A 57671-nucleotide genomic window follows, 5' to 3' on the forward strand; every position below is an offset into this window, starting at 1 on the left:
TCGTAGGAGATCATCTGCGCGGCCGACCGCAGTCCGCCCAGGAGGGGATAGGTCGACCCGGAACTCCAGCCCGCCAGCACCATGCCGTAGACGCCGACCGCGCCGACCGCGAGGAGGTAGAGGGCCGCGATCGGCAGGTCGGTGAGCTGCATCGTGGTGCGCTGACCGAAGATCGAGACCTCGTTGCCGGCGGGCCCGAAGGGGATCACGGCGATCGACAGGAAGGCCGGCACCGCCGCGACCACCGGGGCCAGGACGTACACCACCTTGTCGGCGCGCCGGACGACCACGTCCTCCTTGAGCATGAGCTTCACGCCGTCGGCCAGGGACTGGAGCATGCCCCAGGGCCCGTGCCGGTTGGGACCGACACGACGCTGCATCCAGGCGACGACCTTCCGCTCCATGACGATGGAGATCAGGACCGTCACCATCAGGAAGGCGAAGCAGAACACCGCCTTGAGCAGCACCAGCCACCACGGGTCGCGGCCGAACATCGACAGATCGTCGGCGGCCAGGGGGATCTCCCCCGCGACGAGGAACCCGCTCACGCGCCCACCTCCCGGTCCCGACCGGCGCCCGACGCCGGTCCGACGCGGACGAGGGAGCCGGGCGAAGCGCCGGCATCGGCGGCCACACCCCGGCCGACGGAGTTCAGCGGGAGCCAGACCACCCGGTCCGGCATGACGGTGACCCGCAGGGGCAACTCGACGGTGCCCGCCGGACCCGTGACGGCGAGGACCGCGCCGTCCTCGACGCCCGCCTCGGCCGCCGTGGCGGCGGATACCCGGGCGACGGCGGGGTGTCGGGTACCGGCCAGCGCCTCGTCGCCCCGCTGGAGCAGGCCGTGGTCGAGGAGCAGCCGGTGTCCCGCCAGCACTGCCTGCCCGGCGGCCGGTCGCGGCAGGGCCCCGGCCGTGGCGGTGGGCCCCGCGGCCCGGGGCCCGCCCCAGACACCGAGCCGGTCCACCTCGGAGCGCAGCGTCCGCAGGTCCGGCAGCCCGAGATGGACGTCCATGGCGTCCGCCAACATCTGCAGAACCCGCGCGTCGGTCGGTGCCGGGGGCCGGGTCGTCTGCTCGGGTTTGAGCGCGGCCTCGAAGGAGCGGACCCTGCCCTCCCAGTCGAGGAAGGTGCCCGCCTTCTCCACGACCGCCGCCACGGGCAGGACGACGTCGGCGAGGTCGGTCACGGCACCGGGCCGCAGCTCCAGCGAGACCAGGAACCCGACCTCGGCGAGGGCCGCGCGGGCGCGGGCCGGATCGGGCAGGTCGTCCACCTCCACGCCCGCGACCAGCAGGGCCTGGAGTTCCCCGGACGCCGCGGCGTCGATCATCCGCGCGGTGTCCCGCCCGTGCCGGCGCGGCAGTTCGGCCACGCCCCACAGGGCCGCGACCTCCTCGCGCGCCCGGGGGTCGGTCGCGGGACGCCCACCCGGCAGCAGAGTCGGCAGCGCGCCGACCTCCACGGCGCCCCGCTCCCCGGCGCGGCGCGGGATCCACACCAGCCCGGCTCCGGTGGCCGAAGCCGCCCGCACTGCGGAGGTGAGCCCTCCGTCGACCGCGGCCAGCCGCTCCCCCACCACGATCAACGCGCCCTGCGTCCGCAACGCCTCGGCGGCCGGCCCACCCTGCTCGTCGAGACCGACGCCGCCGGCGAGCGCGTCCAGCCACTCGGTCTCGGTGCCCGGTGCCGTCGGCAGCAGCGTCCCGTCGACCTTGCGCAGCCCTCGGGTGGCGTGACCGGCCAGGGAGAACACCCGTTGCCCGTGCCGGCGCACGCCCTTGCGCAGTCGCAGGAACACGCCGGGGGCCTCCTCCTCGGCTTCGAGACCCACCAACAGCACCGCGGGCGCGCGCTCCAGGGAGGTGTAGGTCGCTCCCGAACCGTCGAGGTCGACACCGCGACCGGCGACCCGCGCGGCCAGGAAGTCGGCCTCCTCGGCGCTGTGCGGCCGGGCCCGGAAGTCGATGTCGTTGGTGCCCAACGCGACCCTGGCGAACTTGGCGTACGCGTAGGCGTCCTCGACGGTGAGGCGGCCACCGGTCAGCACACCCGTCCGGCCCCGCGAGGCCAGCAGCCCCTGGGCGGCGACTCGCAGTGCCTCCGGCCAGGAGGCGGGCTCCAACTCGCCCTCCGGTCCGCGCACCAGCGGTGTGCGCAGCCGGTCCCGCTGCTGCGCGTAGCGGAACGCGAAGCGCCCCTTGTCGCAGATCCACTCCTCGTTGACCTCGGGGTCGTCCTCGGCGAGCCGACGCATGACCCTGCCGCGCCGGTGGTCGGTGCGGATCGCGCACCCTCCCGCGCAGTGTTCGCAGACCCCCGAGGAGGACACCAGGTCGAAGGGGCGTGACCGGAAGCGGTACGCCGCCGAGGTGAGCGCCCCCACCGGACAGATCTGGATGGTGTTTCCTGAGAAGTACGACAGGAACGGGTCGCCCTCGCCGCTGCCGACCTGCTGAAGAGCGCCGCGCTCCAGCATCTCGATCATCGGGTCGCCCGCGATCTGCTGGGAGAATCGGGTGCATCGCGCGCACAGGACGCATCGCTCGCGATCGAGCAGCACCTGGGTGGACAGCGGTACCGGCTTCTCGAAGGTGCGCTTGCGCCCCTCGAACCGGGACTCCGCCCGACCGTGCGACATCGCCTGATTCTGCAGGGGGCACTCGCCGCCCTTGTCGCAGACCGGACAGTCCAGCGGATGGTTGATCAGCAGCAGCTCCATCACGCCCTGTTGGGCCTTCTCCGCGACCGGCGAGGTCAGCTGGGTCCTGACCACCATCCCCTCGGTGCAGGCGATGGTGCAGGAGGCCATGGGCTTGCGCTGGCCCTCGACCTCGACGATGCACTGGCGGCACGCGCCCGCCGGGTCGAGCAGCGGATGGTCGCAGAACCGGGGGATCTCGATGCCCAGGCGCTCGGCCGCGCGGATGACCAGGGTGCCCTTGGGCACGGTGATCGCCGCCCCGTCGATGGTCAGGGTCACGGCGTCCTCGGGGGGGAGGGCCGCCTCGCCCCCTCCGGAGGCGGTGTTGGTCGTCACGGTCACGCGTTCACCTCCGTGAGGTCGGCCCAGGCTGTCGACCTGGCCGGGTCGAAGGGGCAGCCACGGCCCGTGATGTGCTGCTCGTACTCCTCGCGGAAGTACGCCAGCGAGGAAAGGATCGGCGAGGCCGCGCCGTCGCCCAGGGCGCAGAACGACTTGCCGTTGACGTTGTCGGCGATGTCGGTCAGCTTCCCCAGGTCGTCCATCGAGCCCTTGCCGGCCTCGATGTCACGCAACAGTTGGACAAGCCAGTAGGTGCCTTCCCGGCAGGGCGTGCACTTGCCGCAGGACTCGTGCGCGTAGAACTCCGTCCAGCGGGTGACGGCACGCACCACACAGGTCGTCTCGTCGAAGCACTGCAACGCCTTCGTGCCCAGCATGGAGCCCGCCTCGGCGACCGCCTCGTAGTCGAGGGGCACGTCGAGGTGGTCGGCGGTGAGCAGCGGCGTCGAGGAGCCGCCCGGTGTCCAGAACTTGAGTCGGTGCCCGGGGCGCATGCCGCCGCTGACGTCGAGCAGCCGACGCAGCGTCACACCGAGAGGCGCCTCGTACTGGCCGGGGGCGGCGACGTGGCCGCTCAGCGAGTAAAGGGTGAAGCCCGGGGACTTCTCGCTGCCCATGGAGCGGAACCAGTCCTTGCCACGATCCATGATGGCGGGAACCGAGGCGATCGACTCGACGTTGTTCACCACGGTGGGACAGGCGTAGAGGCCCTCCACTGCGGGGAAGGGCGGGCGCAGTCGGGGTTGGCCCCGCCGACCCTCCAACGAGTCGAGCAAGGCGGTCTCCTCGCCGCAGATGTACGCGCCGGCTCCCGCGTGCACCGTGATGTCGAGGTCGAGCCCGCTGCCCAGGATGTCCCGGCCGAGGTAGCCCGCCTCCCGGGCCTCCGCCACGGCCGCCCGCACCCGCCGCAGCACCGGGACGACCTCGCCGCGCAGGTAGACGAAGGCGTGCGAGGACCTGATGGCGTGGCACGCGATCACCATGCCCTCGACGAGGCTGTGCGGGTTGGCCAGCAGGAGCGGCATGTCCTTGCAGGTGCCGGGCTCCGACTCGTCGGCGTTGACCACGAGGTAGTGCGGCTTGGCATCACCCTGCGGGATGAACTGCCACTTCATCCCGGTGGGAAACCCCGCCCCGCCGCGCCCGCGCAGTCCCGACTCCTTGACGTACGCGATCACCTCGTCCGGATCCATGGCAAGCGCCTTGCGCAGCCCCTGGTAGCCCCCGTGCCTGTGGTAGACGTCGAGCGACCAGGACCGCTCCTCGTCCCAGAAGGCCGAGAGCACCGGTGTCAGCAGCTTCTCCGGACTCGTGTCCTTGATCTCGGCGGCCAAGGTCCTCACTCCCCCTCCTCGGCGGTGGGCCCGGACGACGCGGAGGGCCGGGGTGGGGCCCCCTCGTCACGGGTGGCGGACGGCGGCCGGTCGGGCCCCGGCGACGACGGGGCCTCACGCGCGCCGCTCCTCCTCTCCGGCCGATCGGCCGGAGACCGTTCCTCCTGCCCGGGCTGCGGGCCGCCGACCCGTGGCTGTACCACGCGCGCGGCACCCTCGCCCTTGGCCAGACGCAGCCCGGCCAGGGATGCCGCTCCCGCGCCGCCCCCGCCCTCCACCGCTCCCTCGCGGGTGTCGGGGAAGCCCGCGAGCAGCCGGGCGGTCTCCTTGAAGGTGCACAGTCGGGCACCCCGGGTGGGTGTGACGGGCCGGTCGTGGCGGAGGTCGTCGACGAGACGGCGGGCGCTCGCGGGCGTCTGGTTGTCGAAGAACTCCCAGTTGACCATCACCACCGGCGCGTAGTCGCAGGCGGCGTTGCACTCGATGTGCTCCAGGGTGACCTTGCCGTCCTCGGTGGTGCCGCCGTTGTCGACGCCCAGGTGGGCTCGGAGCTCCTCGAAGATGGCGTCGCCGCCCATCACCGCGCACAGGGTGTTGGTGCAGACACCGACCTGGTAGTCGCCCGAGGGCCCGCGCCGGTACATGGAATAGAAGGTGGCCACCGCCGTCACCTCGGCGGTGGTGAGGCCGAGGACGTCCGCGCAGAACCGGACACCGGTGCGGCTGACGTGGCCCTCCTCGGACTGCGCCAGGTGCAGCAGCGGCAGCAGCGCCGACCGGGGGTCGGGGTAGCGGGCGACGATCTCGCGCGCGTCGGCCTCCAGGCGCGCCCGGACGTCGGCCGGGTAGTCGGGGGCGGGCGGCTCGGGCATACCGAGGCTGACGCCGCGCTCCGAGGAACTCGCGGTCACCGGTCGACGCCTCCCATCACGGGGTCGATGGACGCGACGGCGACGATGACGTCGGCGACCTGGCCGCCCTCGCACATCGCCGCCATCGCCTGCAGGTTGGTGAAGGACGGGTCTCGGTAGTGGACCCGGTAGGGGCGGGTGCCGCCGTCGGAGACGGCGTGTACGCCCAGTTCTCCCTTGGGGGACTCGACCGCCGCGTAGACCTGGCCGGGCGGTACTCGGAACCCCTCCGTGACCAGCTTGAAGTGGTGGATCAGGGCCTCCATGGACGTGCCCATGATCTTCTTGATGTGGTCGAGGGAGTTGCCGAGGCCGTCCGGACCGAGCGCGAGCTGGGCGGGCCAGGCGATCTTCTTGTCGTCCACCATGACCGGCCCGGGCTCCAGCCGGTCCAGGCACTGCTCGACGATCCGGAGGGACTGGCGCATCTCCTCCAGCCGGATCAGGAAGCGACCGTAGGAGTCGCAGGTGTCGGTGGTCGGCACGTCGAAGTCGTAGGTCTCGTAGCCGCAGTACGGCTGCGCCTTGCGCAGGTCGTGCGGCAGTCCGGTGGACCGCAGGACGGGACCGGTGGCGCCCAGGGCCATGCACCCCGCCAGGTCCAGGTGGCCGATCCCCTGGAGGCGCGCCTTGAAGACCGGGTTGCCCGTGGCGAGCTTGTCGTACTCCGGGAGGTTCTCCCGGAGGGTGCGCACCAACTCCCGAACGCGGTCGACCGATCCGGGTGGCAGGTCCTGCGCCAGGCCACCGGGGCGGATGTAGGCGTGGTTCATCCGGAGCCCGGTGATCAACTCGTAGATGTCCAGGATCAGCTCGCGGTCGCGGAAGCCGTAGATCATGACGGTGGTGGCGCCGAGTTCCATGCCTCCGGTGGCGATGGCCACCAGGTGGGAGGAGAGGCGGTTCAGTTCCATCAGCAGCACCCGGACGACCGTGGCCCGGTCCGGGACGCGGTCCTCGATGCCGAGGAGCCGCTCGACCGCGAGGCAGTAGGCGGTCTCGTTGAAGAAGGACGTCAGGTAGTCCATGCGCGTCACGAACGTGGTGCCCTGGGTCCAGGTGCGGTATTCGAGGTTCTTCTCGATACCGGTGTGGAGGTAGCCGATGCCGCACCGGGCCTCGGTGACGGTCTCGCCGTCGATCTCCAGGATGAGGCGGAGCACCCCGTGGGTGGACGGGTGTTGAGGACCCATGTTGACGACGATGCGTTGGTCGTCGGCGCGGGCGGCGGACTGGACGACCTCGTCCCAGTCGCCTCCGGTGACCGTGTAGACCGGCCCCTCGGTGGTCTCCCGGGGCGAGGCGTGCGAACTGCTCATGTGTACGACCTCCGCTGGTCCGGAGCCGGGATCCGGGCGCCCTTGTACTCGATCGGAATGCCGCCGAGGGGGTAGTCCTTGCGCTGCGGGAAGCCCTGCCAGTCGTCCGGCATCATGATCCGGGTCAGGGCCGGGTGGCCCTCGAAGACGATGCCGAAGAAGTCGTAGGTCTCCCGCTCGTGCCAGTCGTTGGTCGGGTAGATCGAGACGAGCGAGGGGATGCGGGCGTCGGCGTCGGGGACGCCGACCTCCAGGCGGATGAGCCGGTTGTGGGTGATCGACCGCAGGTGGTAGACGGCGTGCAGCTCGCGTTCTCGGTCCTCGGGGTAGTGCACGCCGCTGACGCCGGTGCACAACTCGAAGCGCAGGGCGGGGTCGTCGCGCAGGGTGCGGGCGACGCTCGGCAGGTGTTCGCGGGCGACGTGGAAGGTCAGTTCGTCGCGGTCGACGACCGTCTTCTCGATCGCCTCGTCGGGCGGGAGGTCCTGTTCCTCCAGCGCGCCCTCCAACTCGTCGGCGACCTCGTCGAACCAGCCGCCGTACGGCCTGCTCGCCGGTCCGGGGAGGCGGATCGAACGGACCAGGCCGCCGTAGCCGGAGGTGTCGCCGGCGCCGGTGGCGCCGAACATGCCTCGCTGGACGCGGATCTCCTCGCCGCCCCCCTCGCGTCGGCCGGGAAGGCCCTCCCCGGGCGGTCGCGGCTCCGGTTCGGTCCCGGTGGGGTCGTCGCTCATCGCCGCCGCCCCTTCATCTCGATGGTGGGCAGGGCCTTGAGCGCCGCTTCCTCCGCCTCGCGGGCCGCTTCCTCGGCGTTCACTCCGAGCTTGGAGTTCTGGATCTTGTGATGCAGCTTGATGATCGCGTCCAACAGCATCTCGGGCCGCGGCGGACAGCCGGGCAGGTAGATGTCGACCGGGACGACGTGGTCGACGCCCTGGACGATCGCGTAGTTGTTGAACATGCCGCCGGAGGAGGCGCACACCCCCATGGAGATCACCCACTTGGGGTTCGGCATCTGGTCGTAGACCTGGCGCAGCACCGGCGCCATCTTCTGGCTGACCCGACCGGCGACGATCATGAGGTCCGCCTGACGGGGGGAGCCGCGGAATACCTCCATCCCGAAGCGCGCCAGGTCGTAGCGGCCGGCGCCGGTGGTCATCATCTCGATGGCACAGCAGGCCAGGCCGAAGGTGGCCGGGAAGACGGACGACTTGCGCGCCCATCCCACGGCCTGTTCGACGGTGGTCAACAGGAAGCCGCTCGGCAGCTTTTCCTCGAGTCCCATGACGTGTGGCCCCTCAGTCCCATTCCAGGCCGCCGCGCCGCCATACGTACGCGTACGCGACGAAGACGGTGAGCACGAAGAGCAGCATCTCCACGAGCCCGAAGAGCCCCAGGGCGTCGAAGCTGACGGCCCAGGGGTAGAGGAAGACGATCTCGACGTCGAAGATGATGAAGAGCATCGCCGTCAGGTAGTACTTGATGGGGAAGCGCCCGCCGCCGGCCGGCGTGGGGGTCGGCTCGATCCCGCACTCGTACGCTTCGAGCCTGGCCCGGTTGTACCGCTTCGGACCGATCATCGTGGCCATGACCACGGAGAAGATCGCAAAGCCTGCTCCGAGGGCTCCCAGTACGAGGATGGGCGCGTACGCGTTCACCGCTCCTCGCTCCTCTCAGTCGGCGCTGACTGCTGGCGGTTGCACGAGGCTCGCGTCCGCCTCGGCATCCCCGCGAACCCCGGCGGTACCCGACGAAGATCGCGAACATGTGAAGCAGGTCACAAGCCCGACTGTCCCGCATCCTATGCCCGTCGCTCTGTGATCTGCGACACGGGGTATCCCCCGATGTTTGTGATCTCCACCACCTGACGAAGGATCATGAAGTCGGATCAGCGGTGAGCTTCACACCAGAAGTGTCCGACTGATCACCATAGGTGACAAATTCGCTCGTCATCGCAGGCCGGAGCGGTTGTTCCCATATCAAGAGCGCTGCCGGGCGGGCAAATTCGCGACCCGCCCCCCGCCCTGATAATGCGACGCGTCCGCTCATCGACGACGCCACCGAGGACACCCGGGCACGTGCGCGCGTTCACGAGCGGACCCGGACGCGTCGACCACCCCCGGACGCGAGCCGGAGCGCCGCCGTTCCGTGACCTCGGTCACGGACATGAGAGACGCGTGAGAAGCGGGCTTGGCCATCCGTCCGGACCGGTGGTAGGCGATGGGCAATTCGGGCGTAACGATCAAAGCCCGAGATCACAGGCGTATCACGGCTGTCCGCTATGTCCGTTACGGCGTCAATAAAGCTCGACACGCCCGGGATTCGACGGGGTGGTTGAACAACTGTGGCGCACCCCACGTTCCTTGAAGGTATGGACAAGCTCCTGATACCGGTTGTTTCCATGTCCCACACCGCTCACATACGGAGTCACCGGAAGCCCCGCCGCAGCGCGTCCAGGATCGCGATGCGGGCCGGAGTCGCCGGCGGCGTCCTCAGTACCCTGGCCGTCGCCGGGGCCTCGGCTTCGGCGAGCGCCGCCGAGCCACTCACCCAGACCTTCGAGCTGCCCACGCTGACGGGCGACCTGGCCGCCCAGGTCGCGCAGTCCGCCGAGGTCACCGAGCAGGCGGCCGCCCACTACGAGCTGCGCGCCGAACGCGACGCCGCGGTGGCGAAGGCCGCCAAGCAGGCCGAGACCGACCTGGAGAAGGCCAAGGAGCGGGCGGAGGCGGCGAAGAAGGCGGAGGAGGCCCGGGAGCGGGCCGAGGAGGAGGAGCGTGAGGCCGCCGCCGAGCGCGCCTCCCGCGACGCCGAGCGGACCACCCTCACCGCGGCCGGCGGAACGACCGCCGCGTCCGACACGGCCTCCGCGCCCTCCGCGAGCGCGGGCACGACCACCACCGCCCCCTCGGCCACCGGCTCGGCCGCGGCCGTCGTCGCCTTCGCGCGGGCCCAGGTCGGCGACGCCTACGTGCTGGGCAGCTCCGGACCCAACTCCTGGGACTGCTCCGGTCTGGTGCAGGCGGCCTTCAAGCAGGCCGGCATCGATCTGCCCCGCGTCTCGCAGTCCCAGTCCACCGCGGGCACCCAGGTCTCGCTGGACAACCTGCTGCCCGGCGACATCCTCTACTGGGGCGCCGCGGGCAGCGCCTACCATGTCGCCGTCTACATCGGCGACGGCCAGTTCGTCGGCGCGCAGAATCCGTCCACGGGCGTGGTGCAGCAGCCGCTCTCCTACGACCCGCCGAGCGGCGCGGTGCGGGTGCTCTGACACGAGCGCCGGGCGCGCGCCCGGAGTCCGGGGCCGCCGCGCGCGGACGGACCTCGGGCGCGTGCCGACACACCACGCGCCCGCGCGGACCACGATCCCGCGCGGGTAGCACGCGGACGGCACGCGCGCGGGACCCACCCCGCGAGCGCTCCCCTTTCCCTCAGGCCTTGGGTGCCACCCGGCTCAGACCGTTGATGACCCGGTCCATCGCGTCGCCGCCCGTCGGATCGGTGAGGTTGGCGAGCAGCTTGAGGGTGAATCTCATCAGCATCGGGTGAGTCAGCCCCCGCTGGGCCGCGATCCGCATCACCTGCGGATTCCCGATGAGCTTCACGAAGGCCCGACCGAGGGTGTAGTAGCCCCCATAGGTGTCCTTCAGGACCCGGGGGTAGCCCCGCAGCGCCGTCTCCCGCTGCGCCGGCGTCGACCGGGCGTGCGCCTGGACCACGATCTCGGCGGCGATCTGTCCGGACTCCATCGCGTAGGCGATCCCCTCTCCGTTGAAGGGGTTCACCAGCCCCCCGGCGTCGCCGACGAGCAGCAGACCCCGCGTGTAGTGCGGTTGGCGGTTGAAGGCCATGGGCAGGGCGGCCCCCCGGATCGGGCCGGTCATGTTCTCCGGCGTGTACCCCCACTCCGGGGGCATCGACGCGCACCAGGCCTTCAGGACCTCGCGCCAGTCGAGCTCCTTGAAGGAATCGGAGGTGTTCAGCACGCCCAGACCCACGTTGCTGGTGCCGTCTCCCATGCCGAAGATCCAGCCGTAGCCCGGCAGCAGCCGGTCCTGGGGGCCGCGACGGTCCCAGAGCTCCAGCCAGGACTCCAGGTAGTCGTCGTCGTGGCGGGGGCTGGTGAAGTACGTGCGGACGGCCACACCCATCGGACGGTCCTCGCGCCGATGCAGCCCCATCGCCAGGGACAGCCGCGTGGAGTTGCCGTCCGCCGCCACCACCAGCGGCGCGTGGAAGGACACCTCCCGCTTCTCCTCGCCGAGGCGCGCCCGCACGCCGGTGACGCGCCCGGTGCGGTCGTCGACGACGGGCCCGGACACGTTGCACCGCTCGTACAGGCGGGCGCCGGCCTTCCGGGCCTGCCGAGCGAGTTGTTCGTCGAAGTCGTCCCGCTTGCGCACGAGTCCGTAGTCGGGGAAGGAGGCCAGGTCGGGCCAGTCCAGCTGGAGCCGGACGCCGCCGCCGATGATGCGCAGGCCCTTGTTGCGCAGCCAACCGGCCTCCTCGGAGACGTCGATGCCCATGGCGACGAGCTGCTTGACCGCGCGGGGCGTGAGGCCGTCGCCGCAGACCTTCTCACGAGGGAACGCCGTCTTCTCCAGCAGGAGGACGTCGAGTCCGGCCCTGGCGAGGTGGTACGCCGTCGTGGAGCCGGCCGGCCCCGCGCCCACGACGATCACGTCCGCGGTGTTGGTGTTGCCGGACAGGGGCTCGGTCACGTCGGGTACTCCCCCGGGTCGGTGAACCACGTGCCGAACGGCACCGGACACCGGCAGTCTATGCAGCGTCCCCACTCCCCCGGCCCAGGGGCGGTCGGTGAACCGACCTCCGGAGCGCCGGCGTTGTCCGGCCGGGGGGCCGCCCCGGCGCCGCGACGCCCGCCCGGCCGACACGCTCCCCGGACGCCTCTCGGGGCGGGACACCCGCCCGGTTCGAGGCGGGTCAGCCCTTGAAGCCGCGGTGCAGGGCCACCACTCCGCCGGTCAGATCGCGCCAGGCCACCCGCGACCAACCCGCCGCGGTGAGCCGGCTCGCGAGCCCCGCCTGGTCGGGCCATGCGCGGATGGACTCGGCCAGGTAGACGTAGGCGTCCGGGTTCGAGCAGACCGTACGGGCGACCGGCGGCAGCGCCCGCATCAGGTACCCGGTGTAGACCGTGCGGAACGGCGCCCAGGTCGGGTGCGAGAACTCGCAGACGACGATCCGCCCGCCCGGACGCGTCACCCGGTACAACTCGCGCAGCGCGGCGTCGGTGTCCTGCACGTTGCGCAGACCGAAGGAGATGGTGACGGCGTCGAAGACGTCGTCGGCGAAGGGCAGCCGGGTGGCGTCCCCCGCCGTGAACGGCAGCCGCGGATGCCGACGCTTGCCGACACGCAGCATCCCGAGGGAGAAGTCGCACGGGACCACGTGGGCCCCGGCCCGCGCGAAGGGGAGGGACGAGGTGGCGGTGCCCGCGGCCAGATCGAGGATCCGCAGGCCGGGGCGGGCGTCGACGGCCCGCGCGACCTCCCTGCGCCACGCCCGGTCCCGGCCGAGCGACAGCACGTCGTTGGTGAGGTCGTAGCGCTCGGCGACGCCATCGAACATCGTGGCGACTTCACTGGGCCGCTTGGTCAGGGAGGCACGGGTCACGCGCCCATTCTCGCAGGACCACCGGCCGACCCCACCGGCGGGGCGTCGCGCCCGGGGCGCCACACCGACGGCCCGCGCGCCGGGCCGACCCACCGTCCCCCGGCGGCACCCGACGGAAGGGCCTCGGCCCACCGATCCGCGGCGCGCGGAGGCGACCGCGACTCCGGCGGTCGCCGCGCCCGGGCGCGCCGGCGTCCGCCGTGGCCCGCCCGACCACCGAGGTGAGCCCTACGCGCGCCGGTGGACCAGCCTCCCGCCGATCACGGTGGCCACGCAGGTCGAAGGGCCCGAGCGGGCCAACGCCGCCAGGTCGGTCACGGCGAACACCGCGAACCGGGCCGGACCGCCCACGACCGGCCCCGGCAGGAGCACCAGCGGCGACGGCCAGAGGGAGGCGGGGCCCTCGGGGGCGTGCGGGCGCGGCGCGAGGGCAAGGCCGGCGCGCCGCACCGCGTCCTGGACGGGTCGGGCACGCGGCTCGCCGGCGATGGCGACGGTGCCGTGCGCCAGCATTCTCCCCACGCCGCGCCGCGCGGACGCGCCGAGGGCCGTCGCGTCCGCGCGCAGGAGGCTCCGGGCGCGCTCGCCAAGGACGGGTTCGGTGCCCAGTCGCTCGGCCTCCCGGGGGTCGGGGTGGTAGGCGTGCTCCAGCAGCTCCGGACCGTACGGGTTGAGCAGGCCCGGGGTGAGGACGCCGGGCCAGCGGCGGACCCGCGCGCGCGGGTCGGCGGCGGCCACCTCCTCGTACGGTCCGACGGCCGCCAACCGCGCCCCGTCGACCAGCACGGCGAGCTCGGGCGACGCCTCCGCGACGTGGACGGTCAGCACGGGGCGGTCAGTCGGCCGCGAGGAGGGTGAGTTCGGGGTGCGCGGTCCCGCCCTCGATCGCGGTGGACGACAGATGGGAGACGATTCGCTCGTCGGTCGGGTCGTCGGCCGGATCGTCGTGCACGACGAGGTGCTCGTAGGTGGTGGAGCGCTGTGCCGGGACGCGGCCCGCGCCGCGGATCAGGTCGATGATCTCCAGCCGGTTGGATCGGTGCCGGGCGCCGGCCGAGGAGACGACGTTCTCCTCCAGCATGATCGAGCCCAGGTCGTCGGCGCCATAGTGCAGGGATAGCTGCCCGATCTCCTTGCCCGTGGTCAGCCAGGAACCCTGGATGTGCCGGACGTTGTCCAGGAAGAGGCGGGCGACGGCGATCATCCGCAGGTACTCGAAGATCGTCGCCTGGGTGCGTCCCTTCAGGTGGTTGTTCTCCGGCTGGTAGGTGTACGGGATGAAGGCCCGGAAGCCACCCGTGCGGTCCTGCGTCTCGCGGATCATCCGCAGGTGCTCGATCCGCTCGGCGTTGGTCTCGCCGGTCCCCATGAGCATGGTGGACGTGGACTCCACGCCGAGCCCGTGCGCGATCTCCATGATCTCCAGCCAGCGCTCGCCGGACTCCTTCAGGGGCGCGATGGCCTTGCGGGGCCGCTCCGGCAGGAGTTCGGCGCCGGCGCCGGCGAAGGAGTCCAACCCGGCCCGGTGGATCCGGGTGACGGCCTCCTCGACGGAGACGCCGGAGATCCGCGCCATGTGCTCGACCTCGCTCGCCCCCAGGCTGTGGATGACGAGCTGCGGGAACTCCCTCTTGATCGCGGAGAAGTGCTCCTCGTAGTACTCCACGCCGTAGTCGGGGTGGTGACCACCCTGGAACATCACCTGGGTGCCGCCCAGCTCCACCGTCTCGGCGCACCGGCGCAGGATGTCGTCCAGACCGCGTGTCCAGCCCTTCTCCTTGTCCTTGGGAGCCGCGTAGAAGGCGCAGAACCGGCAGGCGGTGACGCACACGTTGGTGTAGTTGATGTTGCGCTCGATGATGTACGTGGCGATGTGCTCGCTGCCGGCGTAGCCGTGCCTTCGCACGGCGTCCGCCGCGGCCCCGAGCGCGTGCAACGGGGCGTCCCGGTACAGGACCAGGGCTTCGTCGGGGGTGATCCGCCCACCGGCGGCGGCGCGGTCGAGGATGGGCTGAAGGTCGGCCTTCTCGGTCACCGGCGTCCCTCTCAGGGGTGGGGTGTGGACGGGCCGGACCAGCCTACGCCGGCGGCCCCGGACGACCGGCGTCAGGCCGAGCGGGCCCCCACCAGCAGCCCCAGCAGGGCCCCCGCGAGGAGAAACGGTCCGAAGGCGATGGCCGTCCCCCGGCCCGCCCGCCGCCGGAGAACCAGCAGACCGCCGTATCCGGCGCCCAGGACGAACCCGGCGGTCGTGCCCAGCAGCAGCACCGGCCAGCCGTACCAGCCGAGGACGGCGCCGACGCCGAGCGCCAGCTTCACGTCGCCGAACCCCATGCCGGCCGGGTTGAGCAGCCACAGCGCGAGATGACCGGCCCCCAGGACGAGGCCGCCCGACAGGGCTCCTGTCCAGGAGCCGGCGGCCCCGGGGGCGGGCGCGACCAGGCCCAGCAGCACCACCGTCGCACCGGCGAACGGCAGAGTCAGCGGGTCCGGAAGCCGCGACACGCGCAGGTCGACGACGGCCAGCAGCACCCCGACCGGGGCCAGCGCCAGCCAGACCGCCAGCTCGGGCCGGACACCGACGGTCGCGGCCAGGGCGACACAGACGAGCGCGGTGACGGCGGGGAGTGCCGGACCGGGCCCGTAGAAGCCCCCAGGGTCCCCCACCGACCCGCCGGCACACGACACACACCGCGCGCGCCCCAACCAACCGGAGATCGCGTGGCCGCCGGGGCAACGGTCCCGCCACGGCTCGCCGGCCGGGGCCGCGAACCGATACGCGGCCCTCGGCAACAGCACCCCGGCGACCACGCCCCACAGCAGGGCGCCGACGATCACCCAGGACTCGGCGGCCCCCCATGCCCCGAGCCCGGACAGCCCGAGATCCGAGGGGACGGCGCCCGACTGCCCGATCCCCGTCCCCGCCGCACCCGGCGGGCCAAGGCCCGCGCCCGGGTCCCCCGTACCGGCGACGCCGGCCGGTGTCGCCCTCATCCCGCCGCGGCGGCGCTCTCACGCCACGTCGGCAGCAACTCGTCCAGCAGCGCCTCCGTCCGGGGCGGAACCCCCCGGGGACCGCCCCGCGCGACGAGGTCGACCGCCAGGGCGCGGAGACGGTCCGCGTCGCCGGTGGAGTGCGTGGCCCGCAACAGCCGGTGCCACAGCCGTTCGTCGCCGGGCGCGGTGCGCAGGGCGGCGGTCAACGCCTCGATGGCCTTCTCCGCGCGGTCCTTCTCCAGATGGAACTCGGACAACGCCAGCCCGATGTCGGCCACGAGCAACGGCAACCGGGCGTCGACGATCTCGTGCCCGAGCCACCGGTAGCGGCCCTCCGGCCGATCGGCCAGCAGCGGTCCCCGCACCAGGACCAGGGCGTCGGTGAGCATCCGCCCGCGCACGGCCCGGTTGTCGGCGCCCCCGCCCTGGGTGGCCTCGTGGTACAGCGAACGCAGGACGTCCAGATCCGAGACGACGGACCGGGAGAGGACGAGCCGCCCGGCCGCGTCCGCACGCAACCGGGGGCCCTCGCCGGGGTCGGCGCCGAGCCAGTCGCGCAGGCGGGCAAGGAGCGCCTCCCGCACGTCGTCGGGAACCCCACGCGGCCACAGCGCGGAGCTCAACACCCGCGGATGGACCCCCTCGCGGTGCAACAGGAGCAACGCGAGCGCCTCGCGCAGGAGCTCTCCGCGCTCCTCCTCGGGCGCGTCCAGGCCGATGATCTCGTACGGGCCGACGAGACGTGCGTACACCGCCGGACGCCCCTGCTCGGTCACGTCCACCAGGAACGGCGGCGCCGACGCCGGCCCGCCGTCCGGCCCGTCCCCCGGACCCCGCTCGGGGTCGGCGGCGACGAACAGGTCGAGTACCGCTCGCTGCTGCGCGGCCGGCAGCAACTGGGCGTCCAACTCCAGGCCGAGCAGGGGCGCGATCAGCCGCCCCTCCGGAGTGATCTCCATCTCCCAGGTGGCGCCGGGGAGTTCATTGGCGTCGGTGGCGACGAGGTAGCCGATGCCGAGGCGCCCCGCACCGGCGGCGAGTTCCGCCAACCGTCGGGCGTCCTCCGCCGAGGGCGGCGCAGCGAGAAGAACCAGATGAGGCGCCCAACGCGTGTGCCGGGCGGGACCGGTACGCCCGGTGAGGACGGAATCGTGACCGGCGGTGCCCAACGCGCTCCGCCGCTGCCGCGTCTCCGCCTCCATCGTCTCGAACAGGGCTTCGGTGTCCTCAAGATGGCGAAGCCGGTTGGGTGCCAGCGGCGTGAGATGCCCGCCGAATCCCACCAGCGTGATCGTCATCCGGTCCGACCAACCGTTGGTCGCCAACTCGGCCGCCACGGAGGCCAGTACCGCGCCCCGGTCGGACTCGCGGCCACGCAGGGACACCAGCCCGGGCACGGACTCCACGTTGAGCAACAGGCGAGCCCCGTCCATCGTGCCGAGACTCACCAGTCCGGGATACGGGGCCGCGGTGTCCACGTCCGCGTAGCGACCGGCCTCCCCCTCGGACAGCACCCAGAAGGTCTCGTCCTGACCCAGCCGCCAGGGCGAAGGCGGGGTTCCGGCCGGCTGCGCGAGCTGCAGGTGCAGTTCGCCGTCGCTGAGCCAGGCCGCGTAGACCACCGGCAACGGACGCGACTCGTCCCCCAGGGCGGCGGACAGCCCCCGCAGCGAGCGGTCCAGCATCCGGACCCCTTCGGGGTCGGCGCCGACCAACAACGCGTCCATCGCGTCCCGCGCCTCACCAGTGGGCGTGGGCGGCTCGGCAGCGCGCCGCCCCGCGACGCCGGCCCACGCCGACTGCCACAGCGCCTGCCGCCGCCGGTGCCCCAGCGCGCCGAGGAGCCCGGCGGCGAGGAGCGGAGCCGCGAGCAGGGCCCCCGGCAGGCCGAAGGCCCCGTCATCGGCCGTCGCCCCGATGTCGCTCGCCCCGGAGGAGGTTCCCGCTCCCCGGGTCATGGCGGGGGCGGACGCCGGGGAAACGGCGCCCGCCCCCGCCACGCCGACCTCGTCGCCGACATCGGCCCGTGCGACGTCGCCAGGCGCCACCGCGCCCTCGCCGGTGTCCGCGTACTCCTCGATCTGCCCGCGCAACGACTCGGAGACCTCGGGAGCCTCTCCGGGCATCTCGACCAGCTCGCCCCCACGGGCGTCACCCGGCATCTCCATGATCCACCCGGGGCGAATCAGACTCGCCTCCGACAGCCGCGAACCGTCCGGCTGGGCACGGTCCTTGTTGAGAGCGAAGATCTCCTTGTAGCGACGACCGTCCCCGAGGTGCCGCTCGGCGATCTCCCAGAGAGAGTCGTGATGACGTCCCTCGGGAGGCTGAATCCGGTAGTACTTCGTGTCCCCCTGCCCGGCGGCGCGCTCGCCGGCCCCCGCCCGCTCGGGTGACGCCGTGAGCGGCACACTCGCGGCTCCCTCCGCGGACCGGTCCCGTTGCGCGGGAACATCGGGCGTCCGCTGCGCGGTGGCGGCCGGACCCTGCCGGCCGCTCTCCACTCCGTGCCCGAGCTGCGACAGCCCGGGGGTGATCCCGGCGGCGCCGGCCCCGATCAGCAGAAGTGCCGCGACCAACTGCCGGGCGAGCAACTGACTGGGACCGGACCCGGGCACCCGTCCGGGCACGCCGACCCCCGACAACGCGGCCTTGACCTCCACCAGCACACAGGCGGCGAACTGCGCCCAGGCCAACCAGACGACGACGGTGAGAACACCGAGGAACGTCTGGACGGTGATCTCACGCTGCAACCACTCCAGGCTCGGCGCACCACCGGGCAACGGCCACCCACGCCACACGGCCAGCCCCAACGGCACGCCGGCGACCAGCCCGAGTAGGGAGACGAACGCCAGAAACGCCTTGACGACGTCCCCGAACGTCCGCCGTCGCACCCGCACGGGTCGCGGCGTCCGGTTCACCGGAGCCGAGGGGCGTGCCGGTGGGCCGGGAGAGCGAGAAGTGCGGCGTCGCGACATGACGGGCGTCCCAGGTTGTCGTGGGGGGCGAACGGCTCGGAGCCCGAGCCTACAGAGATCCTAGGGACCCGACTTGAGCCACCCGAGGCAGCCGGGACGCCCGAAAGCACCCCAGCGACAATCCACTTGAGCATCCCGCCCTCGGACGCCGATCATCGACCCTCCCACGTCGCAGGAGCGGCCTCGCTCACCGTTCGCCGTGGGGCGTGGCCCGCCCCCTTCGGCACGAGCCCGCGAACCGATCAGTCGCCGTCCTGGACCGCACCGAAGCCGACCCCGACAGCAGCGCTCCACCTCGCGGCGACACGACCGCGTCCGCCAAGCACGGCTCCACGGTCGATCGGACGACGAGCGTCACCCGCTCCCCCGCCCTTCGGCGAGTCGGCCTCGCACCCGGCGAGAAACGCACGACCCGTGCTCTCACCCCTGAACTACGCTGCCCGACAACAGCGTTCACCGTCCTGGAACACGAAACCCGGTGGTCGAGCTCAGCCGGAGAGCCGGGCAAGGGGTGGACACGATCCGAATGACCATCATGGGAGAGACAACGTGAAACCCCGTCCCCTGCTCACGGCCGCCGCCCTCACACTGACGGCCACCCTCCTGACCGCCTGCGGCGCGGACCAGAGCACGACCGACGACACCCCCATCGCAGGCGCCGACCAAAGCCCCACCCCCACAACCGAAAGCGAGACCTCCACACCCACACCCTCCCCCGAGAACGCACCCGACGGCGTCGACCTCTCCCTACCCGACGACATCAACCTCCTCTTCGAATGGGACACCCCAGACGACCAAAACGAAGCAGCCGCCCTTGAAGACGCCGCGAACTACATGAGGGCGATCTACCGGGGTGTCTCGCAACGTACGGCAGCAGAGCCGGCAGTGGCCAACTACGCCAAGGACCACGGGATCGAGTACGCACGGACCCAGATCGACGCCAGACTCGAAGGCGGATGGACCGCGACGGGAACCAAGCGATTCTCTCAATCCGCCACCCGCTCCGCGCCGAACGGAGACGTCGTAGAGGTCACTTTCTGCTCGGACTCCACCTACTTCTACGGAAAGGAGGTCGACACGGGCAAGGTCCTCAAGACAGAACCCAGCATCGTAGATTTCAGTCACTACAAGATCGTCATGATCGAGCATCCGAGCCTTGAGGGACTGTGGCAGGCAGCACAGGTCTTCGTGGAGCCGGAGGCAGAGAAATGCCGGTAAGAATCCCACAACGCCTACTAACCCCCACCTCCCTCTGCCTAGCACTGACTCTTTCCCTTGCGCTTCATCAAAGTCGCGCTACTGCTGCGGAGACCCCCAAAGAGCAAGTTGGCGCACAATCCGAGGTGGATGGTGGAATCAAGGAAAACAACCTCTACGCCGTGGCACGGATCGAGTACTCCGGATCGGTCGCCACGAACGGCGAAGGAACCGGAAACCTCAACGCCACCTCACCCGACTGGGACCCTCCCGGATGCTGGTACGCCCCCTACCTCGGAGCGAAAGCCTTCAAAAAGGAAATGTCCCAGGAAATCGAAGATTTAAGGAACACGCCCGGGATGGCTGGCCACGCCGGTGCCGCAATCGCCGAAATGGAGCGCCACTACACCGACGAATACGCATTCTCGGACACCCCCGGATACGACGACTACAACGTCGACAAAGACGGCGAAGGCATGTTCTGGGCCGGCGTGGAAAACCCGAACGAACCCGATCTATTGAAACGGCACGCCTGCTCAGCTCCACCCTTCTGGGTCGAGAACGGCGAAGCCCCACCACCCCAGTACGAACAAGCCATCACACCGGAAATCCTGGCCGCACTCGCCTACCAACAAATGACCCTCCCCGAGACCGACATCAACCTCGCCCCCGAAACCACCACCAAGGTCAACCTCCCCACCTGGATCTGGCTGGACAACACCGTCTTCACCCCCGTGCAGGCCACAGCCTCCCTCAACACCCCAGGCTTCACCCTCCAGGCCACCACCACCGCAACCCCCGTATCCCTGACAGTCGAACCAGGCACCCCACACGCCCAGACCCACCCCACCTCGGGCACCTGCCCCATCCAACCGGACGGCACCATCGGACGCCCCTACACCCAAGGCAACGCCGAACAGACCCCACCCTGCGGACTCACCTACCACCACTCCTCCGGCACCGACACCTACCCCCTCCAGGCCACCGTCACCTGGCAAATCAACTGGACCGGCACCGGCAACGCCGGAGGCGACCTACCCAACGGCACCATCGAAGAGACCAAGAACATCACCGTCCAGGAAATCCAATCCCTCAACCGATAACCAGGCTCTTCGATCTTGATGGGGGTACCGCCGACCGTCGGCACCTCGGCGTGCGCCGACTGCCCGTCGAACGTCATGGCCGGGTCGCGCTCCGTGGGGCGGCCGAGGCCCGTCAGCCGACGAGCAACCCCACCGACTTCCAAGCCCCCGATAGCCACCCCACGACAACCACCCGGGCGCGAGAACAGGCCTCCGCCATCACGGCCGTGAGCCCCCGTTCCTGTGCCCATGGGACAGGACCCGCCGCGCCCCGTATCGACCACCGGACGTGCCTGCTTCAGGGGACGCGAGAGCCCTGCGCAGCAGGTCGCGCAGATGCTCATCCGCGCACAGCACACAGCAGGACTCGATCATGTTCCGGTCAACACTTGTCACTACTGGTCAGCATCCACCCCTCCCCCTCCCTGCGACCTAATGTGCGACCACCGAACGCGCCGGAGGTGACTCCGGCCCACCGCCCATCGGAAGGGGAGACAGCGTGGCGAGTGTGGAAGTGTCGCTCAAGGAGATGATGACGGGGGTCGAGGGCGCCCTGGGCGCGGCCGTCGTCGACTACACCAGCGGGATGGCGCTGGGCACGTTGGGCGGGGGTGGCGACCTTGACCTGACGCTCGCCGCGGCGGGGAACACCGACGTGATCCGAGCCAAGGTCCGCACCATGGAGCAGTTGGGTCTGCGCAGTGAGATCGAGGACATCCTGATCACCCTCGCCGGGCAGTACCACCTCATCCGCCTCGTCGGCGGTCGCTCCGGACACGGTTTGTTCCTCTACCTCGTGCTGGACAAGGGACGCTCGAACCTGGCAATGGCCCGTCACCAGCTACGACGCGTCGAGGAACAACTGGAGGTTTGACGCCCACCCGGGTCCGTTCCTTTTCTTTGCCCACGATGTGAAGAATTCTTCAATTCGGCACATCAGCAAGATCCGAACTCGCGGATCACGCAACCGCCCTCCCCGAGGATGGATCGGCAGGTAAGAGCAGGATCGGCGGCGGCACCCCGAGTGTCGCCGCACCCCGGCCCCCACACCCGCCATGGAGCGCGCGCATGCAAGTACCCCTCTACCAAGCCAAGGCGGAGTTCTTCCGCATGCTCGGGCACCCGGTGCGCATCAGGGTCCTGGAGCTACTCCAGAACGGTCCGGTGCCGGTGCGGGACCTGCTCGCGGACATCGAGATCGAACCCTCCAGCCTGTCGCAACAGCTCGCGGTCCTGCGGCGCTCCGGCATCGTCGTGTCGAAGAGAGAGGGGTCCACGGTCAGCTACGCGCTCGCGGGCGGCGACGTCGCCGAGCTTCTGCGCGCGGCCCGTCGCATCCTCACCGAGCTACTGGCCGGCCAGAACGAACTGTTGGCGGAACTCCGCGAAACCGACACCACACCATCGGCCTCCGGCAGCACTCGATAGTGCCGCACCGGACCACCTACCCCTGGGCCTCACGGGCGGCGAGACCGCAGTCGGTGACGCGAACCTGGCCCGAAGGCGCCCCCGTGACGGACGATCTGGACACCCGGGTTCCAGGACCGAGGCCGGCGCGAAGTACCCTCACCGGAGGAGACCGACATGTCGTGTCAACGGTGTATGTCACTCCTGAGCACCACGTCGGCTCGACCCCGACTGTCCGTGTTTCGGCCCGCGGCAGAGGCCGGCGCGTCGGCGGACAGAGCACGACCGGCCCTTCGAAAAGGACCGGTCGCTGTCGATTCGAACGATGCCCCCCGTCCGCCGTCGGGTCGGGAGGAACCGTCAGCCGACCGCCATGGTGACAGTGGCGAGGACCACGTGAGCCGTGACGATGGAGACCGCCACAGCGGCGTGCGCCAACGTGACAGGAAAGGCGTGCTGCGGGCTCACACCCTGGCTCTGCTCGGTCAGTTCTTGATCAAATTGCTCAGAGATTCTCACCGTCGCTGTCATGGCCACCTCGATTCCTCGTTCGGACTCTTCTTTCTCCGGGGCCGACTGGCCATGTCCGGATGCCGATGGTTTACTTGTGACCTGGGACACCCGGACGTGGTGGCCAGGTCCTGTTGTCGGACCGTGAGCCGGGTTTGCGTCGAGCCGACTCACTCGGACGTATGGGCTGGTCAGACTCGTGGGCTGGCACTGATTCGACAGGTTGACCCTCATCGGTGGAGAGCCGAGCGGCCCACCTGGTGTGAGTGGGCCGCTGTGTCACTCCCATAATCAGTGGAGCCGTTGTCCCCCTTCGTCCCCCATTCGGGGGACATGGCCAGAGGAAGAGGCATCCCCCACACGGAGGAGACCTTCTGGCGGCGGGAGGAGAACCAACCGGGACCGCGCCGCCGGTGCCGGATCCCGCGTCACCGTGACCCGCCCCCTCCAACGGTCGATGCTTTCCCGGCCACGATGACGCGAGAGAATCACAGGGCCTTTGGCCCCACGTTTGTCGCCGCACCGCCCTGATGCCGCGCCTCAGGCCCTGGGGATGAACAGCCTCGACCGGCCTGGGACCATCGGAGCCTTCCTTCGTGGATACCCCTGGTCTTGGCCAGCTTTACCTCAAGGCGGAGCAGTGGGACGCCCCTCCGCCCCTTCGTCCACATACCGACAAGCACCATCTATCAGTCCAGACTCATCTTCAGAGCGAGTCGCACTTCACAGTGAGAGGGTCTGAGCCATTTCGTCAACCATGTCTTCCAGAAGTTGGTCGAGTACCGGTTCTGTCCAGGAAGCCATGAGCCTGGATCCACCGCGTGATACTCGGCCTGCGGGCGATGAAAAGAGAAGAGGTGCCTGCTGACCTGGGACGATGGGAGTTCCTACGCCCACACCAGTCCCACGAAGCAAGGCACCTCGTAAGTGAAAGTCTCCCACAGGCCCGCGGAGCTCTTCGCCGCGTTCGACGACCCTGACCTGATCGCGCACGCCGGGCTGGTCCCGACGGTCCGGCTGGCCGAGCGGTGCGGTCTGCCCGCTCTGGTGGCCGAGAAGGTTGACCTGACCACTGCGAAGAACGGGGCCGGTACGGCCGCCGACGCGAAAGCGATGTCGATCGTGGGCGGCATGGTCGCCGGGGCGGACAGCATCGACGACCTGGACATACTGCGTCACGGCGGGTTGCCGCGCCTGTTCGGCGGGGTGCGGGCGCCCTCCACGCTGGGCAGTTTCCTGCGTGCCTTCACCTGGGGGCATGTGCGCCAACTGGAGTCCGCTGCACGGGCGTTCACCTGCCGCCTGGCCGCGCACACCGGCCTCATCCCGAAGCGGGACGAGGTGGTGTTCGTGGACATCGACTCCAAGGTCAAGCAGGTCTACGGCCCTGCCAAGCAGGGCGCCTCCTTCGGCTACACCAAGCAGCGGGGCTGCACTTCCAGATCGTCACCGTGAAGACGTCCACCTGCGCCCCGTGATCGTGGCCACCAGGCTGCGCAAGGGTTCGGCAGGCTCCGGCAAGGGCGCGGCGAGTCTGCTGCGCGAGGCACTGGCCACGGTCCGGGCCATGGGCATCACCGCCCAAGTCGTCGTCCGCGCGGACTCGGCGTACTTCTCCCACAAGGTCGTCGATGTGTGCCGCAAGGCCGGCGCCGCGTTCTCTCTGGCCGTCGCGGTCAAGAAGACCATCCGCGAGGCCATCGCGGGCATCCCGAGGACGCTTGGACGCCGATCAAGTACGCCAGCGCCGTCTGGGACGCCGAGGAGGAACGCTGGATCTCCGACGCCGAGATCACCGAGATCCCCTTCACCGCGTTCACCAGCAAGAAGAAGGCGTTCCACACCACCGCACGGCTCATCGTGCGCCGCGTGAAGCGGCTGAACCCCACCGGCGTGCCCGCCGGCCAGGCCGAACTGTTCGGGGTCTGGCGCCACCATGTGATCTTCACCGACAGCCCCTTCGTCCTCGCTCAGGCCGAGCCGATGCACCGCGAACACGCCGTCATCGAGCAGGTCTTCGCCGACCTGGAAGACTCCGCCCTCGCCCACCTGCCCTCGGGGAAGTTCACCGCGAACGCCGCCTGGTTGACCTGGCCGCCACCGCCTACAACCTCACCCGTGCGAGCGGCCACCTCGCCTCCGCCTTCCACGCCAAGGCGAGGACCGGCACCATCCGCCGCCACCTCATCAACATCCCCGCCCGGATCGCCACCGGAGCCCGCCGCCTCACCCTCCACCTGCCCGAACGCTGGCGCTGGTGTGACGACTTCACCGACCTGTGGACCGCCACCGGCCAGCGCATGCTCACCTGAACCACGCAGCCGACCTGACCACCCACGACCTGAAAAACCTCGGAGACCCCGCACCGGACGGCCACCCGGCCCATCGTGCTGCCCGCACCCCGAAAGATCACCCCGAGCCCGCCGGATACCGGAGACGAGAATTCACGCGGTGGATCCAGGATGAGAGTAACCGCAGATTTGACCCCAGGCGGACGAACACCATAAAAAAGCGTGCGAATCACTGGGCGAGGTCGAAGCCGATGCCCTCGGTCCTCGAAAATGTTCTGACGGAGACGGATGGCGTCACCCAGCGGAAGTCTCCTACTCTCCCATAGCGGCGCCCCGAAATCGCCACCACTGAGCATGCGCTCTGTCAGCAAGTCGAGAGTCACCTCGGGGATGATGGAATCCGGGTTTATCACATCGATTTCCAGAATGGCTGCGACCCTGTCGTGCCCGCTGACGTACCAGGCTAAGGCTGCGAAAGGAGTGCGCGTCTGGCAGTCCTTGGCGACTCGCTCCAGATCCCGAGTCAGACACCTGGGGTCTCCCTTCTGGGCATCCCTCTCGTACCGTATGGCAACTTCCCGCCCCTGCGACTCGGCCCAACTTCGGAGGTCGCCATCAATTGAAACAGGGATCGCAACCCAGTCTTCCGAGCATCGGAGCGTCAAGTGAGAGAATTTCCCTCTCTGCAAGAGACTAATCCGTCCAATTCAACGAAGCGGCGACAGCATCGAATAGCTCCGACATGGCTTCGGCAAGAAACTCGAGGGGGGTTGAAAAGGTCAATAGCAGAATGGCCCGGGCGCGGGGTACCGGTATGTGGTACTCCACAATAAGAGAACGCAGTCCTTGATCAGCACCTGCCACCGACTCGGGCAGTGACGTCCATCTCTGGACCCGAACCGCCCCACCGGCGGGAAGGTGCCTGATGCAGATCTTCCGATCGGCACCTCCGTCGTCGCTTCGTTCTCCCTCTTCTGGCCGGCCACACGAGACCACCAGCGAGTCCGCCAACGCCTGCAGCGGCAGTGCCCCCGGTTGCGGAATCGGCGTCAGACTGACCAGCATGGAGGCCGGAATCGTCAACAATGCCACGTAGCGTAAGTTGATCAAGCTGTCCGGGTGGTCTGCTCTGGCAGGTTGACCAGGCGTACGGTGGGTGGCCCAGCGTGGCGGACACCGCGGTCGTCGGGTCGTTTTGCCGCGAATCGGCTGCGTCGTACGCGTTTGACCTTGCGGAGGTAACTGCGGTGGCGGCGCCGGGGGTTGAGGTGGCGTTTGCGGGTGATCTCCCGCTGGATCTCGGTGACGGCGGCAGCCAGGTCCTCAGGGGGAAACGGCCGCCGGATCGGCGATCCGGCGGCGCACGATCCGCAGCGTGCGGGTGGGGCTGAGCCGGTCGGGGTCGAGCCCGGCCTCCGAGGCCGCCCGGCACATCAGAGCGGCGAGGGTGTACTGCGTCAGCAGCAGCCCGAACACCTCCTGTTCGACCAGCTCGGGGCTCTTGGAGCGCAGCATCCGGCCGACCGGGTCGAGCAGCTCCTTCAAGATCTTGTTGACGGTCTCGTGCTCCCACCGCTCGGCATAGGTGTGTGCCAGCAGAGGTGCGGGATGGGCGGCGGGGTCGGTGAGCGTGGTGAGCAGGCAGAACAGCTCGCGGTCGGTCGTGTCCCCGCGGTCTTCGACCTCGTACTCCACCACCCGTACCAGCCGGGCCCGTTCGGGGTCGGGTTCTGCTCCGGCGCGGGCGGCCTGGAGCAGGCGCGCGCGGGCGGCGGTCGTGACCGACGGCGCGTAGATGAGCGCCAGGTAGGAGCCGTCGCCCAGGTCCTTCACCCTGGGCAGTTCCGGGCCGGCTCCGACCCGCCACAGCAGCTCGGCCCCGGTCTGCGCGGCCCGGCACCACAGATCGAAGCCGAAGAGCCCGGCGTCCGCGGTGGCCAGCATGCCCTCCTCGAGGTAGTCGAGCAGACCGGCGAGCAGGGTGCGCTCGCCGCTGCCCTTGCCGTGGCACGGGGCGATCTCGGCGGCCAGCGGAGCGCGGGGTCCGTCCTCGATCAGAGTGAGCAGACGCAGCTGGGGGAAAGCGGAGCGCTCGCCGGCCGATCCGGGGTAACCGTAGGCGCCCGCGTTGGAGGGGGTGTCGGGCATGTCGAGGGTGGTGCCGTCGAAGGAGACCAGCCGCAGGCTGCCCAGATGGGCGCCGACGGTCAGCAGATCGGCGACCGGCACCGCGGTGCGGCGGAAGACCTCGCGCATCACCTGCGGGCCCAGCCGCTTGCGGGCCTGGGTAATCGCGCTGGCAGTGGGCACGGGATCGCCGCTGCGGCAGGCACCCAGGCGGGCCAGTGGCTCGATCATGCGGGCGGCGACCTCCTCGTAGTCCTCGCCGCGGAACAGCGCCAAGCCCATGACCAGGTAGACCACCACATGCGGGGGCAGCTTGCCGTCGGAGCGGCGAGCCTGCCTGCCGTACTCGGCCACCACCTCGTCGATCACATCACGCGAGACATCGGCGGCCAGGACCCCCACGGAGACCAGATCCTGCAACTTCCGTTCCCGCAACGCGTCCTGATCCATGCCCGGCACGGTAGCCAACCCGACGGGCGGGGTGACGCGAACCCACCCCAACAACAAGATCAACTTACGCTACGTGGCATTGGAATCGTCAACGGTCCGATCGACTGCAGGCTCAGGTACAACGCTATGCCGCCTATTCTGTAGGCCTTGGCAGCGCGCCGTCGCATATCCCTCCGAACCTCGCCCTTAAGATGGGGCGCGTTGTCGACACCCTGAAACTGGCGCTCTATCAGTGCATCAATACAGGCGTCCCGATCCTTGGGATCCAAGAGAATGCGAAACCAGCCCTCGGGCAAAATTACTTGGTAGTCGCTCGGAGGGGTCGCCTTCGGCTGCCCTTGACTCATGATGCCTTCTCCGCTTCTTGTGAACGATGCAGCGGTCGGTCCAGCCGAAGTGAGCGCACTCGGTGCAGGACATAGGGCGCCGTCTGTGCAGTCACCCCTAGAACTCCCATGATGACTGCTGCCCAACCGAACGAAGGATGAGTATCGCGGACGTGCAGGCCTACGAATACGGAGAGCACGGAACCGAGTGCCATGATCGATGTGGAGGACGGTCCCGCCACAGTGCTCGGAAATCGGACCATGCTCCGAGCGGCTTTGGCCGTTCCCGGCAGGAGACCCATTCCCAAGGTCGGGCCTTTGGGCCAAATCGACCGAGGGCCCAAGCGTCGCTGGGACAGGGAAAGTCCAGAGGTCCGGCGAAGGGAGTCCCACTCTGCGGCCCCCCTTTCGCCCGCGAACCACAGCTGCCACGGAAGGACCGCCCGCATCTGTGTTCCCGGGCCCCGAAGTTCGACACCCACCGTTTCGCCCCTGACGTCCACGACACGGACCATGGTGGTGACAGCGTGCGGGCCGGTAAGCGGCAGCCAGCACTCCATCCCACCAAGATCTCGCAGAACCAGGTCATGGCTCTGCACCCGTAGTTCGGTGCGTCGACAGAATCTGAGCGTGGCACCGGCGCCAGGCGCCGGAGAAGGCCGGATCCGAGCCAGAACCGGCGGCTTGAGGCGAAGCAGACGGCGTTGTGTCCAGAATCTCAGCGCAAGTCGCGCCGCTGGGGCGGCGAAAGCCGTGACAGTCAGAACCACGAGGACCGCCATGGACACATGCTCAGCCTGGATCCACCGCGTGAATTCTCGTCTCCGGTATCCGGCGGGCTCGGGGTGATCTTTCGGGGTGCGGGCAGCACGATGGGCCGGGTGGCCGTCCGGTGCGGGGTCTCCGAGGTTTTTCAGGTCGTGGGTGGTCAGGTCGGCTGCGTGGTTCAGGTGAGCATGCGCTGGCCGGTGGCGGTCCACAGGTCGGTGAAGTCGTCACACCAGCGCCAGCGTTCGGGCAGGTGGAGGGTGAGGCGGCGGGCTCCGGTGGCGATCCGGGCGGGGATGTTGATGAGGTGGCGGCGGATGGTGCCGGTCCTCGCCTTGGCGTGGAAGGCGGAGGCGAGGTGGCCGCTCGCACGGGTGAGGTTGTAGGCGGTGGCGGCCAGGGTCAACCAGGCGGCGTTCGCGGTGAACTTCCCCGAGGGCAGGTGGGCGAGGGCGGAGTCTTCCAGGTCGGCGAAGACCTGCTCGATGACGGCGTGTTCGCGGTGCATCGGCTCGGCCTGAGCGAGGACGAAGGGGCTGTCGGTGAAGATCACATGGTGGCGCCAGACCCCGAACAGTTCGGCCTGGCCGGCGGGCACGCCGGTGGGGTTCAGCCGCTTCACGCGGCGCACGATGAGCCGTGCGGTGGTGTGGAACGCCTTCTTCTTGCTGGTGAACGCGGTGAAGGGGATCTCGGTGATCTCGGCGTCGGAGATCCAGCGTTCCTCCTCGGCGTCCCAGACGGCGCTGGCGTACTTGATCGGCGTCCAAGCGTCCTCGGGGATGCCCGCGATGGCCTCGCGGATGGTCTTCTTGACCGCGACGGCCAGAGAGAACGCGGCGCCGGCCTTGCGGCACACATCGACGACCTTGTGGGAGAAGTACGCCGAGTCCGCGCGGACGACGACTTGGGCGGTGATGCCCATGGCCCGGACCGTGGCCAGTGCCTCGCGCAGCAGACTCGCCGCGCCCTTGCCGGAGCCTGCCGAACCCTTGCGCAGCCTGGTGGCCACGATCACGGGGGCGCAGGTGGACGTCTTCACGGTGACGATCTGGAAGTGCAGCCCGCGCTGCTTGGTGTAGCCGAAGGAGGCGCCCTGCTTGGCAGGGCCGTAGACCTGCTTGACCTTGGAGTCGATGTCCACGAACACCACCTCGTCCCGCTTCGGGATGAGGCCGGTGTGCGCGGCCAGGCGGCAGGTGAACGCCCGTGCAGCGGACTCCAGTTGGCGCACATGCCCCCAGGTGAAGGCACGCAGGAAACTGCCCAGCGTGGAGGGCGCCCGCACCCCGCCGAACAGGCGCGGCAGCCCGCCGTGACGCAGTATGTCCAGGTCGTCGATGCTGTCCGCCCCGGCGACCATGCCGCCCACGATCGACATCGCTTTCGCGTCGGCGGCCGTACCGGCCCCGTTCTTCGCAGTGGTCAGGTGGACCTTCTCGGCCACCAGAGCGGGCAGACCGCACCGCTCGGCCAGCCGGAACGTCGGGACCAGCCCGGCGTGCGCGATCAGGTCAGGGTCGTCGAACGCGGCGAAGAGCTCCGCGGGCCTGTGGGAGACTTTCACTTACGAGGTGCCTTGCTTCGTGGGACTGGTGTGGGCGTAGGAACTCCCATCGTCCCAGGTCAGCAGGCACCTCTTCTCTTTTCATCGCCCGCAGGCCGAGTATCACGCGGTGGATCCAGGCTCAGAGAAGACGAAGACAGTGAAGGCTACGAACCACAGCGAGCCGGCGAGCAACCGTGTGGCCCAGTACCAGGCGGGAAACGCAGTACCGGGATCCAATGAACGACGGAATCCGGCAGGAGCTACCAGCGGATCATCGCGATCCCGTACCACACGCAGTGGGATGCCTGCGGTTTCCAGGAGGCTCGCCACGCCGCTTCGACCGAGCAGTTGTTCACCATGGATCCACCGCCTGGGGAGCAGCGGTGCTTCGGGCAGCCAATTCCGCACCTCGATCCGCGCAACGAGGCACCCCTCGTGGTTCTGCAGTTGCAGTTCGCCCCATGAACCAGTAACGAGAGGGCCCATCCGTGCCTGATTCGCGCCCGCCACATCGATGAAGACAGCGCGCGTGATCCCGCAGCCACCGATCTCATAGCGCACAGTACGTTTGCGAGTCCGCAGGACCAAGTCGCCTCCTTCCACGAAGAGCCGTGACAGATGGCATAGTTCCAGCCCCGGACCGCGTGACGCGGCAGGCCGGAGAGCCGGCTCAGGAGTCACTTGGGCCCCCGTTGAAGAGTTCGGTCACCGCACCGTAGGCACCTTCCGCCCCTGCTGCTACCCCAGCAGAAGTGGCTCCTACCCAGACGTTTACCTGACCACCAAAGTTTTCGACTGCGCGAGCGACCGAAGACTGTCCACTCGCGGCAGGTGCCATCCCATCGATGTTGGCGGCGGCTCTGGCCAGCGCAGGATCCAAGGTCCCGGCTGAGGTCGGCGGCACAATATCTGCGACGGCGTCCTGCCACCGACTTCTTGAAAGCGCGTTGCCGACCGATCTCGTCGCATCGAACGCATCCCGGGCGACGGCCACGGGACTGAAGCCCTCCCTGATATTGCTCCAGTTCGGAAAAGGGCCCTTCGGAGCGTTCGCAAGTGCATGCGCGGCCTCTCTGCCCCGAAGCATTCCCTGAGTACCTCTATTCGCCAGGTTCCAGGCAGCATTCGGCTTACGGCCGCTCGCCATCGCTTGCCGGAAGAGGTTGCTCCGGGCGAGCGCCATGCTTCCTGCCGCTGCGGCTTGTGCACCGAGAACAGCAGCCCGGCCGATTCCGAAAGTGGCTACCCCCACAGCGTCCAAGGCGACCGACTTCCAACTCCCCGCGCCTCCCAAGACGAGCACGAGGTCCGTGGCGAGTGCGACAACACTCGCCACCAGAGCGACAATCGTGGCGAGTGCGGCGAGGGCTTGGCCTATGACGGGGATCCAGCCCAGCGCCAGGGCGGCTACCCCCGCCCACAGCGCAATACGCCCCGCCCAGGCAGAGACCTGACCGAGCCAATCGGCATTTTCCTGAACCCAGTCTTCGAACTTGTCCGTCCATCCATCTTTCAGTCCATCATCGTGATGAACGTCATTTATGGCGTCTGCGGCACGTCGAGCCGCTACATCGCGAACTTCTTTGGCTTCTCTTAGGCTTTGATTGGCGCGTGACAGTGCGAGCAGAGCCTGGCGCTCTCTTTCTTGCTCCCTTTTCAGCAGACCATCAGAATCTCCGTCCATGCCCTCGCGCTGGACATCGATCGATTTTCGGGCAGAGGTTAAACTTTCTTGAGCGGCCTCGGCATCACGAAGTGCCGCATCGGCCAACTGTTGCGCCCGATTCAACTCGGAGGCGTATTCATTGCTGGCCATTCCATCTGTGAGACGAGTACCCAGAGCACTCGCCGCCTCATCGTATCGCCTGAGCGCCCTTCGAAGCTTGTCCCCTGCGCCCGATGCGGCTTCACGGAATTCGGTAGCCGCCTCACCCTTCCACCCCTCGACGGACGACAGTTGATCGATCTCGCGGGCCTGCCTCCCAATGGCATCTGCGGTCTGCCGCAGTCGTCGCCCCAATTGGGCCACGGCTCCGGATCGCCAGGTACCGGATCAGAGGGCTCATCCAGAACAGCCCAGCGGTGCCCAGCAGGTCGCGCTGTCATGAAGAATTCCCTTCGTCCGAGCGACGCAACGCATCGACCAAGGCCCGGTCCAGTTCCTCATACGACTGAGCCGCTCCCGCTATGATTCGTTGCAGCGCGTCCAGTTCACCCATCAACTGCTCACGTCGAATCCTCCAGTTGCTCTCGAAATCGTCGAATCTTTGGAGGATCAGCTGCGAACCGATCTCATCGACGCCATATCCCTGGGCCGGGTTCGCCTGATCACCAAGTGCTTCACGAATCCGCCGCAAGTCGCGAGCGCAGTCCCTCATTCTCCCGACGTCGGCTTCCTGATCACCCACGTGGCACTCACCCCACTTCGTTCTCCGCGACCGCCTGTCCGCGGACCACCACGTCGCCGCCGTAGAACACGCCGGTGAACACCGGGGAGTAGGTGAGCTGTACCTCGACCTGGACTTGGGCGGCGTCGGCGCTGAGGCAGTGGGCGGCGGCGATGTCGGGTGCGGCCATGTCCATCTCGGCGGCGAACTCCTTGACGCGTGCGTCGCAGTTCTCGTAGTTGATCGGAGCTGGCCCGCCCGCGTCCTCGTAGAGGGCCTCCCGGTCGATGTCCTGGGCGGCGTAGCGAGCGGCCTGCTCCGCGATGTCGGCAGCTCGTTCGCGCCGGGAGATGGACAGGCCGCCGTCGATGACGAACGCCGCCAGAGCCAGGAAGACGAGCGCGAAGACGATCACCGCGCCCGCGCCGGAACCACGGTCGTCAAGGTGGAGGCGGTGGACCGTCGAGAACTCGCGCAGTGCGGTCCGCGGGCTTCTCGCGCTCGTCACGTCGCGGGTGCCCGAGTGTCGCGCCCCACCGCCGGGGTCGCGTCTCCCGTCAAGGAGGCCATCCGATTTGACGGCAGGTCCGAGGTGGCGTGGACCCCGGCGCGCGCGGCCGGGTGCCGGTTCGGGGAGGACAGCGCGGCGCCCCACCACCCGGGCCCGTCGCCGAGCGTCCGCCACTCGCCTCCCCACCCTCGCCCTTCGCCCGCCCGGCGGCACGCGCGCGTCGCTCGCATTCCGTCGCCCGCCACCATCGCCCAGGAGGTCCCGTGTTCCGCTCACGCCGTCCTCCGGTACGGATCGAGGGGAGAGCTGAAGGCGGCCGACAGCGTGGTCGGGATGTCCAGGCCCACCACCGCCAGCCCTCTCACCCGGCAGCTCACCTCGACGGTGAAGAGGGTGTCCGGCTCGAAACCCTGGCTGGTCTGCGTCACCGACACGGGACCCGAGCACACGTCCACGAGGTTCGCCTCGGCCGCCTTCCGGGCCTCTGCCATGGCCGTGGCGTGATCCTTCTGGATCGAACCCGCTCGGGCGGCGTCACGGGCGGCACCGTCGACGGCCCCCCGCCCTCCCACCAACTGGCCCAGGCCGACCAGAACAAGGACGAACAAGATCATGACCGGGGCGATGATCACCACCTCGACGGTGGAGAGACCTCGGTCGTCGAGTGCCCCAGACGAGAACCCGGCGCGGCTTTCCTCTCCTCGCCCGATCCGCGTCACTGGCCGCCTCCGTCCTGTACGAAACGCTCCACCGGACCCACGGACCGCGCCCGCACCGTCAGGTCCAGGCCCGGGAAGACCGTCGGGATCCGAGCCGTGACCTCGACGCCGACCGTGTTCTGCTCCGGCTGGAGCAGCCGCACATCCGGGCCGAGGACCAATTGGGGTCCGAGTTGCCCGATGTAACGGTCGACCACCTCACGGGCCTCGCCCTGCCACGCTCCAGGCCGCGCGTCCGCGGTCGCGCGGGCCTTTCGCGCGCCCGCCTGGGCCGCCGCCTGGGCGACGTGGTCGGCGAAGAAGTACAGAGCGAACTGGACCGTCGCGAAGATCATGAAGAACAGGACCGGGGTCAGCAGAACGAACTCGATGGCGGTCATCCCCGAGTCGCCGCGCTCGGCGGCGGCCTTCCGGGCCCTCGACATCCGGTGACAGGCCCACCGGCGGACCCTCCCTCGCACCTTTTGCACCTCCTCGCCCCCTTCCGGCCGACTCCGTTCGTCGCGCGTGCCTCCGCGCCTCCGGTCAGCAGGTCGAACCCGCGTCGGCCCCCGCGATGCACTCGCCGACCTTGGTGGCTCCCTCGCTCAGAGCGGTGTTGATGATCGCGGCGACCGCGCCGACGATCGCGACCACGACGGCGGAGATGATGACCCACTCCACGGCCGAGGCACCGCGGTCCCGGCCGCCGGCGCGCGCTCGCTCCACACGCGCGCGCAGGAAAGTGACCAGGAAGTCCACGGCGGGCACACCGGAACGGAACTCTCGTCCGATCATGCTGTCTCGTCCTCTCAGAGTCGTTCGCGACATCGGGCTTGCCGACGTCGTATGTTCAGGTCGGCACTTGATGGATGAGGTCGGACACCGGCGCCCGAGGTCGAGGCGTCGGTGGCGGGCCCAGGCCGGGTCCGGTGTCGCCACGCGCTCACACCTGGAACACTCGGATCGCGGCCGGGTAGATGAGGAAGACCAGGAAGCCGGCGCAGAGCAGCAGCTGCGCCACGAGCATCGACTGGGACTTCTCCCCGGCGCTGCCCTCGATCTCCGCCAGTTCGCGGTGGCGCATGGTCTCCGCCCGTGCGGCCAGGGACTCCCGCACCTTGGCGCCGTCGTCCGAGACCAGGGCCAGGGACGCGGAGAGGTCCTTGAGCTCCTCGACACCGAGTTCCTCCCCTAGCTGGCCGAGCGCCTGCCACTGGCTGATCCCGGTGATCCGGGCGTCGGACAGGGCGCCGCGGATCCGCCGGTTCGCCCAGCCGTCCGACACCTCGGCCGCCGCCATCAGCGCCTCCGGCAACCCCCGGCCGCCGGCCAGGCTCATGGAGACCAGGTCCAGATACGCCCCGATGACCCGACGCAGATCGCGCCGCCTGTCGGCCGCGTCCCGCCGCACCTCCAGGTCGGGGAGGAAGAAGAACACCGCTCCACACGCCAGGGCCATCCAGACCGGGACGGCCACCCCGGACCCGAGACCCAGCTGCCATACGGCCACGAACAGCATCGGGCCGAAGAACAGACCGGCCGCCCCCAGAAGGGCCTTCGTGGCCAGGAAGTGCTCCCAGCTCCGCTCCAGGACCGCCAGGTCCGCGCGCACGGAGCGCAGCTCCCACCCCTGCTGCCGATACAACTCGGCGATCCGGACTCCGGCCCACGCGCGAAGGGATCCCAGGTGGCCGACGTCCGGCGCCGAGGGGGAGGACTCGTGGCGCGCACCGCGCGCCCGCAGCGCGTCGACCCGTGCCACCTGCGCCAACGGATCGCCGCTGCCGGGGAAGAGGGCACGCAGCAGAATGTGGCAACCGAGCCCGAGGAGGCCGCCGACGACGAGGGTGATCGTGATGTTCACCGCAGGGCCCCGTCTCTCGGTCCGGCCCCCGCCGGGGCCGCGCCGGAGGGCTCGGGACGAGCGAACCACACCGGGGGCTCGTCCCGCACGAGGAACCGCTCGGGTGTCTCGATGGTCGACAGCTTGCGCAGCCACCAGAAGCCGAGCGCGAACAGCCCGCAGACGCCGGCGAGGACGAGCTGCCCGACCACCGTGCCGTACGGCTCGACGAACTCCCGGTTGAAGATGGCCAGCCCCAGGACGAAGGCGACGGACACCGCCACCACGATCTGCACCGAGCGCCGGGTGGCGGAACGTTGGGCCATCACGCGCTGCCGCATGTCGACCTCCTCCCGGGCCGACTTCGCCAGCGCCCCCAGCACCTGGCGTAGGCCCGGCCCACGCAGTCGGGCGTTGAGGATGAGTGCGGCGACGATGATGTCGGCCGAGGCGTCGTCAATCTCGTCGGCGAGCAGGTGCAGGGCGTCGGGCAGCGGGGTCCGCGCGCGCAGACGGTCGACGAGGGCGTCCAAGTGGGGCCGGAGCACGGGGGCGGCGGCCCTGGCGGAGGCCGGGATGGCCTGCTCCAGGCCGACCGCGCCGGCGATGGTGTCGCGCAGGGACTCCGTCCAGGAGGCGAGCGCCTCCACGCGGCGCATGGCCGCGCGTTCCTCGGCGGCCCCTCCGAAGAGCCGATCCCAGAAGAAGACGAGGACTCCGGCCGCGATCCCGGCGACGGCCCAACGGGACAGGACCAGGACGACGATGCCGACCAGAACGGCGATCGAGCCACGGCGTCCGAGGTAGACGAGCAGTTCGCCGGCGCGTTCGGTGGTCAGCCGCTTCTCCCGCTCCGGCTTGACGGGCAACCCTCGCAGCGCGGTGAAGAGCAGCGCGAGTCCGCCACCGATGGCGAGCCCGCAGCAGAGGGCGTAGAGGAACGTGATCGAGAACAGGCCGCTCGGGGACCCGCCCGCGCCCAGCGCGGCGTCGGTGGTCGCGATCACGCTCCGCTCACCCCCCATGCGCCGCTCGGTCGGTAGCCGTGCTCGATCAGTTCCTCCAAGCAGGACAGCGGGGCATGGGCCACGACGTTCCCGTCGGGTCGCTCGGCGAACACCTCGCTGGAGAGCACCCTTCCGTCGACGCCGTTGACCTCGCGCACGGAGGTCACCACGCGTCGCAGCTTCCCACCGCTCTGGAAGTGGTTGCGTCGCTGGACGAAGACGACGAAGTTGACGGCACCGGCCACCAACATCTGACTGGCCTCGATCGGCAGTCGCTCCGACGCCTGTAGGGCGTAGGTCGAGATGCGGTTGAAGACCTCGTGGGAGCTGTTGGCGTGGATCGTGGAGAGCGAGCCGTCGTTGCCCTGCGACATCGCGTTGAGCATGGTCACGATCTCGTCGCCGAGCACCTCGCCGACGATCACTCGTGACGGGTTCATCCTGAGTGAGCGGCGGACCAACTCCGCCATCCCGATGGCTCCCTGACCCTCGGAGTTCGGCAACCGCTCCTCGAACGCGACCACGTTGGGATGCAGCTCGTCGAAGGTGTCGAGCCCCAACTCCAGCGCGCGCTCCACGGTGATGAGGCGCTCGTGTGGGGGGATCTCGTTGGCGAGCGCGCGCAACAACGTCGTCTTCCCGGCGTTCGTGGCACCGGCGATCATGATGTTCTTGCGGGCGCGGACCGCGCAGGCCAGGAAATGACCCAGCTCCGGGGTGAGGGTGCCGTTGCCGACCAGGTCCGAGATGAACACCTGGCCCATCCGCGAGCGACGGATGGACAGCGCGGGACGCCGCGCCACGTCCATCACGGCGGAGAGACGTGACCCGTCCGGGAGTCGCAGGTCGAGTTGAGGGTTGGCGGAGTCGAAGGGACGCGAGGAGAGTCCCGAGTACGCGCCGAGGACCTGGATGAGCTCGATCAACTCCTCGTCGGTGTCGGCGACCGCCTCGGCCCTGACCTCGCGACCATCGGCGTAACCGACGAAGACGTTGTCGCACCCGTTGATGTCGATGTTCTCGACGGCCGGATCGTCCAGCAGCGGCTGCAACCGGCCCACGCCGAAGAGCGCGGCGTGCACCGCGGCGGCGTACTGCTCCTCGGACTCCGCGTCCGGTGGGGTCCGCCCCGCGTTGATCTCGGTGCGGGCGTGCTCCTCCAGGATCTGCGCGATGACGGCTCGGGCGTACTGCCGCTCGTCCTCGGCCGTCATCGGGGCCACGCCGCCCACCTGATCCAGGCGACGCTGCTCGGCGATGCGGTCGCCGGCCTCCTGCCGGAACCGCTTGACCAACTGGTGATCGACAGCGGTCACCGGCCGGCCCCCGTGGGCCCGCCGACCGGATCGCCGCCGACGCCGGCCACGGGGGTGGACCAGGCGGTCCCGTACTGCTGGTGGAGATCGGCCGTGACCTTGCGGGCGGACCGGATCAGCAACGACTTCTCCAACCGGCCCCGCCTGCGCCCCGCCAGTTGGGCCGCGCCATTCGCGTCGTCGGCCAGCGTCCCCACCACCCGCGCCCCGGTCCGGGCGTGCACGAGCATGTCGTTGACCTGTCCGGCGAGCTTCCCGGCGACCGCGGTGTCGGCGATCAGGACGACACCGATCGCGGGCATGGCGATGCTCCCCGCTCCACGCGGTCCGCCGTGCAGCGAGGCCGAGAGAGCGGTGGCACGATCACGCACCCGAGCCAACGCCTCCGGCTCCACACGGGAGATCAGCAGCACCAGCGAGGCGTGCGGGAACAGCTCCACCGCCGGTGAGCCGCCACTGACGCGCCCACAGTCCGCGATCACGTCCGCCGGCGCCTGCGGGGACTCGGCGAGCGAGGTGAAGGCGCGCCCGAGCGTTGGCCATAGGCCGGCCAAGCCGGCGGCCTGCTCGGACGTGCCGAGCCCCACGAGCACGTCCAACCCCCCGCTCAGTGGCTGCACATGGTCCCAGAGTTGGTCCGGCACGAGCCCTCGGCGGGCGGTGGCCGCGATGGACAGCATGCCGGTGTTGGGGTCGAGGGGTCCACCATGTGCGGCGGCCGACCGGTAGACGAGGTCCCCGCCCGCCGGGTCGGTCTCCGCGAGCAGGACACGGCGCGGCCACACGGCCGCGAGGGCGACGGCCGCGGTGGTGACGCCGGGCGAACCCTTGTCAGCGGCCAGGGCGATAAGTGCCATGTTCGACGGTCCGCCCTACCGGTCGTCGGCGGGCAGGAGGACGAGAGCGACCTCGCCGGAGGCGGCGGCACGCGCCAAGGGGGCCGCGTCGGCCGAGTCCACGGTCAACGTCACCGGGAAATAGGCACTGCCGGTGACGTCGCCCTCGTCGTCGCCCGTGGTCTTGACGACGTTCCTGACCACCGCGCGCTCGACCAGCGGAGACTCCGCGCTCGTGGATCCGCTGAAGGCCTCCCCGTCGCCGCTCTCGGCGGGTGCGTCGCCGACCCGGTACGCGGCGACCTCGTCCCCGTCGGCCAACCCGGCGGGGTAGTGCCCCTGTTTCAGAGCCAACCCGACGGCGACCTCACCGGCGTCCATCGAGGCCTTCTCCCCGAACATCTGCCCCACGAGCACGGTCTTCGCGTACAGCGTCGACTTGGCGCCCAGTTCCTTCAAATTCTCGCGACTCGTCCACGGTACGAAGTCGGCCCCGGAGTCGCCGTTCACCAAGATCGGCTGGATGTCGCCGTCACTGATCGAGGCGCCCTTGGGAACGTCCTTCTTCAGCTGGACGACCTCCAGCCGGTCTCCCGCACGCAAGACCAATGTCGTGGCCCCGAGGGCACCCAGCAGGATCAGAAGCACCGCCAGCGCCGCCATCGCCGGCCTACGTTCACGGGGGACCGTAGGCAGTCGATCACCGCTCGGCTGACGAGCCGGAGCGGCGGCACGACCCGTGCCCGCCCCCGTACGCTCCTGGATCTTCACGCGACCGCTCCCCGTTACACCCAAGAAATTCCGATGGCTCGCCCTCGAATCGGGCCCCACCCGCTTCGGCGCGTCGACTCGACCGCCGGTATCCCCGAACCGCCACGTCCGCCCTCGTCCTACGAGGAAGGCGACGCCGCCCGTCAAGCGGTCGCACCGTATCAGCCCCGTCCGGGGCCCTCAAGGCGCTTCCAACTCGGCCACACCTCTCCACGACCTCCACCCCACACATACCCGACGCAGCGTCAACTACCGCGCGGCACAGCGCATACCGGGACCTACGACGGCCGCCGGCGCGGACTGCCCCGCGCGCCTCCAAGAGAACCCATCCCGCGATAGCGGGAACACCCCCGACCCCTCACACCAAGCGGAGCCAACACCCTCCGCACGACTCCGACCCGCCTCTCCACCGCCCCACGACCCCGCCGCCACCACCTCACGCCACACCCCGCGAAACAGGCACGGACCCCACACACCACACTCGGTCACCGAGGGGGCACTCTCGCCCCTCTCTCTGCATCCCCCGAGGATCCCCGCGCCACACGTGTCATGCCGACCGATCCGCGCCGACCGCCAGAAACAAGCCGTGCGACCTGGTTCACGGGTCCGGAAACAGCGAGGCGCCCCGACGGACCGCACCCCAAAACCGCCATCACGCCCACGGCGCTGCCCGCACCGATCGGCCCCCAGCACCTTCACGGCCCGAGACTCGCACACCTCGACACCACAGCGAGATGCGACCGTCCGGCTACCCCCGACCGTCACCGTTCCCGTCGCCGACCTCGTCCGGGTACACGACGAAGGTCCCCTTGGCGGGAAGCGTGACCACCAGGCCACGTTCGCGGAGTTCACGCGTGGCTCGACGGGCCGTCAAGTGAGCGACGCCATATTCAGCGGCCAGATCACGCTCTCCAGGCAAGCGAGCTCCGGGCGGGATCTCGCCCTTGGCGATCCTCCCGGCGATGTGGTCAGCCACCTGCATGTAGACGTACGCGATCTTGTTTGGATCGATGGGTGAAGAACCGGAGTCAGGGGCCATATCGAACAACGTACGACGCCGGAGTGTTGCGTGCTCCATAGGAGCACGCAACACCGCTATACACCACCCATAGCCACCCTGTAGCGTGGCCCGCATTGCAAGCGCCCCGGCGACGGTAGTGGCCGTCCCGGGGCATGGCCAACGCCCGCTACGGGAGCGTCGACATGTCGGACCTTACCCTCCGAGCCCTCATCTGGGTTCTGACCCTCACCACCCCACGCCCACGGGGCCGCCACCGCCTCGGCAGCCTGCAACCCCTGCGCTTCACACCCACCCCACCGCCCAGGCCCCGCACCACCGAGCGACTCCGCGTAGGCACCTCCCGCCGCCCGGTACCCCATCGTCTCCTCTCACCGGCGGAACTTCGCCTCGCACACCACCAGGCGGCGGCCCGATGAACCATCGCCCCGCATTGCGCATGTGCGTCCGCTGTGAACGCATGACCGACGAACCCGTGGTCATCCACGTAGTACACGCGGCCACAGGGCCGGGCTTCAACGTCTACGCCTGTCCCCCGTGCGCCACCCACTACCCACCCCCGGCCGACCCGCTCGGCCTCTTCCCCCCACGTACCACTCCCCAGACCGACACGACCCACGAGGCGCCGGCACGACCCACACACCACCCCCACGAGCGGTAGCCGGGCCCACTCCTCCAACACGACCAGGCCCCGAAGGCGCTTGCCCCGCCTCCGGGGCCTGGCCCACCCACGCCCCCCGACGCCCACCGCCGCGCCCCGACCCGCCGCGCGTCGGATCTGGTAGGCGCCGACTCCAGCGGTTCACCCCGGAGGCAAGCCCATGGCGGTCCCCGGGGTCGACCGGTAGTCCCCGGGCAGCCAACTCGGTCCCGTGCTCGCCTCCAAACACACAGGAACCACGTCTCCTTACGCGAGTCAGGCACCATCACACCCAACAGGTGCCGGCCCGACCAAGCGCGAGGTTTCGCACCGAACCAGGTCTCGGAACCTCGGTTCCCGTCGAGCGGTACCACCCCCACTGGAAGGTCGGCGTCAGCAGTGGGCGATCCCACCTGGCCCATTGGTCTGACCACACGCCCCCCGAAGTCGCACCGCTACAACCCCGACGAGCAGCCGCATCCGGTGATGCCCCATCACCGGCAGCGGCTGACGCACCCGGGCCAGCCCCGCACCACACCTGGAACATCCCGAACCAGTAGCGCTGGGGCGTTACTTCCGCTGGCGAATCGGCGGCCCGTCCCGCTAACGTCTGGCCACAGCAGAGTCGCAGTCATACGGGGAGCCCAAGTGAAGCGCTTCACCTTGCCCACCATTCCTAACGGGCCGGCTACCCCCCAGCGGGCTGCCTGCGACAGACCCCGAGGCGCTCCCTCTGCCGACGAGATCACCCAACCCGACAAACGCCCTCCCTGTTCAGGCATCGCAGTAAGCCGGCCTTGTACGGCGGAGCAACCCAGGCTGTCACTCACCCGTCACATCCTGCAGGTCCTCGAGGGCACGCATGCCCAGAACCCCGGGGGAACGGGTCCTCGAAGGCAGTGGAGGTCGGGCGGGATGGTGCTTCTCCCCGCACGCCCGGGCAGCTGTCAGTTCTCGTCCCGCCAGCAGCCTCACGAGTCCCGAAGCCGTGCGGCACAGCACCTGCCTGGCCATTTCCTCCGCCAACTTCGTATACCCGGAAAATGGCCACCAGCAAGACCGTGAGACAGCAGCACACCAGGCCACTGCTCGGGCATGGCGGTGAGGCCACCAAAGCAGCTATCACATCGAATCCTGTAGGACCAAGACGACTCCTCTGATATGCCTCCAAGCTCCTCGGGCGGCCAAGAGCCGCAGGCCGCCATCCCGGGAGACGTCCATCTGAACCGGCACAGGGTGCATGTCGGGAGATCTGCCGAATGTAACCTCTGACAGCACCAGCAGGTAAGCGTCCAAGAGATTCAATTCATCAACCGCCGACACAGGGATCGCAAGCACGGGATCCCTGCACACATAAAAAAAGGGGGAAAACATGGCCGATCTCCAAGCAGACTTTGACTTTCTGACAACATCACTGAAGCAACTTCAGTTCATCCAGTCCGACCTTCGCGATCTCGACGAATGGCGAGATGAGTTGATGCCTGCAGTCGGAGCGCCGAAGCTCCGCGACGCCATGACTGATTTTATCGACAACTGGGATGACAATAGGGGGCGATTAATTGATTCGATTGAGAGCGTCGGAAAGCTGATCGAGGAGACTCGCGAAAGGTTTAGCTCGGTGGAGAACGAGCTGACGAAACTCAACAGACGTCGAGGCTAATAGACCTAATTCGTAACTCGCCCTCAACGGAGCTACCATGGCACGGCCCCAAGACTGGCGCCCACTACGAGAAGCCGATCCCGTCCCGGGAGACCCGGTCGACATACGTGCGCAAGTCGCGCACATGAACAAGATGGCTGAGCATCTTAGATCTCAGGCAAGAGCGCTTGCATCCATCGGGAAATCAGACCTCCTGAAGGGCGAGTACGCGGACGAGCTTGTCGATTCGACTCAAGAACTGAGCGGAAAACTCGGCCAAACTGAGGTCCGATATCGCGAAGTGAGCAGTCACTTGGGCAGTTGGGCTGACGAACTTGAAGATATCCAATCGCGAGCTGATCGTGCCCTGCGAGACGCTCAAGAGGCAGAGAGAAGCGCGAGACCGGACTCGATGCCCGGGCGAAATTCTGAGCAACAAGGCGCCGACTCGCCCGCCGGAACCGAGGATGATCGGACGACGGAACGCGCTAGGGAAGAATTGGAGATTGCGCGCCAGCGCCTCAGTTCTGCCGAGGCCGATTATCATGAGCGATCCGAGAATTACGCCGGCCGGATCCTCGGCTCAGTCGACGACGGACTGAAGGACAGTCTATGGGACGACTTCACCGGACTGGTAGCTGATGCCGAATGGCTGGACGATGTGGCCAATTGGGCAAGTTGGGCAGCTACCGTTATTGGCATCATCGCGATCATCTTCCCAGCCGTGGGTGTCATAGCGCTCGTTCTCACGGGTGTCGTGATGGCCATCAATCTACTACAAGCTACTACAGGCAACGGGTCCTGGTTCGATGTTGCTATGGACCTCGGTTGCCTGAAGCTAGCGAGAAGCGGGATCAAGGCTGCACGGACAATCAGATCACTGCAGAGCAGCTCCAGAGATGCTGCCGCCGGCATCGCTCGCTCCAGTGCAACGACACGCGCCGCCCAGGCCACCTCTAGACAGCACAAAACTGCCACGCGGGCAGGAAGACGCCGCGGTGGATCCTCTCGCAGGCTTCGTGAGCGTGCTCGTGCTAGGAAGCTTCACATTGAGCAGAAGAACCTTGCGATTGGCAAGAATGCTGCTCAAGAGGTCAGAGACGCACCTCTTCCCAGACCAACATTTCGCGAGAAGATGCAGGCGATCGGCGATGAGTCTCTCGCCAGGCAGATCAAGGACATCAACAAGTGGAGTAGCGCCCATCCGAATAACGAGTTCCTTTCTCGCACTGCAGTAGAGGCCGAGCGTCAAAGGCGCATTGTCAGAGGAACCTGGGGGATCTCCACTGCATTGGATTTCGGCGACAAGAGCGGCGATTACATCAGCCAAGGCGAATATGGTGAGATGAAGGGTCGCATGACCACGACCGTCGGTTCCCAATGGTGAAAGGGGTGCAGCACTAATGGCGATTCAGCCTGACAACGACGCCACCCGAGAAAGCAGTTGGCTTCCATACGGCATCGCTGCCCTAAAGATCTCTTTCGTATTGTCCCTGTTCCGAATTTTCGCCCCATCCTTCTCGGAAGAGATGCTTGGAATCGAGGGCGTGCCTTATCCGACATGGGAGTGGGTTCTCTTCTCGATCACTCCAGTGATGCTTGTGTGCTTGAGCCGATCTCCAGCCAACTGGCTCACTCTGAGGGGCGAAATCGATCTCGTATGGTGGGCACTTGGCTATAATCTCGCTTACGCGATCATTTTCGCTTTGACCATGGGGTCCGAAATCCTGTGGGTGGCTGTGCTGCTCAGCAGCATTGGCGCAGCGATGGTCATGTACTCAAACCACAGGAATACGCGTGGGGCCGAAGAGTAAAGCAGACAGAAATCTGGCAGGAGATCCGCCTGCAACGGGATACCGGATCATGTTGCCTATGAAATGGGCTCACATTCCACTACGCCAAGGAACCGATCGTGTCATTCAACAGATTTTGAACGAATCCTTTTCGGCAATCCCAGAGCATCTCCCATCGAGTAAGATTCGCTCTTACAAGAAGGACGTTGCCGAGCAGCTCAAGGCCGCAGTCGTCCAGGCCCAGAAGCGCAACGGACTGGACATATACTTGCCTGTCAAGGGTCTCGATGAACGAGAATTCGGCTTGGGAGCCTCCATCTTCGTCACCGAGGCTCTCCTTCCAGGCAAGAAACGAAATGATGCGGGTCCCTACCGACCTGTTGACATTGCTGCGCAACTTCTGGCGCGCGGAAATTCAAAAAGTGTCGATACCACTGTAGGTGAAATCGACGGTTCAGTTGCCGTGCGGCGCGATTCTGTTGTCGGTCCCGACCCTGATAGCGCCATCGATACCGCATCCCGCCGAATCGAATACATTGCCGCCGTCCCCAACGCGTCCCGTAGATGGCTCATCCTCGCATTCTCGACTATCGGAGCGGGCGATCCGCGGGACGACCTTGCGGAGATTCTCGTCGAATGGTTCGATGCCGTCATGGAAACTTTTAGGTGGCAGTATTCATGAACGAAGAATTTTGGCCGATCATCGACATTGAGTACGTGCCCGACCACCCTTGGGTGATCGTCCCGCCCCGGTCCGGCCCATCCGCTCCTTTCGACGAGTGGTACGACATCGACTCATCTGCTCTGGATTACGCCGAAGACCTGTGGGCTGATCGAGAACTCGATCCGGGGAAGGACGGTGTTTCTTTCGTGGGTGAGACCATAGCCAAATGTGCCAAGACTTTCTGTCCCCCCGAGTCAGACCACTGGCTTTTCCTGCACATGGATCATCCCCTGGATATTCCACTACCAGTACTCGCGGCAATCGGCAGGGCAGAAGGAACTCGTGATACGACGCTGCGGGCACTTACCGAGGCCGACGACAAGAACTCGGTGGAAACTCCCGTGGTCAAGAGCTTCACTTCGCCATATCTCGGCGAGGGCCTGACCACGTTTCGGTACGTCCCTCAAGAAGAATCAGATAATCTTATCGCGTGCGTTAGATACGCATGGCGAGTAGAAGAACATGATGCGGATGTCGTGATGTGGACCGCGACCGAGGAGGCTTACCGAATTATCGAAACTGCGGAAGACCTGGATGATCTGGCTCGTTCACTCGCGATCTTTATACCGTGATCTCTACGTTTGACGGGATCGACGGTTCGGCTTCGATTCCGGATTCGCGGCGTTTGGCTTCTGCGCCGCCATCTCTAGGAGTAATCAGTGCATTCTCGCACTCTTTCGGCTGTCACACTGGCCCTATCCGCATCATTTTTCCTCACCGCTTGTGGCGCAGCAGATTCCGGACCGGATGAATCAGGTGACAGTAGCATCAAGGGAGCGGAGTCAGCTATCAGTGCGCCGCCTCTTCCTGCCTCGACTCCCGCGATTGAGCGACCCGACATGACGCTGCCAGAAGATGTGGACGAGACTTTCGAGGACTGGGAAACTGGTGACTCGACTGTGGATGCAGTACTGATCGATGCGGCTAATGCTCAAACTGCGGTCACCTTCTCGGTAACACAGGGGAATCCGGAATCCGATGGATTGAAGTTCTACCAAATCGGTACGGCGCTGGCCGGGAGTCAAGACTGGGTGAAGGATATCGTGGACTCCGGCCTGACTTATTCCGGATCGGCATCCTATTTCGCACCGGAGGTGGAGATCTTCGACGAAAAATCAGCGGCTGTCACCTACTGCGCAGATGAGCGCACAGCCTTCAACAAGAACCGTCAAACCGGAGAGGTGGATGAAATCCCCCCGTCGGACGACTCGTTTGTGCGCTACAGCACGCGTCTCGAAAAGGGCGAGAATGGAGTTTGGCAGACAAGCAAGCTTGAATCCGAGCGCGGTAATCCGACATGCATTCGATGAAAAGCTACCGTTACCTTCTCCTCTCATTCATGACAACGAACGTCTTGGTATTCTCGTCGGGTATGGCTTTCGCTTGGGGAAGTGCTGGCTCCAATGGTGAGCAGAGTGATACTCGTGGAATGACGAGCGCCGATTCTGTCGCTTCACGCGTCGAGTACCGGATGTCCGTGAACCTCGCAGGGACCGAGGGCGCTGCAAAGGTCCAGCCCACCAACGACTGGACTCCTCCGGCATGCTGGTACGAACCGCGAACTGCCGAGGAATTCGCTCGCCATGTCGAGGCGGTTTATGCGAAAACGATCGAGTCGCCAGGTCAGCACGGCTACGCGAAGGTAGCCGTGGGAGAGTTCCGCAAAGAATACAGCGAGGGGAAGTACGAGAACTACAATCAAGGCAAGAGCGATGAAGGATCTTGGTGGGTGTCCGTGCGAGATGAATCTCGGTGGATGGAAGCGGCAGCTCAGGCCTGTGACAGGCCGCCGCAATGGGTGGAGAATGGCGAAACCCCTGATGCCCCTGAGGCGATCACGCCTCAGGTCCTGGCCGAACTGGCTTACAACCAGGTCCGGCTTCCCTCGGTTGAGGTTTCCCTGGCCCCCCAGGGCGCTGCGAAGGTCAACCTGCCGACGTGGGCCTGGCTGGACTCGGAGCGCTTCCAGGAGGTTTCCGTGACGGCCTCGCTGGACGTGGGGGGCCTGCACATCGAGGCCACCACGACGGCTACTCCGGTCTCTCTCGGGCTGGAGCCCGGGACTCCCGACGCACGGACCCATCCCGGCTCGGGTGAGTGCCCCATCGACGCCGACGGGTCCATCGGGCGGCCCTACACCGCCGGGCAGGCCGACCGGGAGCCACCCTGCGGCGTCACCTACCTCAGAGCTTCCGGGGAGTCCGGCTACGACCTTCACGCGACCGTCACCTGGGACATCTCCTGGACCGGTACGGGAGGCGCGGGAGGCGACCTGCCGGACGGCACCTTCGGCGGCGAACAGACCGTCGTCGTCCAGGAGATCCAGTCCGTCAACCGTTGACGGTCCCCGACCGCCCGCCCCCGCTCGGACCACTCGGGACCACGCCGCATGGGCACGGTGGCCGCCCGGCCGACGGGTGGGAGTTCGCGCCGTCCACCCGCCGACCGAAGCCCGGGCGGCCCGGGCCGCCCGCGTCAGCGACTGCGGATCGACTGGGCCAGCTCCTGGTCCATCGCCTCGAACTTGTCGGCCGCCATGGTCAGGTACTGTCCCATGCCGTCCAGGCCGTCCAGCGTCGTCTTCGCCCCGTTGGTGAACTCCTCGAAGTTCTCGTCGAACGCCTGGGACGAACTCTTGGTGACGTAGCCGGACTGCACCAGGTTGTTGATGTACTTGCGAAGGCCGTCGAGCTTCTCCTGAAGCCGCTCCTTCTCCCTGACGACATGCCGCGAGGCTTCCCGCATCTCCTCGTATGTGACGTCAAGATCCTTGGCCATGTGACCGCTTCCTCTCAACCCGCCGCAGGGCCGACCCCCGTGGCTCCCTGTCCGCGGACGGCCCGCCCCCGTGGGGAACTCCCCGACCGACGCCGGGGCCCGTCGATGGGTCCGGTCCCGCCCGTCAGGTCTGATCGTCCGCTCGTGCGGCAGCAGCTTACGATGTCCGGCTGAGCGTCACATGCCAAGCTGTACAACGGGGTTGGTGCCCGCCGACCCCCCACGTCCCGGCATATCCGACCATGTTCGCACCCCTGTCGCCCCGTTGTCGCGGCGCGAGGGGCAGCCGATATCGTCGGCGGGTATGCCGAGCCGCGAAAGCGGCCGACGGGGCCTTGGGGGACGAGCGTGCGCCTGACTCTGACCGTTGTCGACCCCTTGGGCGGGCAAGCCGCCGATGTCGTGCTCGACGCCGATCCCGAGTCCACCGTGGGGGACATCTCGGCGGAGTTGGCCCGTCGGCTTGGCCTCGGGAACGCTGCCCGGGTCGTCCCGATCGACCAACAGCGTCGAGGCGGTGCGACCGCCTCACCCGGAAACGTCGGCGCCGAGTTCCCGGGGACGGCCTCACCGCATGTCGGCACGGCAGCCCTCGCCCCTCGCGAGGCCGCGGCCGTCCCCCGCAACGCGCCGCGGGTGTACGTGGACGGCTACGCGGTCGACCCCTCGGCGACCGTCGTCGGCTCGCCGCTGCGCGAGGGCGCCGTCGTCAGTCTCCAGGACCCCAGTGGCTGTCTGCCCGGCGAGCCGAGCGGGCTGGTCGAGCTGCGCGTGGTCGGCGGCCCGGACGCCGGGACCGTGCACCGACTCGGCGTGGGCAGGTACGACATCGGCAGGGGCCCAGCCGCCTACATCCGGGTCGACGACCCCGAGTTGGACGAACGCGCCCTCACACTCACCGTCGCGTCCGACGGCACCTGCGGGGTGTGGGCGCACTCCTCCGTCGAGAGCGTGACCCTCGACGGCGCGCCGCTGACCGACGACGCCGATGCCGGCGGGAACGGCACGCCGGACGACGGGGAGTCCGGGAAGAGGCGTCCGGGCCGGAAGGGGCGGCGGGCCGGGGCGAGAGGGACGGGCCGAGGGCGCGGCGCGGGCGGCGGGACTGCCGCGAGTGGGGAGGGGCGCGGCGGCCGGGTCCGACGCGAACGCTCGGGGGGGCTCGCGGGGCGGGGGCCCTCGCTCGACGGCGGCGTCCGCAGACCGGGCGGCCGGGGGCTCGGCGGGCGAAGGGACCCGGGGCACGACGCACGTGACGGCGGACCGGAGGGACCCCGCCACGGGGACGGAAGGGGGACGTCGGACGGGGCACGGACACGGGCCGGCGGTGTCCTCCGATTCGGCGGAAAGGGGTTCGGCGGAAGGAGGAGGGCGGCCGTCGAGGGGAGCGGCGCCGACGGGCCGCCGGAGGTGTTCGACTGGCCGCTGGGCGGGCAGATCGCGGTGGGGAACACGCTGGTCGAACTGGCCCGGTACACCCCACCCGACGCCGCGCTCAAGTGGTCGGACGACGGCATCGGGCTGGACTACAACCGTCCGCCGCGGCTGCGTCCGCCGGAGCGGCAGACGAGCTTCCGACTTCCGGCGGCACCACGGGAGTTCGAGGCTCGGCCTCTGCCGTGGTTGATGGCGCTCACCCCGTTGGTCGCCGCGGTGGTCTCGGTCATGATCTTCCAGCGGTGGTACTACCTGATCATGGCGGGGCTGAGTCCGCTGATCCTGTTCGCCCAGTACTTCAACGACAAGAAGCACGGCCGCGTCTCGCACGCCAGGCAGGTGCGGGAGTTCCGGGAGCAGAAGGCCCGTATCGAGCGGGACGCCCAAGACGCGCTGGTCGTCGAGCGGGACGATCGACGACACGCGATCCCCGACCCCGGGCGGGTGTTGTCGGTGGCGACGGGGCCGCGCACCCGCCTGTGGGAGCGGCGCAGAACCGACCGGGACCATCTGCTGATGCGGTTCGGCACCGGGCGACTGCCCTCCGAGGTCGTACTGGACGATCCCGAGCAGGACGACCACCGGCGCCAGATCACCTGGAGCATCGAGAACGCGCCCGTCGCCCTCTCCTTGCGCGGCCTCGGGGTCATCGGGGTGGCCGGACCGGGGGACTCGGCGCGCGCCCTGGGGCGCTGGGCCGTGGCCCAGACAGCGGCCCTGCACAGCCCGATGGACGTACGGATCTACGTCCTCAGCGAACAGGCGGCGCGGGATTCCTGGGACTGGGTGCGGTGGCTGCCGCACGTGCGGCCGTCCGGCGGACAGGACGTGAGCGCGTTGATCGGCACCGACGCGGAGACCGTCGGGGCCCGAGTCGGCGAACTCACGCGGATCCTGGACGCGCGGAAGAAGGCGGCCGAGGAGAAGCGGGCTTCCGGCGGGGCGTCGTTCGCCGATCCGGACATCGTCGTCGTCTGGGACGGCTCGCGTCGGCTCCGCTCGCTGCCGGGTGTGGTCCGGCTGCTGCGCGAGGGGCCGTCCGTGTCGATGTACGCACTGTGCGTGGACACCGAGGAACGGTTCCTCCCCGGCGAGTGCCAGGCGTTCGTGGTCGCCGAGCCGACGGTCCCCGAGGAGTCCTCGCGCTCCGCGCGTCCGGCCGAGACGCCCGTGCCCGCCGGCGGATTCCCCTCCTTCCACGCCTGGCACGCGGGGGCGGCCCGCCTGGGCGACGACGACGGCCGGGGCGAGCGGCGGCCGGGGGCCCTGCGGTTGCGCGTGGAGGAGGCCGGCTCGGAGCGGCTGACCGGGGTGCGGCCGGACTTCGTGACGGGGGCGTGGTGCCTGCGTCTGGCCCGGTCCATGGCGCCGCTGCGGGACATCAGCGGCGAGAGCGAGGATTCGGCGTTGCCGGGCTCCAGTCGACTGCTGGACGTCCTGCGGCTGGATCCGCCGACCGGCGAGGAGGTGGCGGTCCGGTGGCGGGCGGGCGGGCAGTCGACCCTGGCCGTGATCGGCGAGTCCTACGACGGTCCCTTCGGTGTCGACCTGCGCAAGGACGGCCCGCACGGGCTGATCGCGGGAACCACCGGCTCCGGCAAGTCCGAACTGTTGCAGACGATCGTCGCCGCCTTGGCCGTGGCCAACACCCCGGAGAACATGACCTTCGTCCTGGTCGACTACAAGGGCGGGTCGGCGTTCAAGGACTGCGTGAAGCTCCCGCACACCGTCGGCATGGTCACCGACCTCGACGCGCACCTGGTGGAGCGGGCCCTGGAGTCGCTGGGAGCGGAGCTGAGGCGGCGGGAGCACATCCTGGCCGCCGCCGACGCCAAGGACATCGAGGACTACCAGGACCTGGTGCGCCGCGACCCCTCTCACACGCCGGTTCCGCGCCTCCTGATCGTCATCGACGAGTTCGCGTCCATGGTGCGCGACCTGCCCGACTTCGTGACGGGCCTGGTCAACATCGCGCAGCGTGGTCGTTCCCTCGGCATCCATCTGCTTCTGGCCACGCAGCGCCCGAGCGGGGTCGTCTCCCCGGAGATTCGCGCCAACACCAACCTGCGGATCGCGCTGCGCGTCACCGACGCCGGGGAGTCGACCGACGTCATCGACGCGCCGGAGGCCGGACAGATCGCGAAGAGCACCCCGGGCCGTGCCTACGCCCGGCTCGGGCACGCCTCCCTCGTCCCCTTCCAGTCCGGGCGGGTGGGCGGCCGGCGGCCGGGGGCCGTCGACCCGGCGGCGTTGGCGCCCTGGGTGGGGCCGCTGGCCTGGGAGGACCTGGGTCGGGCCGCGCCGGCCAAGCCGAGGGCCGAGGCGCGCGAGGACGACGAGATCACCGACCTCAAGGTGCTCGTCGACGCGGTCCGCCAGGCCGCCGGCGCGCTCGGTGTGCCGGCCCAGCACAGTCCATGGCTTCCCGCCCTGGGCGAGACGCTCCTCTTGGACGACATCCCGACACCCGCCTTCGAACCGGCGCCGGGCGCGCTGCCGCCCGCGCCGTTCGGCGTGGCGGACCTGCCCTCCGAGCAGGCACGACGACCGGTCGTGGTGGACTTCGCCACGTTCGGGCACCTGATGATCGGTGGCGCCCCGCGAAGCGGCCGTTCGCAGGTGCTGCGCACCATCGCCGGATCGATCGCCCGCACTCACTCCACGGCGGACGTGCACCTGTACGGCATCGACTGCGGCAACGGGGCGTTGAACGCGCTGACTCGGCTGCCGCACTGCGGCGCGGTCGTCGGCCGTAACCAGACGGAGCGGGTCGTGCGGCTCGTCAACCGGCTCAAGGGCGAGTTGTCGCGACGGCAGGACCTGCTGGCGGAGAAGGGCTTCGCCGACATCGGGGAGCAGCGCGCGGCGGTGCCCGAGTCGGAGCGGCTGCCGCGTCTCGTGGTGCTGCTGGACCGCTGGGAGGGGTGGGAGACCACGCTGGGCGAGGTCGACCACGGCGCCCTCACCGACGACTTGCAGACGATGATGCGGGAGGGCGCCGGCGTCGGCGTCCACCTGGTCCTGACCGGCGATCGGACGCTGTTGGTCGGCCGGGTCGCGACGCTGACGGAGGACAAGTACGGGCTGCGGCTGGCGGACCGGGGCGACTTCTCCTCCCTGGGGATCCCGGCGCGCAAGGTGCCCGAGGAGATCCCGCCCGGCCGGGCCTTCCGCAACGAATCCGGCACGGAGACGCAGTTCGCGTTGCTGTCCCAGGACACCACCGGCCAGGGGCAGTCGGCGACGCTGGCCGCGATCGGCGAGGCCGCGGCGGTCCGGGACGCGGACGTGCCGCGTTCCCGGCGGCCGTTCCGGGTGGACACCCTGCCCGGCCGGATCTCCTTCGAGGATGCCTGGGAGATGCGCGAGCCCGCGGCGTCGGAGTCCCGCCTGTGGGCGCTGGCCGGCATCGGCGGCGACGAGATCGTCGGCTTCGGGCCGGACCTCGCCGAGGGGGTGCCGGCGTTCGTCGTCGCGGGCCCCGCCAAGTCGGGCCGGTCGACGGCGTTGACGAACGTCGCCCGTTCGCTGCTGGCGGGTGGTGCCCGGCTGGTGGTGGCCGCCCCTCGGCCCTCGCCGCTGCGCTCGTTGGAGGGCACGGAGGGGGTCTTGAGGGTCTTCACCGGTGACGACATCGGCGAGGACGAGTTCGAGGAGGTGCTGGACCGGGCGGAGCCGTCTCCCGAGAGGCCGGTCGCCGTGTTGGTGGACGACGCGGAGATCCTGGAGGACTGCGACGCCGAGCGTCACCTGAAGCGGATCGTCTCGCGTGGTGCCGAGCGGGGCCTCGCGCTCGTCGTCGCCGGTGACGAGGAGGACGTCTGCGGTGGCTTCTCCGGGTGGCAGGTGGACGCCAAGAAGGCCCGCCGGGGCGTCCTCCTGTGTCCGCAGGAGTCCTCAAGCGGCGACCTGATCGGCGTGCGGCTGAACCGGAGCATGGTGGGCGGGCAGGTCGCCCCGGGCAAGGGGATGCTGCACCTGGGTGACGGCGAGCTGCGCACGGTGGTGATCCCCGGCTGAGGACGTCGGCGCCGTCGGGGCGGACGCCCCGGGGCGGGCGCGGGCGCCTTCCGGGGACGCCACCGTCGGGTCCTGTCGACCACCCGTCGGGGCCTCCCGCGCCCGGCGGGCCGTAGGCGCCCGGGCTCAGGGCGTCAGGAGGTCCACCCGCACGTCGGCCGGGAAGCCGGTGGTCGGTCCGACCCGGCGGGCGAACTCCGCCACCGCCGCCAGCTGCGAGGACCCGAAGCGGAAGTCGAGGGTGGTGAAGTACCGCTCCAGCGTCTCCTCGTCGAACTCCTCCCACCGGGCGGCCTGCTCGGCGACCTTGCCGACCTCCTCCAGGGAGAGGTTGCGCGAGGCGAGGAACGCCTCGTGCACGGCTCGGGTGATGGCCGGTTCGCGTGCGGCGTACTCGCGGCGCGCGGCCCAGACCGCGAAGACGAAGGGCAGCCCCGTCCACTCCTTCCACAGCGCCCCGAGGTCGTGGACCTCCAGACCGAAGCGCGTGCCGTCCAGCAGGTTGGCGCGGAGAGCGGCGTCCCCGATGAGCACGGCCGCCTCGGCCTCTCGCATCATCAGGCCGAGATCGGGTGGGCAGCTGTAGTAGTCGGGGCGGACGCCGAAGCGCTCGGCCAGCAGCAGTTGGGCCAGACGGACCGAGGTGCGCGAGGTGGAGCCGAGGGCCACCCGGGCGCCGTCCAGCCGCTCCAACGGCACCTGGGAGACGATCACGCAGGACATCACGGGACCGTCGCATCCGACCGCGATGTCCGGGAAGGCCACCAGGCGGTCGGCGTGGCGGAGGAACTCGATCAGCGTGACGGGGCCGATGTCGAGGTCCCCTCGCACCAACCGCTCGCTGAGCTTCTCGGGGGTGTCCTTCGTCAGCTCGATGTCGAGGAGCGTGCCCGTGCGCGCGAGCCCCCAGTACAGGGGCAGGCAGTTCAGGAACTGGATGTGACCCACGCGGGGCCGGGTGCGGGAATTGTCCACCTCGTGAGGCTAGCCCGACGGCGGCCCCCGGCGGGGCCCCGCCCCCGGCTCGGAGGCCGCGGGGGACCGGGTTCAAACATTCGAGTGAAGTGATCTTGGCCTCTGTTGCATTCGGCCTGGCCCGTGCTAGGCTCGCCGCAAGTTGCAGTTTGGTTTCCCTTGCAGTGCAGAGCCTGCGGAGCATGTGACCGCGGGCTCTCGTCATTATCAGACAGATGCAGTTGTGCAGAATTCATCTTCACATTTGCTGGTTCTGGAGCAGGGCAACCCTTTGAGCCCAAGGAGGGCTTATGGCTACCGGAACCGTTAAGTGGTTCAACGCCGAAAAGGGCTTTGGTTTCATCGCCCAGGAAGGCGGCGGCCCCGACGTCTTCGTCCACTACTCCGCGATCAATGCGACCGGCTTCCGGTCCCTCGAGGAGAACCAGCAGGTGTCCTTCGACGTCACGCAGGGCCCCAAGGGCCCGCAGGCGGAGAATGTCACTCCTGTCTGATTGACAGCAGTACCCAAGGAGCCCCGCGCCATCCCGGCGACGGGGCTCCTGCCCTTTCGCCGCCGCATCCGGGGAACCGGCCCTCCAGGCGCGGCTTCACGTTCCCGACCCGCCGGGTCGGCCCACCGGGACCGACACGCGCGGCGAGCCCTCGACTCCCTTCGCACCCGCGACCCCGGTTCCAGGTGACTTCGACCGGGTGGCGTTCCGTCGCCCCCAGCGGCGAGAGGATCGCCCGACCGCGTGGACGCGAGGGTGAATTTCGCGTGAATCTCGCCGCTTCCGCGTCGGTGGCGCGTGCCGCCCCGGCGGACTCGGCCTCACGGTGTCGCCCCTCGGTCGGAGCAACCGCCACCGGCACTCGGGCGAGGTGAGCCGGTGCGGCGGGCGCCGGTCGCGGCGCGTCACGCAGTCCTGTCGCCCCCGTGCTCTCGCTCGTCGCCGCACGACCCGCGGACCGGGGCACCGGCGGCGCGCACCCTCCGCGCCGGGCCGCGAAACGCCCGCCTCCCGCCCGTCGTCCGGCTCCCGGAGGAACGGTCGACCGGCCGGAGGCGGGCGAGGAGGTCGGAGGGGCGCCGGCCCGCCGACACGGGTGTCGGGTGGCCGCGGCCGTCAGGCGACGGCGGCCACCGCCCTGCCCTCCTCGACGTCGACGGAGGACGACGCCACGCTGTCGTACTTGTCGCGGTCGAGGATGTTCTCGCGGGCCGCGACGAGTACCGGGGCCACGACCTGGCCGGCGACGTTGGTGGCGGTGCGCATCATGTCCAGGATCGGGTCGATGGCGAGCAGCAGGCCGACCCCCTCCATCGGCAGCCCCAGCGTGGACAGGGTGAGCGTCAGCATGACCGTCGCGCCGGTGAGTCCGGCCGTGGCGGCGGAACCGACCACCGAGACGAAGGCGATCAGCAGGTAGTCGCCCACGCCCAGCGGGACGTCGAAGATCTGGGCGACGAAGATCGCGGCGATGGCGGGGTAGATGGCCGCGCAGCCGTCCATCTTGGTGGTGGCGCCGAAGGGCACGGCGAACGAGGCGTACTCGCGGGGCACCCCCAACCGCTCCGTGACCTTCTGCGTGAGCGGCATCGTGCCGACCGACGAGCGGGAGACGAAGGCCAGCTGAATGGCGGGCCAGGCGCCCTGGAAGAAGCGGATCGGGTTGACCTTGGCCACCGTGGCGAGCAGCGTCGGGTAGACCACGAAGAGGACGAGGGCGCAGCCGACGTAGATGTCCGCGGTGAAGGTGGCGTACTGGCCGAGCAGGTCCCACCCGTAGGTCGCGATCGCCTTGCCGATCAGACCCGCGGTGCCGATCGGGGCGAGTCGGATGACCCACCACAGCGCCTTCTGAAGGAGGGTGAGGATCGACTCGCTCAGCGTGAGGATCGGCTGGGCCTTCTCGCCGAGTCGGAGCGCGGCGATGCCGGCGACGGCGGCCATGAAGACGATCTGCAACACGTTCAGTTCGGTGAACGGCGTGATCACGTCGGTCGGGACGATGCCGGTCAGGAAGTCCAGCCAGGAACCGGTGTTCTCGGGCTTGGCTCCGTCGGCCGGCGAGAGGCCCGTGCCGGCGCCCGGATTGGTGAGCAGGCCGATGGCCAGGCCGATACTGACGGCGATCAGCGAAGTGATCATGAACCAGAGGAGGGTCCGGGACGCGAGCCGTGCCGCGTTGTTGACCTTCCTCAGGTTGGTGATCGAGACGAGGATCGCGAAGAACACCAACGGGGCGACAGCCAGCTTCAACAGGCCGACGAAGGTGTCTCCGACCCTCTCCAGGGCCGTGACGAGCCAGGAGACGTCCTGGTTGCGGGCTATCCAGCCGAGCAGGACGCCGAGGACGAGACCGGCGAGTATCTGGGCCCAGAAGGGCACCTTGGGGAACTTCGGTCGTGAAGACACGGACAGGCTCCGTTGGGGACGGGACGCGCGCGGGAACGAGGCGGGCGGACGACGGCGGGAAGTGCGGGGGAGTGCGGGAGCGTCAGGGGCGACAGTTCGCCGACGCGCACCGACAGAGGTCCACGTGCGGGCGCGCCACGAGCGGGACGCTCGACGACGACGTGGGCGCGGCTGCCGGCTTCATGCCCGAGACCCTAACACCGCTGCTTTGAGACTCCCCAAGCCTGACTTTGATAGGCGCGAAGTCGACGTCGCCCCGTGAACGCAAGGGACACCGGGGATTCGCTCCGGACGCGGGGTCCATCGACGCCGTGATCTGTGACGAACCTTACGGCGACGACGGCCGGATCACGAGGTGGAGGTGCGGGCACTCTCGTCGACGTCGTCCTCTTGGCCTCGGTTGGCCTCCAGCGCGGTCTTCACGCGCTCCACGCGCCGCACGACGCCTGCCGAGGCGCGATCCCGTTCCTTGCGCAGCGCCACGAGGCTGATGGGCGCGGAGAGGAGCAGGGCGAGCAGGAGGATCCACATGCCGTTGGAGTCGCCGAGACCGCGAGGGAAGACGCCGAGGTAGACGAGACCCCAGACCGCGACGAGGCAACCCACGAAGATCCCGAGGCGCATCAGCGTGTAGCGGAGCATCTCAATTCACTCTTCCGTTTCCGGCACAAAGGAGGCACCGTCCAGTGAAACACGGGGGCCGGGCGAGTCCGCAGGGGGGTTCGGCACCCGACCCCCGCGACCTCGGCGTCCGGCCCCCGTCACGCGGAACCGCCACCACCCGCCCCGGCTCGGCCCAGCGGCAGCAGCATGATGACATCGTCGCGGTCGTCGTCCGGAGCGACCCGGATGGCGCCGGGGATCCGGCCGACCTCACGGTAGCCGGAGGCGGCGTAGAACCGCTCCAAGCCGGCGCCGCCCCGGCAGGTGAGGCGGATCGC

The 57671-nt window shown here is 68.9% G+C and carries 49 protein-coding genes and 1 pseudogene (2 of these 50 running past the window's edge); 15 read left to right on the top strand and 35 right to left on the bottom strand.

Annotated features, from left to right (window positions below; translation table 11 throughout):
* The 8 genes in view from nuoH to JEK78_RS08620 are tightly spaced (at most 50 nt apart) and all read right to left on the bottom strand, a layout consistent with a single transcriptional unit that may run on beyond the window.
* On the bottom strand, window positions 1–494 hold the start of the coding sequence (nuoH, locus tag JEK78_RS08585) for an NADH-quinone oxidoreductase subunit NuoH (protein ID WP_200264053.1). The gene continues 862 nt to the left of window position 1, outside the view; only the first 494 of its 1356 coding nucleotides appear in the window; the start codon lies at window positions 492–494; the stop codon falls past the left edge of the window.
* 50 nt (window positions 495–544) lie between these two features.
* Window positions 545–3046 (bottom strand): NADH-quinone oxidoreductase subunit G, encoded by a 2502-nt coding sequence (locus JEK78_RS08590; RefSeq protein ID WP_200263511.1) that lies wholly within the window; start codon window positions 3044–3046, stop codon window positions 545–547.
* Complete coding sequence (gene nuoF, locus JEK78_RS08595; protein WP_200263512.1) at window positions 3043–4392, bottom strand: NADH-quinone oxidoreductase subunit NuoF; 1350 nt, start codon at window positions 4390–4392, stop codon at window positions 3043–3045. The genes JEK78_RS08590 and nuoF overlap by 4 nt, the downstream gene beginning before the upstream one ends.
* Window positions 4389–5294 carry an NADH-quinone oxidoreductase subunit NuoE gene (gene nuoE / locus JEK78_RS08600; RefSeq protein ID WP_200263513.1) on the bottom strand — a complete coding sequence of 302 codons (906 nt, stop codon included), beginning with the start codon at window positions 5292–5294 and terminating at the stop codon, window positions 4389–4391. The genes nuoF and nuoE overlap by 4 nt, the downstream gene beginning before the upstream one ends.
* Window positions 5291–6613, bottom strand: a complete 1323-nt coding sequence (locus tag JEK78_RS08605) for an NADH-quinone oxidoreductase subunit D (RefSeq protein WP_200263514.1) — start codon at window positions 6611–6613, stop codon at window positions 5291–5293. The genes nuoE and JEK78_RS08605 overlap by 4 nt, the downstream gene beginning before the upstream one ends.
* Window positions 6610–7347, bottom strand: coding sequence for an NADH-quinone oxidoreductase subunit C (locus tag JEK78_RS08610; protein ID WP_200263515.1), 738 nt, complete (start codon window positions 7345–7347; stop codon window positions 6610–6612). Before JEK78_RS08610 ends, JEK78_RS08605 begins: the two co-directional genes overlap by 4 nt.
* Window positions 7344–7898: an NADH-quinone oxidoreductase subunit B gene (locus JEK78_RS08615; protein ID WP_200263516.1), complete on the bottom strand. Its 555-nt coding sequence runs from the start codon at window positions 7896–7898 to the stop codon at window positions 7344–7346. The genes JEK78_RS08610 and JEK78_RS08615 overlap by 4 nt, the downstream gene beginning before the upstream one ends.
* Window positions 7899–7911: 13 nt before the next feature.
* Window positions 7912–8271, bottom strand: a complete 360-nt coding sequence (locus JEK78_RS08620) for an NADH-quinone oxidoreductase subunit A (RefSeq protein ID WP_200263517.1) — start codon at window positions 8269–8271, stop codon at window positions 7912–7914.
* 743 nt (window positions 8272–9014) lie between these two features.
* On the opposite strand from JEK78_RS08620, the gene JEK78_RS08625 reads away from it, so the two are divergent.
* Window positions 9015–9884, top strand: coding sequence for a C40 family peptidase (locus JEK78_RS08625; protein WP_200263518.1), 870 nt, complete (start codon window positions 9015–9017; stop codon window positions 9882–9884).
* A 160-nt stretch (window positions 9885–10044) separates the two neighbouring features.
* Here JEK78_RS08625 and JEK78_RS08630 read toward each other — a convergent pair whose 3' ends face one another.
* From JEK78_RS08630 to JEK78_RS08655, 6 genes are all read right to left on the bottom strand, one after another.
* Entirely contained in the window at window positions 10045–11334 is a 1290-nt protein-coding gene (locus tag JEK78_RS08630) for a geranylgeranyl reductase family protein (protein WP_200263519.1), read from the bottom strand.
* A gap of 223 nt (window positions 11335–11557) precedes the next feature.
* Entirely contained in the window at window positions 11558–12250 is a 693-nt protein-coding gene (locus JEK78_RS08635; RefSeq protein WP_200263520.1) for a demethylmenaquinone methyltransferase, read from the bottom strand.
* A 228-nt stretch (window positions 12251–12478) separates the two neighbouring features.
* The gene (locus JEK78_RS08640; RefSeq protein ID WP_200263521.1) at window positions 12479–13078 is read right to left on the bottom strand and encodes a hypothetical protein; all 600 of its coding nucleotides are present in this window, start codon (window positions 13076–13078) and stop codon (window positions 12479–12481) included.
* A gap of 7 nt (window positions 13079–13085) precedes the next feature.
* A complete protein-coding gene (gene mqnC / locus JEK78_RS08645) occupies window positions 13086–14285 on the bottom strand; it encodes a cyclic dehypoxanthinyl futalosine synthase (protein WP_200263522.1) in 1200 nt (399 codons plus the stop codon).
* A gap of 71 nt (window positions 14286–14356) precedes the next feature.
* Window positions 14357–15244, bottom strand: a complete 888-nt coding sequence (locus JEK78_RS08650; RefSeq protein WP_200263523.1) for an A24 family peptidase — start codon at window positions 15242–15244, stop codon at window positions 14357–14359.
* Window positions 15241–18225, bottom strand: a complete 2985-nt coding sequence (locus JEK78_RS08655) for a bacterial transcriptional activator domain-containing protein (protein WP_200263524.1) — start codon at window positions 18223–18225, stop codon at window positions 15241–15243. Before JEK78_RS08655 ends, JEK78_RS08650 begins: the two co-directional genes overlap by 4 nt.
* 549 nt (window positions 18226–18774) lie before the next feature.
* Between JEK78_RS08655 and JEK78_RS08660 the strand changes: the two genes are divergently transcribed.
* The 4 genes from JEK78_RS08660 to JEK78_RS08675 all read left to right on the top strand — a co-directional run bounded on the left by JEK78_RS08660 (window position 18775) and on the right by JEK78_RS08675 (window position 21932).
* Complete coding sequence (locus JEK78_RS08660; RefSeq protein WP_200263525.1) at window positions 18775–19443, top strand: hypothetical protein; 669 nt, start codon at window positions 18775–18777, stop codon at window positions 19441–19443.
* A gap of 125 nt (window positions 19444–19568) precedes the next feature.
* Window positions 19569–20525 (top strand): hypothetical protein, encoded by a 957-nt coding sequence (locus JEK78_RS08665; RefSeq protein WP_242483306.1) that lies wholly within the window; start codon window positions 19569–19571, stop codon window positions 20523–20525.
* 478 nt (window positions 20526–21003) lie between these two features.
* The gene (locus tag JEK78_RS08670; protein ID WP_200263527.1) at window positions 21004–21378 is read left to right on the top strand and encodes a hypothetical protein; all 375 of its coding nucleotides are present in this window, start codon (window positions 21004–21006) and stop codon (window positions 21376–21378) included.
* A 194-nt stretch (window positions 21379–21572) separates the two neighbouring features.
* Window positions 21573–21932, top strand: coding sequence for a metalloregulator ArsR/SmtB family transcription factor (locus JEK78_RS08675; protein ID WP_200263528.1), 360 nt, complete (start codon window positions 21573–21575; stop codon window positions 21930–21932).
* A 339-nt stretch (window positions 21933–22271) separates the two neighbouring features.
* Here JEK78_RS08675 and JEK78_RS08680 read toward each other — a convergent pair whose 3' ends face one another.
* Window positions 22272–22430 carry a hypothetical protein gene (locus JEK78_RS08680; RefSeq protein ID WP_200263529.1) on the bottom strand — a complete coding sequence of 53 codons (159 nt, stop codon included), beginning with the start codon at window positions 22428–22430 and terminating at the stop codon, window positions 22272–22274.
* A 918-nt stretch (window positions 22431–23348) separates the two neighbouring features.
* On the opposite strand from JEK78_RS08680, the pseudogene JEK78_RS08685 reads away from it, so the two are divergent.
* Window positions 23349–24733, top strand: a pseudogene (locus JEK78_RS08685) (IS1380 family transposase).
* 1302 nt (window positions 24734–26035) lie between these two features.
* Here the strand turns inward: JEK78_RS08685 and JEK78_RS08690 are convergent.
* The 15 genes from JEK78_RS08690 to JEK78_RS08760 all read right to left on the bottom strand — a co-directional run bounded on the left by JEK78_RS08690 (window position 26036) and on the right by JEK78_RS08760 (window position 40343).
* The gene (locus tag JEK78_RS08690; RefSeq protein ID WP_200260327.1) at window positions 26036–27289 is read right to left on the bottom strand and encodes an IS4 family transposase; all 1254 of its coding nucleotides are present in this window, start codon (window positions 27287–27289) and stop codon (window positions 26036–26038) included.
* A gap of 1272 nt (window positions 27290–28561) precedes the next feature.
* The gene (locus JEK78_RS08695) at window positions 28562–29950 is read right to left on the bottom strand and encodes an IS1380 family transposase (protein WP_200261518.1); all 1389 of its coding nucleotides are present in this window, start codon (window positions 29948–29950) and stop codon (window positions 28562–28564) included.
* A gap of 102 nt (window positions 29951–30052) precedes the next feature.
* Window positions 30053–30520 (bottom strand): hypothetical protein, encoded by a 468-nt coding sequence (locus tag JEK78_RS08700; protein ID WP_200263530.1) that lies wholly within the window; start codon window positions 30518–30520, stop codon window positions 30053–30055.
* Window positions 30521–30602: 82 nt separating this feature from the next.
* Window positions 30603–31748, bottom strand: a complete 1146-nt coding sequence (locus JEK78_RS08705; RefSeq protein ID WP_242483307.1) for a hypothetical protein — start codon at window positions 31746–31748, stop codon at window positions 30603–30605.
* 286 nt (window positions 31749–32034) lie between these two features.
* Window positions 32035–32340: a hypothetical protein gene (locus tag JEK78_RS08710; RefSeq protein WP_200263531.1), complete on the bottom strand. Its 306-nt coding sequence runs from the start codon at window positions 32338–32340 to the stop codon at window positions 32035–32037.
* Between the two features lie 7 nt (window positions 32341–32347).
* Window positions 32348–32797: a pilus assembly protein TadG-related protein gene (locus JEK78_RS08715; protein WP_200264054.1), complete on the bottom strand. Its 450-nt coding sequence runs from the start codon at window positions 32795–32797 to the stop codon at window positions 32348–32350.
* Window positions 32798–33102: 305 nt separating this feature from the next.
* Complete coding sequence (locus JEK78_RS08720; RefSeq protein WP_242483383.1) at window positions 33103–33540, bottom strand: TadE/TadG family type IV pilus assembly protein; 438 nt, start codon at window positions 33538–33540, stop codon at window positions 33103–33105.
* A 5-nt stretch (window positions 33541–33545) separates the two neighbouring features.
* Window positions 33546–33974, bottom strand: coding sequence for a TadE family protein (locus JEK78_RS08725; protein ID WP_200263532.1), 429 nt, complete (start codon window positions 33972–33974; stop codon window positions 33546–33548).
* Window positions 33975–34074: 100 nt separating this feature from the next.
* Window positions 34075–34326, bottom strand: coding sequence for a hypothetical protein (locus JEK78_RS08730; protein WP_200263533.1), 252 nt, complete (start codon window positions 34324–34326; stop codon window positions 34075–34077).
* Between the two features lie 148 nt (window positions 34327–34474).
* Window positions 34475–35395, bottom strand: a complete 921-nt coding sequence (locus tag JEK78_RS08735; RefSeq protein ID WP_200263534.1) for a type II secretion system F family protein — start codon at window positions 35393–35395, stop codon at window positions 34475–34477.
* Window positions 35392–36381, bottom strand: a complete 990-nt coding sequence (locus JEK78_RS08740) for a type II secretion system F family protein (RefSeq protein WP_242483308.1) — start codon at window positions 36379–36381, stop codon at window positions 35392–35394. Before JEK78_RS08740 ends, JEK78_RS08735 begins: the two co-directional genes overlap by 4 nt.
* Entirely contained in the window at window positions 36378–37697 is a 1320-nt protein-coding gene (locus JEK78_RS08745; protein WP_200263536.1) for an ATPase, T2SS/T4P/T4SS family, read from the bottom strand. Before JEK78_RS08745 ends, JEK78_RS08740 begins: the two co-directional genes overlap by 4 nt.
* The gene (locus JEK78_RS08750; RefSeq protein WP_200263537.1) at window positions 37694–38554 is read right to left on the bottom strand and encodes a hypothetical protein; all 861 of its coding nucleotides are present in this window, start codon (window positions 38552–38554) and stop codon (window positions 37694–37696) included. Before JEK78_RS08750 ends, JEK78_RS08745 begins: the two co-directional genes overlap by 4 nt.
* A 15-nt stretch (window positions 38555–38569) precedes the next feature.
* Entirely contained in the window at window positions 38570–39304 is a 735-nt protein-coding gene (locus tag JEK78_RS08755; RefSeq protein WP_200263538.1) for a hypothetical protein, read from the bottom strand.
* A gap of 748 nt (window positions 39305–40052) precedes the next feature.
* The gene (locus JEK78_RS08760) at window positions 40053–40343 is read right to left on the bottom strand and encodes a winged helix-turn-helix domain-containing protein (RefSeq protein ID WP_200263539.1); all 291 of its coding nucleotides are present in this window, start codon (window positions 40341–40343) and stop codon (window positions 40053–40055) included.
* A 1991-nt stretch (window positions 40344–42334) separates the two neighbouring features.
* On the opposite strand from JEK78_RS08760, the gene JEK78_RS08765 reads away from it, so the two are divergent.
* The 7 genes from JEK78_RS08765 (at window position 42335) to JEK78_RS23265 (ending at window position 47459) form a co-directional block, all read left to right on the top strand.
* The gene (locus tag JEK78_RS08765; RefSeq protein WP_200263540.1) at window positions 42335–42622 is read left to right on the top strand and encodes a hypothetical protein; all 288 of its coding nucleotides are present in this window, start codon (window positions 42335–42337) and stop codon (window positions 42620–42622) included.
* Window positions 42623–42746: 124 nt separating this feature from the next.
* Window positions 42747–43988: a hypothetical protein gene (locus tag JEK78_RS08770; protein ID WP_242483309.1), complete on the top strand. Its 1242-nt coding sequence runs from the start codon at window positions 42747–42749 to the stop codon at window positions 43986–43988.
* Between the two features lie 16 nt (window positions 43989–44004).
* Window positions 44005–44415, top strand: a complete 411-nt coding sequence (locus JEK78_RS08775; protein ID WP_200263542.1) for a hypothetical protein — start codon at window positions 44005–44007, stop codon at window positions 44413–44415.
* On the top strand, window positions 44399–45076 hold the full coding sequence (locus JEK78_RS08780) for a hypothetical protein (protein ID WP_242483310.1): 678 nt from the start codon (window positions 44399–44401) through the stop codon (window positions 45074–45076). The genes JEK78_RS08775 and JEK78_RS08780 overlap by 17 nt, the downstream gene beginning before the upstream one ends.
* Window positions 45061–45690 (top strand): hypothetical protein, encoded by a 630-nt coding sequence (locus JEK78_RS08785; protein ID WP_242483311.1) that lies wholly within the window; start codon window positions 45061–45063, stop codon window positions 45688–45690. Before JEK78_RS08780 ends, JEK78_RS08785 begins: the two co-directional genes overlap by 16 nt.
* Window positions 45691–45957: 267 nt before the next feature.
* Window positions 45958–46428, top strand: coding sequence for a hypothetical protein (locus tag JEK78_RS08790; protein ID WP_200263543.1), 471 nt, complete (start codon window positions 45958–45960; stop codon window positions 46426–46428).
* A 446-nt stretch (window positions 46429–46874) separates the two neighbouring features.
* A complete protein-coding gene (locus tag JEK78_RS23265) occupies window positions 46875–47459 on the top strand; it encodes a hypothetical protein (protein WP_242483312.1) in 585 nt (194 codons plus the stop codon).
* A 134-nt stretch (window positions 47460–47593) separates the two neighbouring features.
* Here JEK78_RS23265 and JEK78_RS08800 read toward each other — a convergent pair whose 3' ends face one another.
* Window positions 47594–47896, bottom strand: a complete 303-nt coding sequence (locus tag JEK78_RS08800; protein ID WP_200263545.1) for a WXG100 family type VII secretion target — start codon at window positions 47894–47896, stop codon at window positions 47594–47596.
* Between the two features lie 348 nt (window positions 47897–48244).
* On the opposite strand from JEK78_RS08800, the gene JEK78_RS08810 reads away from it, so the two are divergent.
* Complete coding sequence (locus tag JEK78_RS08810; protein ID WP_242483313.1) at window positions 48245–53353, top strand: FtsK/SpoIIIE domain-containing protein; 5109 nt, start codon at window positions 48245–48247, stop codon at window positions 53351–53353.
* Between the two features lie 126 nt (window positions 53354–53479).
* Here JEK78_RS08810 and JEK78_RS08815 read toward each other — a convergent pair whose 3' ends face one another.
* On the bottom strand, window positions 53480–54328 hold the full coding sequence (locus JEK78_RS08815; RefSeq protein ID WP_200263546.1) for a menaquinone biosynthesis protein: 849 nt from the start codon (window positions 54326–54328) through the stop codon (window positions 53480–53482).
* Between the two features lie 290 nt (window positions 54329–54618).
* Between JEK78_RS08815 and JEK78_RS08820 the strand changes: the two genes are divergently transcribed.
* Window positions 54619–54822, top strand: coding sequence for a cold-shock protein (locus tag JEK78_RS08820; RefSeq protein WP_004984723.1), 204 nt, complete (start codon window positions 54619–54621; stop codon window positions 54820–54822).
* A 615-nt stretch (window positions 54823–55437) separates the two neighbouring features.
* On the opposite strand, the gene JEK78_RS08825 is transcribed toward JEK78_RS08820, so the two are convergent.
* The 3 genes from JEK78_RS08825 to JEK78_RS08835 all read right to left on the bottom strand — a co-directional run.
* Window positions 55438–56736: a dicarboxylate/amino acid:cation symporter gene (locus JEK78_RS08825; protein WP_200264058.1), complete on the bottom strand. Its 1299-nt coding sequence runs from the start codon at window positions 56734–56736 to the stop codon at window positions 55438–55440.
* A 342-nt stretch (window positions 56737–57078) separates the two neighbouring features.
* Complete coding sequence (locus JEK78_RS08830) at window positions 57079–57372, bottom strand: DUF4229 domain-containing protein (protein WP_200263547.1); 294 nt, start codon at window positions 57370–57372, stop codon at window positions 57079–57081.
* A 119-nt stretch (window positions 57373–57491) separates the two neighbouring features.
* On the bottom strand, window positions 57492–57671 hold the end of the coding sequence (locus JEK78_RS08835) for a GNAT family N-acetyltransferase (RefSeq protein ID WP_200263548.1). Its footprint extends 375 nt past the window's final position; only the last 180 of its 555 coding nucleotides appear in the window; its start codon lies off the right edge, out of view — the gene reads right to left on this strand; its stop codon occupies window positions 57492–57494.

Source organism: Streptomyces sp. HSG2 (genome assembly GCF_016598575.1).
Classification (GTDB): Bacteria; Actinomycetota; Actinomycetes; order Streptomycetales; family Streptomycetaceae; genus Streptomyces.

What these genes read in the sequence shown, in the direction of transcription:
- JEK78_RS08605 (WP_200263514.1), bottom strand. Translation starts at nt 6,613, where the DNA reads ATGAGCAGTTCGCACGCCTCGCCCCGGGAGACCACCGAGGGGCCGGTC.
- JEK78_RS08610 (WP_200263515.1), bottom strand. Translation starts at nt 7,347, where the DNA reads ATGAGCGACGACCCCACCGGGACCGAACCGGAGCCGCGACCGCCCGGG.
- JEK78_RS08615 (WP_200263516.1), bottom strand. Translation starts at nt 7,898, where the DNA reads ATGGGACTCGAGGAAAAGCTGCCGAGCGGCTTCCTGTTGACCACCGTC.
- JEK78_RS08625 (WP_200263518.1), top strand. Translation starts at nt 9,015, where the DNA reads ATGTCCCACACCGCTCACATACGGAGTCACCGGAAGCCCCGCCGCAGC.
- JEK78_RS08650 (WP_200263523.1), bottom strand. Translation starts at nt 15,244, where the DNA reads ATGAGGGCGACACCGGCCGGCGTCGCCGGTACGGGGGACCCGGGCGCG.
- JEK78_RS08655 (WP_200263524.1), bottom strand. Translation starts at nt 18,225, where the DNA reads ATGTCGCGACGCCGCACTTCTCGCTCTCCCGGCCCACCGGCACGCCCC.
- JEK78_RS08675 (WP_200263528.1), top strand. Translation starts at nt 21,573, where the DNA reads ATGCAAGTACCCCTCTACCAAGCCAAGGCGGAGTTCTTCCGCATGCTC.
- JEK78_RS08690 (WP_200260327.1), bottom strand. Translation starts at nt 27,289, where the DNA reads ATGGATCAGGACGCGTTGCGGGAACGGAAGTTGCAGGATCTGGTCTCC.
- JEK78_RS08705 (WP_242483307.1), bottom strand. Translation starts at nt 31,748, where the DNA reads ATGGCCAGCAATGAATACGCCTCCGAGTTGAATCGGGCGCAACAGTTG.
- JEK78_RS08725 (WP_200263532.1), bottom strand. Translation starts at nt 33,974, where the DNA reads ATGTCGAGGGCCCGGAAGGCCGCCGCCGAGCGCGGCGACTCGGGGATG.
- JEK78_RS08730 (WP_200263533.1), bottom strand. Translation starts at nt 34,326, where the DNA reads ATGATCGGACGAGAGTTCCGTTCCGGTGTGCCCGCCGTGGACTTCCTG.
- JEK78_RS08750 (WP_200263537.1), bottom strand. Translation starts at nt 38,554, where the DNA reads ATGGCACTTATCGCCCTGGCCGCTGACAAGGGTTCGCCCGGCGTCACC.
- JEK78_RS08760 (WP_200263539.1), bottom strand. Translation starts at nt 40,343, where the DNA reads ATGGCCCCTGACTCCGGTTCTTCACCCATCGATCCAAACAAGATCGCG.
- JEK78_RS08765 (WP_200263540.1), top strand. Translation starts at nt 42,335, where the DNA reads ATGGCCGATCTCCAAGCAGACTTTGACTTTCTGACAACATCACTGAAG.
- JEK78_RS08770 (WP_242483309.1), top strand. Translation starts at nt 42,747, where the DNA reads ATGAACAAGATGGCTGAGCATCTTAGATCTCAGGCAAGAGCGCTTGCA.
- JEK78_RS08775 (WP_200263542.1), top strand. Translation starts at nt 44,005, where the DNA reads ATGGCGATTCAGCCTGACAACGACGCCACCCGAGAAAGCAGTTGGCTT.
- JEK78_RS08790 (WP_200263543.1), top strand. Translation starts at nt 45,958, where the DNA reads ATGACGCTGCCAGAAGATGTGGACGAGACTTTCGAGGACTGGGAAACT.
- JEK78_RS23265 (WP_242483312.1), top strand. Translation starts at nt 46,875, where the DNA reads ATGGAAGCGGCAGCTCAGGCCTGTGACAGGCCGCCGCAATGGGTGGAG.
- JEK78_RS08800 (WP_200263545.1), bottom strand. Translation starts at nt 47,896, where the DNA reads ATGGCCAAGGATCTTGACGTCACATACGAGGAGATGCGGGAAGCCTCG.
- JEK78_RS08820 (WP_004984723.1), top strand. Translation starts at nt 54,619, where the DNA reads ATGGCTACCGGAACCGTTAAGTGGTTCAACGCCGAAAAGGGCTTTGGT.
- JEK78_RS08830 (WP_200263547.1), bottom strand. Translation starts at nt 57,372, where the DNA reads ATGCTCCGCTACACGCTGATGCGCCTCGGGATCTTCGTGGGTTGCCTC.